Origin of the sequence: Bradyrhizobium sp. STM 3562 (assembly GCF_045571435.1) — a bacterium.
Taxonomy (GTDB): Bacteria; Pseudomonadota; Alphaproteobacteria; order Rhizobiales; family Xanthobacteraceae; genus Bradyrhizobium.
In genome coordinates, this window is sequence record NZ_CP120694.1 from 4224228 (window position 1) to 4281898 (window position 57671).

Below are 57671 nucleotides of genomic sequence, written 5' to 3' on the forward strand. Positions count from 1 at the left end.
GAGGCCTCGGAGGAGGCATCCGCGCCGTGCTGAAGCGTCTCGATTTCGTCCTTGGTGTGGTCGTCGACCTCGTGAACCTCGGGGACTTCCAGCACGTCAGGCGCAACGGCCGCTACGGAGGCGGGAACTTGGCGCGAAGCTGCAGCCGGGACGGCGTCCTCGGCGGCCTCATGCGCGTCCTCGGCATGCACCTCATCGCCGTGTTCGTCCTGATCATCGTGATCGTGATGGTCGTGATCCTGGTGATGCGCATGCTCATCGTCGTGATGGTCATGTTCATGCGCCTCGTCACGGGCCGCGGCATCGTCATGCCCTGCGTTCTCATGCGGTGCTGTCGCTTCGGCACCGGCGTGCAGATGCTCGGCGGTCTCCTGCGGGTCGGTGGCCTCGCTGCCGGAGGCAGCCTCCGCACCCTCGACGATCTCGCTCCTGATGCGCTCGTCACGGTCGCGCCGGCGCGAGCTGCGATGGCGAGAACGACGGCGGCTGGAACGGCTTTCGGTCTCTTCCTCGGCCTCGCGATGGGCACGCTCTTCGGCCTCGATCAGCGCTTGGCGGTCGGCGACCGGGATCTGGTAATAGTCGGGATGGATTTCGCTGAAGGCCAGAAAGCCGTGACGGTTACCGCCATATTCGACAAAGGCCGCCTGCAGTGACGGTTCTACCCGAGTTACCTTGGCCAGGTAGATATTGCCGCGGAGCTGCTTGCGCTGGGCGGTCTCGAAATCAAACTCTTCGACGCGATTGCCGCGGACCACGACAACCCGGGTCTCTTCCGGGTGGGTGGCATCGATCAACATTTTGTTGGGCATCTTTAAACTCTTGAAGGCGGCGCGCGCGGATCACGGGAAGCGCATATCGCGCCGCCGGGTGACGCGACGGTCCACCTGATTCGGGGGTGAGGGGAAGGCCGAAACGCAACCCGGGACGCCCAGCCGAACCCTGCGGGAGGAGGCGTCGCGTGGAGCGTTGGCTCCGCATCGGCGCGGGTCTTCCGCTGGTTTTCATCGGCATCACAGTCTGGCGCATCAAGCGTCGGCCCGTCTGGAACAGTTGGCGGCAGAAGCGGCCGCCTTATCGGTTGCTGACAACCCGTGCGGCGCTTGGGGCGCTCGCCTTTGGATCACAGGGGACCCTTGTCCGGGGTCCGGTATCTGGCCATGCCGCCGCTCGAAACCGTCCCTGGAACAAAATCGCCTGGGACTGGACGCCGCTCGGGCTCGAAACCGCTTCTCCAGATTGGGCCGCGCGGCTCGCGCTGGCTTTGCGGAGAAGTCGGAAACGCTGGAATCTTCAAAAACGGAAGGTTCCGGCGCTGCACCGGGAGGCTGAACGCGACACAACCGGCAGTAATGGCCGTCAGCACAGGTTACATACGAGGATTGGCGCCCCTGCGCAAGGGAGCGTCGCTTGGCCGCCACACTTACCTTTATTCAGTGTTGTTGCGTTAGGGTATCATTAACCCTGCGGTTCTATTGCGGTACAAGGGCCGCTCGGAGGCACGGATTCGGTGGCGAGCCACGCAAAACCTCATCTTTTGCTGGGATGCGCCGTGCTGTGCGCTGCAGCATTGTCGTGTGCCGGGTTGAGCTCGGCTCGTGCCGAAAATCAGGCGCCCATCGTTGCGCCGAGCTTCCCGGTCGCCTCCGATGCCAGGCTCGCTGGCGACACCAAGCTGACCCGATTCGTCCTGGATCTCGACAAGCCGGTCCAGTTTCGGGCGTTTACATTGGCTGACCCCTATCGGGTCGTGGTCGATATCCCCCAGCTCAATTTCCGCCTCCCGGCCGGAACCGGCGCCAGCGGGCGCGGTCTGGTCAAGGCATTTCGTTACGGCCTGGTGATGCCCGGCGGTTCGCGGATTGTCATCGATCTCGCCGGACCGGCGCGCATCGCCAATTCCAGCATGCTGGACGCCGCCAACGGCCAGCCGCCGCGATTGGTGCTTGAATTGCAGGAGGTTGACCGGGAAACCTTCATGCAATCGATGAGCACGGAGGGGCGGTCCGACTCGAAACCTGCGCTTGCCGAAGGCGCCGCGGCAACGGCTGCTCCGGAAGCCGCGCCTGCGACAAAGCCGGCCGCGCCGGCGCCGGATGCGCGTCCGGTGGTCGTGATCGATCCCGGCCATGGTGGCGTCGACAACGGCACCCAATCGGGGGGCGAGGCCGAGAAGAACCTGGTGCTCGCTTTTGGGCTGGCGCTTCGTGACCGGCTCGAGCAGAGCGGCAAATACCGGGTGGTGATGACCCGGACCGACGACACCTTCATCCCCTTGAATGACCGGGTGAAAATCGCCCGCAGCCAATCGGCGGCACTGTTTGTGTCGATCCACGCCGATGCCCTGCCGAAACACGAAGGCGATGCGCAGGGGGCGACCATTTACACCGTTTCCGATAAAGCCTCCGACGCGGAGGCAGAGCGGTTGGCCGAGGCGGAGAACCGGGCGGATGCGATCGGAGGGGTCAATTTGACCGACGAACCGACCGAGGTTGCCGACATTCTGATCGACCTCGCGCAGCGGGAAACCCGCACCTTTTCAAACCGTTTCGCACGCCTCTTGATGGGCGAGATGAAGAACGCCACGCGCATGCATAAGCACCCTCTGAAGTCCGCCGGCTTCCGGGTGCTGAAGGCCCCCGATGTCCCCTCGGTCCTGGTCGAACTCGGCTATGTCTCGAACAAAGGTGATCTCGAGCACCTCGTCTCGGAAAGCTGGCGCAATCGCACCGCCGGCTCGGTGGCCCAGGCCATCGACGCCTTTCTGGCCAAGCGATTGGCCACCGCCGGGCCGGCGAACTAATGCGAAACCCGACAAGCCCTAGTTTGGCCACAGCGGCGGTCGTATAGAAGCCGCTGCGAGGCGTTTTGGGAATCACCGAGGTCCCGCCTCGCCGACGGGCTCCTGAGTCGGACGTAGGAATGCCGGCACGCTCACTCGTCAAACGGAAGGCGCCATCTGCTCCGGCGCATGGGTTGGAACGGATAAATTAAGCATGCGCTTGCTGGTGCGCTTCCTGGGTTTCCTGTTCGCCGCTGGAACGGTGATGTTCCTGGTCGCCGTGGCGGCCGTGGCGGGATTGATCTGGCATTTCTCCAAGGACCTGCCGGACTACTCGCAGCTCCAGGATTACGAGCCGCCGGTGATGACGCGCGTCCACGCCGCCGACGGCTCGCTGCTGGCTGAATACGCCAAGGAGCGGCGGCTCTATTTGCCGATTCAGGCGGTGCCGAAACTCGTCATCAACAGCTTCCTCGCGGCCGAGGATAAGAATTTCTACGAGCACGGCGGCGTCGACTATTCCGGCATGCTGCGCGCCGCGATTCTCTACGTGCAGAATTACGGCTCCAACAGACGTCCGCAGGGCGCCTCGACCATTACCCAGCAAGTCGCAAAGAATTTCCTGCTCAACAACGAGGTGTCGTTCACCCGTAAGATCAAGGAAGCGCTGCTCGCGATGCGCATCGAGCGCACCTATTCGAAGGACAAGATCCTCGAGCTGTATCTGAACGAAATCTATCTCGGTATGGGCGCCTATGGCATCGCCGCGGCGTCGCTGGTCTATTTCGACAAATCGGTCAACGAGCTGACGATCGCGGAAGCAGCCTATCTGGCGTCGCTGCCGAAGGCGCCGGCAGCGCTGCACCCGGTGCGCAATCATGACCGCGCGGTCGAGCGGCGCAATTACGTGATCGACCGCCTGCAGGAGAACGGCTGGATCAGCACGGCGGACGCCGACAAGGCGCGCAAGTCGCCACTGGTCGTCACCTCTCATCCGACCTCGGCGCACATCTTTGCCGGCGAGTATTTCGCCGAGGAAGTGCGGCGCGACATCTTCGAGCGGTATGGCGAGAAAAAGCTCTACGAGGGGGGCCTGTCGGTCCGCACCACGCTCGATCCCAAGATCCAGATGGAGGCGCGCAAGACCATGGTCGCCGGCCTTGTCAACTATGACGAGGCGCAGGGCTACCGCGGTCCGATCTCCAAGCTCGACATCTCCGGCGACTGGGGCGTGAAACTCGCCGAAATCAAGTCGCTGTCCGATATTTCGCCGTGGCGGATGGCGGTGGTCCTCGAAACCAGCGAGCAATCGGCGCGAATCGGCTTCCAGCCGGGCCGCGAACTCGGCGGCGCGGTCAGCAAGCAGCGGGAGACCGGCATCATCACGCTCGACGGTGTGCGCTGGGCGAGGACGACATCGGGCTCCACAAGGGGCCGCGCGCCGACGGCGGTCTCGCAGGTGCTTCAGCCGGGCGACGTGATCTATGCCGATCCGCTTTACAAGGACGGCAGTCCGGTCGAGGGCCAATACCGGTTGCGGCAAGTGCCGGAAGTGTCCGGGGCCATGGTGGTCATGGATCCCAACACCGGGCGCGTGCTCGCCATGGTCGGCGGCTTCTCCTTCGACCAGAGCCAGTTCAACCGCGCCACGCAGGCCTATCGCCAGCCGGGCTCGTCCTTCAAGCCGATCGTGTATTCGGCCGCCCTGGACAATGGCTATACGCCGTCGACCCAGGTGATGGATGCGCCGATCGAAATCGATCAGGGGCAGGGCGCCGGGATTTGGCGCCCGGAGAACTTCTCGTCCGGCAAATTTCAGGGACCGACAACGCTGCGGAACGCGCTGCGCCTGTCACTCAATACGGTGACGGTGCGGCTGGCGCAGGACATCGGCATGCCGCTGATTTCCGAATATGCCCGGCGCTTCGGCGTCTACGACGAATTGCCGAACTATCTCTCCTATGCGCTGGGTGCCGGCGAAACCACGGCGCTGCGCATGGTTACGGCCTATTCCATGATCGCCAATGGCGGCAGACGCGTGAAGCCGACCCTGATCGATCGCATCCAGGATCGTTACGGTCACACCATCTTCAAGCATGACGCCCGCGAATGCCGCGGCTGCGACGCGCCGGACGGTTGGCACAACCAGCCCGAGCCGCAACTCGTCGACCGCCGTGAGCAGGTGCTGGACAACATGACCGCCTACCAGATCACCTCGATGCTGGAAGGCGTTGTGCAGGCGGGTACGGCAACCGTGGTCAAGGAAGTCGGCAAGCCGATCGCCGGCAAGACCGGCACCACCAACGAGGCCAAGGATGCCTGGTTCGTCGGCTTCTCGCCGGACGTCGCGGTCGCCATCTACATGGGCTACGACAAGCCGCGGCCGCTGGGCAGGGGCAATGCCGCAACCGGCGGCCACCTGGCCGCGCCGATCGCGCGTGATTTCCTGAAGCTCGCGCTCGCCGACAAACCGGCTATCCCGTTCAAGGTTCCCGCCGGCATCAAGCTCGTACGCGTCGATGCCAGGACCGGCATGCGCGTCGGCCCCGGCGATACCGGACGAACCATCCTGGAAGCGTTCAAGCCGGGCACGGCCCCGCCGGATAATTACAGCGTGATCGGTGTCGCCGATGCCGACGGCAACCGCATGCCGGGCCCGCCGGGAGCACCTCCGGATGCCGGCTACATCATGCGGCCGGGCACCGGCGGGCTTTACTAGCCAAATCGAGTCTTAAATTAGTTGATTGAGGCGGCGGCGATTGCGCTTTGGGCATCCCGCCGCTACATGCACAACGACACGATCGCGGCGGCCGATGCCGCCAAGAGCAAAGAAATCCAAGCAAAGAAATCCAAGCAGAGAAGTCAATGCGCGCCGAAATCGAGCGGTTGGTTGAAGAGATCAAGCAGTCAGTCGGGCTGCTGAGGAGGCATCTTTGACGTCGAAACATCGACGGCGCGATTGGCTGAGCTGAACAAGCTCGCCGAAGATCCCAATCTCTGGAACGATCCCCAAAAGGCACAAAAGCTGATGCAGGAGCGCACCTCGCTGGAGGATGCGTTGTCCGGCATCGGCAAGGTCGAGCGCGAGCTCGCCGACAATGTCGAGATGATCGAGCTCGGCGAGGCCGAGGGCGACGCCGGCATTGTCGCGGAAGCCGAGGAAGCGCTGAAGGGCCTGAAAAAAGAGGTGGCGCGGCGCGAGCTCGAGGCGCTGCTCTCGGGCGAGGCCGACCGCTTCGATTCCTATCTCGAGGTTCATGCCGGCGCCGGCGGCACCGAGAGCCAGGACTGGGCGCAGATGCTGCTGCGCATGTACACGCGCTGGGCGGAAAAGCGCGGTTTCAAGATCGAATATGTGGAAGAATCCCAGGGCGAAGAGGCCGGCATCAAGTCCGCCACCGTCCAGATCAGCGGCCATAATGCTTATGGCTGGCTGAAGACCGAGGCCGGCGTGCACCGCCTGGTGCGGATCTCGCCGTTCGATTCCAACGCGCGGCGGCACACCTCGTTCTCCTCGGTGCAGATCTTCCCGGTCATCGACGACACCATCAAGATCGACATCAAGGAATCCGACGTCCGCGTCGACACCATGCGTTCAGGCGGCGCCGGCGGCCAGCACGTCAACAAGACGGAATCGGCCGTCCGCCTCACCCATATCCCGACGGGCATCGCGGTGGTCTGCCAAGCTGGCCGGTCCCAGCACAAGAACCGGGCGCAGGCCTGGGACATGCTGCGTGCCCGCCTCTATGAGATCGAGCTGAAGAAGCGCGAGGAAAAGGCCGCCGCCGAACAGGCCGCGAAGACCGATATCGGCTGGGGACACCAGATCCGCTCTTATGTGCTGCAGCCCTATCAGATGGTGAAGGATTTGCGCACGGGCGTGCAGACCTCCGACACCTCGGGCGTCCTCGACGGCGATCTCGACGAGTTCATGGCGGCCGCGCTGGCCCAGCGCGCTTTCGGCACGGCGCCGGGCGAAGTCGAGGACGTGGACTAAGCCATGCCGCGTGTTGCGTTCATCGGTCTTGGACGCATGGGCCACGGCATGGCGGGCCGCTATCTCGATGCGGGCTTTGCGGTCACGGTGTGGAATCGCAGCAAGGCGAAGGCAGAGGATTTGATCGCCCGCGGTGCGCGATGGGCAACTTCTCCTGCGGATGCCGCAATCGACACCGATGCGGTCGTGACCATGGTCGCGGACGACGAGGCCTCGCGGGCCGTTTGGCTTGGCGAGGATGGCGCCGCGACGACCATGAAGGCCGGAACGCTCGCGATCGAATGCTCCACCGTGTCGCATCGCCATGCGCTTGACATGTCGCGCGAGCTCGACAGCCGTGGCCTGATCTATATCGACTCTCCGGTGACCGGCTTGCCCGATGCGGCGGCAAGCGGAAACCTCACGCTCCTGGTCGGTGCCGATGCTGCCGATCTGGAAAAGGCCCGGCCTTTTCTCGAGCCGATCGGCGCGACGATCCGGCATTTCGGAGCCGTCGGCACCGGCACCGTCTACAAGCTGATCAACAACCTGATGGGCGCGATCCAGATCGCCGGCATCGCCGAAGGCCTCGCCATCGCCGAGCAGGCCGGTCTCGACATGAAGCTGGTGCTCCAATCGATCGAGACGGGCGTCATTGCCAGCCCTCAAGTGATCCGGCACTCCAAACGCATGGCCGCGCGCAACTTCGCCGACGCGACGTTTACCGCCACGCTGCGGCACAAGGATGCTGCTTATGCGGTGGCGCTGGCGGAGAGTTTGCTCGCGGACAAGCCACTGATGAGCCGCGCAGCGGTGGAATCCTACGCGCGGGCGAAGGCGATTGCGCCCGATGACGACGAAGCCAAGATCATCGAGCTGGTGTCGCGGGCGAAACGCGAGTAGCCGATCGCTGCTCTCTACACATCCTACCGCCCGGCCTGCCACTCCGCGGACCAGCCTTTGAATCGCCCGCTGTCGCGCGCGCCGCCGTGCCAGGCCGCGTAAACCGCACCATCGCTTGCCACCATGAACACCGCGTCCAGCCCCTTGGAGCGGCGCAGCGTCTCGATCGCTTGTCGCGGCGTCTGCGCGATGGGACCGGCGACATTGAATGAGGTATTGACCGACATCTCGACACCGATATGGCGGCCGAGAGCTTTCAAATAGGCATAGGTGAGGGGATCGTCGGCGTCGCGGACGATCTGGATGCGTCCCGTGCCGTCGCCATGAATGACGGCCGGAATCTTCTCCCGCGCGTGCGGCTTCGAATGCGCCGTCAGCACCATGTAGTTGTAGGCATTGTAGTCGGCGTCGGAGGCTCCCTCCTGCAACTCGAAATAGTCCTGCGCCGCTTGCAGCGTCGCCATCGGCGCCAGCGGGCGGATCGCTTCGCGGTACTTGACGCGCTCGTTGAGCTTTTCCCGGGCATGGGGATCACAGGGATTGGCCAGGATCGAGCGATGGCCGAGCGCGCGCGGGCCGGTTTCGGCCGGACCTTGGTAAAGGGCGATCACGCCGTCCTTCGCGATGATGAAGGCCATCAGGTCGGCGATGGCCTCGCGGCCATCGATGGTCGAGACATCGCCGATGCGCTGTGAGGCAACGTCGTCTGCCTCGAGTGCCGCCTCAATCTCGGCGCGCGAAGGCGGCGTGCCGCAATAGAACGCATGCGTCAGCGGCGCACCGCGCGGGCTGCCGGCAAGATGCGCGAACAGCCAGGCGGCGCCAATGGTGACGCCGGCATCGCCCGGCACGGGTGGCACCCACAGATGCAGGCGTGCGTTCCGATTTTGGTTTTGCGCAAACCAGGCTTCATCGAAATGCTCGAGCAGCCGCATATTCCCGAGCGCATTGAGCGCGACGCCGCCCGTGAGCACCAGTCGATTGGCGCCGGTGATCCGCAACAAATGATCCACCACATGGATCATCGCGTCCTCGAATACGAGCTGCGTCGCAGCCGCCTTGTCCAGGCGGTCCTGTGTGTCGGGCCTGTGTTCGATGTCCTCGACCCGCAGCACCGCGTCGGGATTCCAGAGCTGGTCCGGCCTGAGCGGCTCGCCCAAAATCTCGATCAGCTCGCGTTTGTAGGGATGTTCGAACGGGTCGCAATACCAGTTGGCGAGGGCACGGTTGAGCCGCACCTCGCCATCGGGCTCGAGCTGCAGCACCTGCTTCAACCGCGCATAATAGGGATTGGTGGCGCGGCTCATGTCGCCCCAGGCGGCGGCGCCCATGTAGCGCCCTTCACTGGAGAGCCAGGTCCAGCCGCCTTGCGTCGACGAGATCACGCTGTAGAAGGCGCCGAGCGAGTCGAACATGCTCTCGTTGCAATAGAGCCGCCGCATCGCGCCGTTCTTGATGATATAGAGCGAGACCGAGCCAAGGTCGCCGGTGCCATCGAGCACGGCGAGTGCGACCGGCTCGCCGTCGTCGGTGAAGGGCGAGGCGGCAAAGGAAAACCAGGCGTGATTGTCGTGGTGCGCCAGCGTGATCAACTGAACAGGATCGGCGAGGCCGAGCTGCCGCGCCAGCTTCTTCGGTGTCCGCGTCATCTCGTCCATGCGCCGCCCGTCGAAGCCGGTCGCTTCAAGACGCCGCGCGAGTTTCAGGCTTTGCGGAAACTCCTCCAGCAGTGAGCGGAACATGGTGCCGGCCAGCGTCGGATAGTCCCAAGAGGTCAGCCAGGCGAAGATATCGGTGACGTCGCGCCCCATCCCGCGCAGGAACGCCGCCATCGCATCAATCGATTTTTGCGGAAATTCCGAGGTGTGCTTGTTGCCGGAAAAGCGCTCCTCCTCATTGTTGAGCAGAAGCCGGGGGCCGTTCGCTTGCGTGACCTCCACCAGCGCCACGCCCGAATTATGCGTGCCCGGTGCGCCGATCCCTGCGAGATAGAGCGCTTCGCCGCGGGCGAGTTTTTGCCGCGCGAGCGCGAGGCGCTCCTTGGCAAAGCGTGAGTCGAGCTGATGGAAACCGGCTCGCCCCATCGTGTGCCTGGCCAGCCACTGCGCGAAATCGAATGCCGCCTTGCCAAGGCGCGGATGTCGCGGGCCAATCCGTCTCTTCAGTTCCAAGATCAAAAACCCCGATTGCTCCGCCTGCATCAATCATAAATGTGGACAGCCAACAATGCCGTTTCGCGGCACGGGATAAGCAGTGCTTGCCAGGTCAGGCGGGCCTTGCGAGACTGCCGGTAAAAGAAAATCTGGTCGGGAGGTTGCGATGCCGGGGTGTCTCAGGAACTTTGTTGCTGTGATTGCGCTTGCCGTATCGGCCGCGCTCGCCACCGCCGCCCACGCCGAGAAGAAATACGATCCCGGCGCCAGCGATACCGAAATCAAGATCGGCAACATCATGCCTTACAGCGGACCCGCCTCGTCCTATGGCGTGATCGGCAAAACGGAGGCCGCCTACTTCAACATGATCAATGCGCAAGGCGGCATCAATGGGCGCAAGATCACCTTCATCTCCTATGACGACGCCTACAGCCCGCCGAAGGCGATCGAGCAGGCGCGCAAGCTGGTCGAAAGCGACGAGGTCCTGCTGATCTTTCAGTCGCTGGGCACGCCGTCGAACTCGGCCATGATGAAATACATGAACGCCAAAAAAGTGCCGCAGCTCTTCGTCGCGTCCGGTGCAACCAAATTCGGCGATCCCAGGAATTTCCCCTGGACCATGGGTTTTCAGCCCAATTACCAGAGCGAGGGCCGGATCTACGCCAAGTACATCCGAGAGCATTATCCCGACAGCAAGATCGCCGTGTTCTGGCAGAACGATGATGCAGGGCGGGATCAGTTCAAGGGCCTCAAAGATGGACTCGGCGACAAGATCGACATGATCATCGCCGACAAGTCCTACGAGGTGAGCGATCCCTCGATCGACTCCCAGATCGTGGCGCTGCACGATTCCGGCGCCGATATTTTCTTCTCCTGGGCGGCGCCGAAGGGCTCGGCACAGGCGATCCGCAAGGTCGGCGAGCTCGGTTGGAAGCCGAAATTCTTTCTTGCCAACACCGCAACCACCATTGCTTCCGTCCTAAAGCCGGCTGGCCTCGAATATTCCAAGGGGATCATCTCGACGGCATACGTAAAGGACCCCACCGATCCGCGCTGGAAGGACGATCCCGGCGTACAGAAATGGCGGGATTTCATGGACAAGTATTATCCGGATGGCGACAAGGCCAACGCCAATAATGCCTATGCCTACGTGGAATCACAGGCGATGGTGCAGGTTTTGAAACAGTGCGGCGACAATCTCACGCGTGAGAACGTGATGAAGCAGGCCGCCAATTTGAAGAATTTCGCCAGCGACATGCTGCTGCCGGGGATCACTATCAACACCTCGCCGGACGATTATTTTCCGATCGAACAGATGCAACTGATGCGCTTCAACGGCGAGAGCTGGGAGCTGTTTGGCGACGTCATCACCGGTGAGGTCGGCCATGCGCGGAGCCACTGACCTGGACCTGCGGCGACCCTGTACCGAGATTTGGCTGGCTGGTGTCGCTGCGGTCCCGCAGCGACACGCCGCCGGCAATGCCGACGCCCAGGACGTACATCCAGCCCTCGTGAAAATCGAACAGATGCGAGTTGAGGAGTGAGCTCACGAAATTCTGGACCACGACCACTAGCCCGATCCATGACGCCAGATCTCGCCCGGAAAACAGCAGGAGATGGCTCAACCACATCGCGTAGAGAACGATAACGCCAAGCAGTCCCCATTGCACCGCGGCGTTGAGGGTCTGATTGTGCGGATTGTTCACCACATCCGCGCGCAAGCCGGTTTGTCCGATCGCGTCCTGCTCGAACAAGTGCCTGATCGAGCCGGTACCGTGGCCGAGCAGCGGTGCGCCGGCAATGAATCTGATCGACTTGCGCCAATAGGTCAGCCGTTGCGCCGTCGACGCCAGGCTATTGGTCTCGTAGGCCTGATATTCAATCGCGATGTCGCCGATCCGCTGGCGCAAGTAGGGCGACGTCGTCCAGACCAGCAGGCCGGCAATGGTGACCGCGGCAAGCAGGGCGTGAGCCGTACGCCGATCGAGGTATCGTGCGGCAAACATCACCAGAAGCACCGGCATGTAGATCAGCGCGGTCCGGGCCGAAACGATGAACAGCATGTTGGCGAGAAAGGCCAGGATCAGCACGAGATAGCCGAGCAGAGTCGGTAAGCGTCGCTGTCGCGCGGCGACCAGGGTCGGACAAGCCAGGACAAAGATGCAGACCGCGAACTCCTGGCTTTGGTCGATGTAGTTCTTCACCGGAACGCCATCCGAGACGGTTGCTGTGATCTTCAGTGCTGGATCGAACAGCACGATCCAGGACAGCAGCAGCAACAAGGCGCAGGAGGCGACAAAGGCGACGAGGACCCCGAGGCCGCGGCGCGACTGCTGAAAGAAGTACAGCAGGAAAGGAATGAGCAGGAGCTTGGAAACCGGGTTGATGCCGTGCAGGCGTGCTGCCCATGCGGCATCAGACCAGAGCGTGCCGATCGTGGCGAGTGCGACGAATGCAAGGGGCAGGGCAGCCGCTGGATGCAGCAGGTTGCGGCCGAAGGCCTTCCAATCCATGAGGGGGAGGACGAGGAACAGCCACAACAGAATGAAAACAGTTGGCGCAGTCGTCGACCACGGCAGTGAGGCCGCCGTCAGCACGACCAGGATGTCGGTGACCCGGAGATACGTCCCCGAGCAGCGCCATGCGCGGTGCTGCTCAAACCGGCGGGCCGGCAGGGGCGTGGCGCGCGACAGGCCAGGCTCGATCGTCATGGGCGGCGAGCGTCTCGGAAATCTCAAGTCCCGTGCGTGGCGAGATCGTTGAGCGCGGCAGATGGCGCGGAGGTCTTGGCCAGAGCAACCACGTTTTCGGGGCCGGCGTGGTGTGCGAGGAAATCGCGGGCCTGGGTGTGGTGGCCGAAACGCACGGCCAGCTCCTCGCGCCGTGCCCGGATCTTGTTTCGCCATTCCTCCTGCTGCGCCAAGACCCGCGTGACGGATGCGCAGATCGACTCGGTCGAGAAGGGGTCGAAATAATCTGCGAGCTCGCCTGCCACTTCGCGAAACACCGGAATGTCCGAACACAACACCGGCGTATTTGCGGCCAGAGCTTCGATGATCGGCACACCAAATCCTTCTGCGAGGCTCGGCATGATCAGGCCATGCGCCTCAGCGATCAACGCCGCCTTGTCCTGTTCGTCCACGTAACCTGCAAGCCGCACGTTGGACGGCAAACTCCTGATCGGATGTGCGGCACCTGTATAGCCGATCACGACGAGGTCGGCGTGCGGCAATTTCCGAAAGGCACGGATCACCGAGTTCAGGTTCTTGCGCGGCTCCGCCGACACGATGATGACGAAGGTCGGCCGCGCGGAGCGGGCTGCGGCCGGCGTGGGCCGTATCGCGTCCGACGCATCGAAGCGCGTGCGCGGATAGACGACGCGGGCCGGCAGGTGCGCGAATTGCGGAAGCAACTGCCTGAACCGGTTCATGCTGTAGTTCGAGACGAATGCCAGTTCGTCGGCCTGGTGCAGGCTGGTCAGCAGGCGTGACAGAAACAGGCGCGTCGCGACGTCGCTGAGCCTGAGATCAGTGAGCGGCAAGAGATCGTGAACGACACAGATCACCCTGGCATCGGGATTGTGTGTGATCGCGACCCGTGTCGGCGTGTCGACCAGAACGATGTCGTAGCCGCGCGCGTCGATCCGCGGTGCCGGCAACCGCAGCAGCGCCGACATGTCCTGATAGCTGTAGAACCCAGGTTCGAGCAGGAAATCGCGGAACAATTTGAGATGGCGCAGGTCGGTCGGGATGTATTCGAGGCCGACGGTATTGTTCTCGATCAGCCGAGCGCGCAAGCCCAGCAGCCCGATGGCCCGGAGGAAGCAGGAGGCGAATTCCCAGGAGGTGGCGAGATGAATGCGTTGCCTGAACCACGCGATCGTGCGGCGCAGGGTGCTCCGCATCATCGGCTCAGCCATGTTGGTTTCGTCCAGGAAACGGTAGAGCGCCAACAGCTCGATCGCGCGCGAATCCGCCGGAAAGAGCGGTGTTCGCCGTTGTCGCCGTCGCAGCCGTCGATAGCGGCGCGTGGTTTCGACCAGCAGGGTGAGCTCGTGGCCCTCCGCAGCCAGTGACCGGACCAGTTCGCGGGTGAAGTGAAAGATGCCACGCTTATGGTTTGGCTCGCCGAGCGCTTCGCTGACAACCAGGATCTTCTTCATGCGCGCTTTTCTCGCAGGTCCTTCTGGCGAACGGAATTCTGATCGACCGGGATGGTGCTGACGATGCGGCCGTGATCGAGTTTGATGATGCTGGTGCAGATGCGCTGCAGCAGCGCCTGATCATGCGACGCGATGATCACGATCGCGGCCATCGAGACCAGCTTCAGCAGCCTCTGTTCGGCTTTGGCCGAGAAGTTCTCGTCGACCACGCTGAGCCACTCGTCGAGCAGGAGGATATCGGCCGGAAACGCCGTCGCCGTCGCGAACAGCACGCGCATCAGCATGCCCGAGGAGAACATGCGCAGCGGCAAATGCCGCATGCGTTCTTCGAGCTCGGTGAAAGCCCATATCTCGTCGACGATTGCCGGCGTCGGCTTTCGTCCGCCGATGCGCAGCAGCAGGCTGATATTGTCCGCCGCCACGAAGTCCAGATTGGCGCCTGCGTTCAGGCCGAGCAACGGCACGATACTGCCGTCGACCTCGACCTGGCCGCAGGTCGCCGGGTAGACGCCGGCGATCAGCCTCAGCAGCGTCGATTTGCCGGAGCCGTTGGGGCCGAACAGGCCGATGCGCGCGCCGGCTGTCGCTTCGAGCGACAGATCGTCGATGGCGCGGATCGTTCGCGCGGTGCTCGTCTCCCCGATCAGCGGCCCGAGGAGGCGACGCTTGAGCGAGAAGTCGTAGGCGCCATAGAGCGGATAGTCGAGACAGACATTGTGCAAGCGGATGCCGGCCATGGGTCAGATCCAGAACGCGGCTCTGCGCAGATGGACAACGGTGAACCAGCCCGCGAAGGCAAGCGCGGCAAGGCACGCCAGCACATAGGCGATGCTGATGATCGGAACATGGCTGTTCGCCAAGGGCTCGCGCCAGACAGCGAACAGGTGCGTCAGTGGATTGAGGCGCATGATGGCGGAGTCCTGATTGACCATCTCCGGCGACCAGATGACCGGCGAGGACAGAAAGGCCAGCGTCAACGTGGATTCGATAATCGGCTTCAGATCGCGGAAGCGCGTGGCCACGGCGCCGATGACAAGGCTCAGTCCGAACGTACAGGCGACGAAAAGTACAAATCCGGGGAGGGCGGCGAGCACCGCTTTGAGATCCATCGGGCTCAGGACGAGCCAGAGGAGCAACGGCACGGAGAGATTGTGTAGGGCGAACAATGCCTGCCGGAAGCAGCACTGCAGCAGGAAAATGACCGGTGACAAGGCGCGATCCCTGATCAGGCTCGCCGAGTCCTGCAGCGCCGTCGTGGAATCGAGCACCACGCTGTTGAGGAAATTCCAGGCGGTCAGGCTGAGCGCGAGCATGGGCAAGCGCGAGATGGTACCGCCGCCCGAGAAATGGCCGATCACTGATCCCAGCACGGCGACCATTATCGCCATCTGGATCGACATCCAGAACGGACCGAGCAGTGAGCGCACATAGCGGTGACGCATGTCGGACCAGGCCAGCGCCGCCGCGATCCGCATCGCGCCGAGCAGGCCGGTCGGCGGCGATCGCAAAGCACGGGCCGGTTGCCGTGAGGCTATCGCCTGCCGATAAACCTCCTCGATTCCCTCCTGGAACGCAGCGGTGGAATATTTCGTCGCGGCGCGATGTCGTGCGGCATCGCCCATGCGGCGTCGGCGCTCCGGATCGGCGATCAAGCTGTTGATCGCCTCCGCAAGTCGCGTCGGATCGCGCGGCGGCACGGTAATCGCCTCGATGCCGTCGCGGGCGACATGCGGTACGGCGGTATCAAGCGACGTGTTGATGATCGGACGGCCCGCGGCCATCGCTTCGAGTTGCACCAGTCCGAAGGTTTCGGCATCAGTAACCGACGGCATAACGAACACGTCCGCGATGCACATGAACTTTGCGAGTTCGTCATCCGGAACGGAGCCGAGCAGGCGCACACGGTCCTGAACACCAAGTTCGCGGATTAGCCGTTCGAGGCGCTCGCGCTCGCGACCTTCGCCGACGATCCACACCTCGAAACTCTGGTTGACCGCCGAACGCACCAGCACGTCGAAACCCTTGTAGGGAACGAGCCGGCCGCAGGCGAGCACGAGGCGTCCGCGACCATTAACGTGAGGAGGCCGCCGCGGTGGCCACTCATATTTGGAGATGTCGATGCCGAACGGCACGACGTGGCATTTGTCGGCAAATTCGCGCAGCAGCGGCGTGCCGCCTACCAGCGCGCGATCGGACACGATGATCGCGTTCGCCCGCTGCAGCGTTCGCCGCATCAGCGGCTGCACCAGCCATCGCAGCGAGGAATGCGAGACGATGTCGGCATGCCAATGCACCACCAGCGGCCGCTTCCGCGCAAATCCCGGCGCGAAGACGAGATCGGCGAGCGGAAACGGCGCATGCAGCGCCAGCAGATCATGCTCGGCGATGCGGCGCCACAGGCGCAACGGATAGGTCGGGGCCAGAGGAAGCGACAGGACATCCCCGAACGAGCGCACGCGCTCGACCGGCACGTCGTTCACGATGAGCCGCCGTTGTCCGCCCGACTTGGAGCAGACGAGCACGTTGGCTGCGAATTTGTGCTTCAGGCCCGCGCAAATAGCCCGGATCACGGAAAGCGTTCCACCGAACAGGTCGGGGTAATAGACCTTGAAGATGTGGAGCACCGACGGGCGGCGGGACAAATGGCGAAGGGGGATCACGATGGACCTCGCGCCGCTCAACCGATCAGACAGCCGGCAAGATAGGGCAGGGCAAGCGCGAACATCAGAAGCGCGCCGAGTACGATGATGGAGAGCATGACCTCGACGACCGTGCCGCGTCGGGTGGGACCACTTTCTGCTGCATTGGGAGAGTGAGCGGTGTCGTGACGAGGCATGCGTCGGGTTCCCCGTGGTTGATGGGCGTCGTATATGTGGGAAAAATTCACACGTCAACCAAGTTTGCGAAAAAAGTGGGATTGTATCCCACGAGAGGGACCGCTACAGTTTTGCCATGAATGCCAAATCCCGGAGCTCGAAGCCGGCGTCGCATCAGCCAATCGCCGCGCCGAAGCTGCACGCGCCGCTCGCGCGCCTGCTGCGTCCTTTGGTCCGGCTCTGCATTCGCAGCGGGATGACGTTTCCGGCACTGGCCCAGCTCTTGCGTGAGCTGTTCGTCAATGTCGCCGAGCACGATTTTGCGCTCGAGGGAAAGGAGCAGACCGACAGCCGTGTCAGCCTGCTCACTGGCATTCACCGCAAGGAGGTTGCGCGGCTGCGCGGGGCCGGCGCGCCGGTGAACGAGACGCCGGCCACGCTGTCGCGCACCAGCGCGATCATCGCGCGCTGGCTCGCTGCACCCGAGTTCACTGATGCCAAGGGCGAGCCGCTGCCATTGCCGCGCACGGCGGCGAACGATGCGCCGTCATTCGAGTCGCTGGTCGCTTCGATCACCAAAGACGTTCGTCCGCGCGCGGTGCTCGATGAGTGGCTGGATCGCAAGCTCGTCACCATCAACGACAATGACCAGATCGTCTTGGTGGAGACCGCTTTCGTGCCGCGCGGCGAGGACGATCGCAAGTGGCATTATCTCGGCCGCAACCTGCATGACCACATCGCGGCGGCCGCGGACAACGTGTCGTCGGCGACACCGCCCTTCATGGAGCGCGCGGTGCACTATGACGGCCTCTCGCCCAAGCTGGCGAAACGGCTGGAGGCGCGCTCGCGCGAGCTTGCGATGGAGGTGCTGAAGACCGCCAACCGGGAAGCCAATCGCGCCCTCGCCAAGGACAAGGGCGGCAACAGCCGCTGGAATTTCGGCGTCTACGTCTATCGCGATGATCCGGATGGCGGTGGCGAAGAGCCGGGCGAAGGCGATCAGCCGTGACGAAATGGCCGATCATTTCGCGCAGGTCTCTGCTCGCGGGACTTTGGCTCGCAGGATCGTCGTCCGTTTGGGCGCAGAACCGTCGCGGCGGCGATCATGGCATCGGCGGCACAGGCCTCAGTGGTGATCACGGGATCGGCGGCACCGGAATAACCGGCGGTGACCATGGCATCGGTGGCACCGGCATCGTCGGCGTGATCCAGCGTTTCGGCAGCATTTACGTCAATGGCGAGCGCATCAGCTACGACCCCAATGTGCCGGTGCGGATCGATGGGGCGGTGGCATCCGCGAAGGCACTGCGGATCGGACAGGTCGCGCGCGTGGTCGCCCAACGCAGGGCCGATGGCACGTTGACCACGCGCGGCATCGACATCGTCAGCGAGGTCGTCGGACCGATCGAGAATGTGAGAGCCGGCGAGTTGACGGTGCTCGGGCAGCGGGTGATCTCCTCCGGCAGTGAAAGCTGGCGTCGGGCCGGTACGCATGTCGCGGTCTTCGGGCTGCGCCGCACCGACGGGGTGGTTGTCGCAAGCCTGATCGAACCGCGCCGCGATAACGCGACCCGCGTCGCGGGCCTGCTGGAACGGGAGCACGGCGAGCTCCGGATTGGCGGACTGCGCGTTGACGGCGTGAACGCTGCGCTGGTTGGGCAGCGCGTTCAGGCCGAGGGCCATCTCGCGCAGGGTGTCATGCAGGTCTCGCGCGCGCGGGCGGATGATCTTTCCGATCTCGCCGGAACCAGCCGCCTGCTGATCGAGGCCTATGTGCGGCGCTCGGGCTCCGACCTGGAGTTGGGCTCGGGCTATGTGGCGCGGGACGTGTCGCGCTTTTCGCCGACGTCAGGCGAAGCGCGCGTCGTCGTAAACGCCGTACGCGACAGTTCGGGCGGCCTGCGGGTCGAATCCGTCCAGTCCGTCAGCAGCTTCCCGGGAGCGTCGATGCAAGGCCCACGCGGTCCGGGCGGCGTTCAGGGTCCGATGTCCGGTCCTGGCGCTGGGCCCCACAGCCCCGGCTATCCGCCTGGCGGTCCCGGAGGCCCGAACGGTGGTCATGGCCAAGCCATCGGGCCGGGTGGCCCGTCTGGTCCTGCTCCTGGTGGCACGCCGCCGGGGCCTGGAGATTTAGGGCCTCCCGGCGGCGGCCCGGGCGGTCCGCTTGGCGGACCTGGTGGAGGCCCCGGTCCTGGCGGATTCGGAGGAGGCCCCGGTGGATTTGGCGGCGGCCGGCATTAGCGGGTGCCGCGACTCCACGGCACCGGGCCGCGATCTGATCGAGATGAGATGTGAAGGTGGCGTCAGCCTGCCGCGAGCCGCACGCCGGCGCGCAGGAATTTTTGCGGGTCGACAGCTTCGCCGTCGATCCGTGTTTCGTAATGCAGATGCGGACCGGTCGAGCGGCCGGTCGAGCCCACTTCGCCGATCACCTCTCCAATCTTCACGTATTGGCCGACCTTGACGTTGATCTCCGACAGGTGGCCGTAGCGTGTGGAGAGCCCGTTGCCGTGATCGATCTCGACCATGCGGCCATAGCCGCCGGCCCAGCCGGCCGAGACCACTTTGCCGTTGGCGGTGGCGCGCACCGGATCGCCCATCTGGGCGCGGAAGTCGAGGCCGGTATGCATCGCGGGCCGGCCCAGGAACGGATCGACGCGTACACCGAAGCCCGAGGTGAATTCGACCTCGCCGATAACAGGCTTTCGATAGGGCACGAGCGACAACGTCCGGGTCAGCCGCTCCATCTGCGCGCGGCCGATATTGATGCGATAGAACTGGCGCTCGAAAGCGCCGGCATTGGGCGAAAGCTTGACGGGAACGAAGGGCCCGCCCATCGCGCCGCGCGGGGCTGCCGCCTCGAGCTGCGCCATGTTGAGTCCGAGATCGGTGATGACACCCCGCATGCGGCGCAGGCGCGATTCGATACTGTCTTGATAAGTGTCGAGCGCCGCCATCTGCCGGCTCTCCACCCCGTCAAGCGATTGCTCCAGGCGGACCAGCACGTTGTCCACGCCCTGGACTTTCGCAAGCTGGCTCGGCGGAGGACTCGCGGCGACAGGCGCGCGCGATTCCAGCCGCGCTTCGCGGTCGGGCGGCGCCACGAAAATCACGGTATCGCTGATCGGCGACGGCTTGGGGGTCGCGGTGCCGGTCTCCGCGGGGACGCCGGCACGCGCCGGCGGCTTGATCGAGCCGGTGATGTCGGGGATGGCGCCGAGCGCGGTTGCACGCGCCTCAAGGGCCGTCTGTCGACGCATGATCTGATCGAGCTTGCGGTCGAATTGTTCCTGATCCAGCAATTGCCGGCTGGTGGTGCGGTCGACCTTGGCGCGCAGCTCGGCGATGCGGTCCTCATAGGCGTTTTGCATCTCGGTCTGACGCGCGATCAGCCGCGTCAGGACGTCGTCGCGAAAGGCGAAATAGGTCGCGGTTGCGGCCGACCACAGGCCGAGCAGGGTGATGGTGCCGACCACGATCCAGAACGCGACGGGCCCGAACCGCACTTGCTTGCCGGCGTGCAGGATGGTGTAGCCGTTTTCGCTACGCGGTTTCGAGCCGGGCGACGGCGCACCGCCAGAGGATGGCCGGCGGACGAAGCTCCGGCCATGGTCATGAGGGTGGTGTTGGGGATATCCGGAATATTGACCTGACCGATACGTCATCAGCACTCCCGCGCCGGTCGGAAGGCGATTCCGTACGGCTAAACTTGCAGGAGCGATTTGACCTGCTCATGGTTAATTTTTGGGAAATGGGTTCCGGGCCCTAAGCGGCGCGCGCGGCCGCAAGCACCGCGTCGGCGTGGCCGTCGACCTTCACGTGACGCCAGATCCGTTTGATGCGCCCATCGCCGCCGATCAGAACAGTGGTGCGGATGATCCCCATGAACGTCCGCCCGTACAGGGATTTTTCGCCCCAGGCCCCATAGGCCTCCAGCATCTCGTGCTTCTCATCGGAGATGAGCGGAACATTCAGGTTGTGCTTGTCCCGAAACGCCTCTTGCGCCTTGGGCTTGTCTGCGGAGACGCCAAGCACCGCGGTTCCGCTCTCGGCAAAGGCTTGCGACAGTCGCGTGAAATCGATGGCCTCTTTCGTGCAGCCGGGCGTGTTAGCCCGCGGATAGAAGAACAGCACCAGCTTCTGCCCCGCGAAGTCGGAGAGGGACACCACCTCGCCGCCGTCGCGCGGCAGGCGGAAGGGAGGGGCCTTGGCACCTTCCGCCAGTTGCGGCGATTTGCCTGCCGCCGATTCGGCTTTTGCAACCGCCGGGCTGTTGGCCTTCGGAGCGCTTGATGGTTTCGATGCGGACTTCGGCGATGGTCCGGTGACGGCGTTCTTCGTTGATTTCGCCGCCGGAAGGCTCCGTGTTTTCCCGGGTTTTGCTCTCGCCGCGGCTGACCTTTTCACGCCCGTCTTGGCCCCGGCAGACGATTTGAGGGATTTCTTGCGCGATTTCTTGGACATACGCCTTCCTTTCGTCGCTTTCGGCGGATCAATCATACGTCATTACGGGTCTTGCCCGGCGAACCGGAATCGCGCCTTTGGCTGGGCAAGTCTGACGGCCCCGGAGTATGGTTACAAGGAATTCGAGGCATCCACCGTCTGCTTGTTGCTGAGCCGTTTGGGCCCTGATGACGAGCAACCGGATTAATCGAGGATTGGCGGCCATGCCGGCACAGGAGCGCTCGTTACCTGTCGACGGGTGCCGTGCCGGCGATCAATCCTCCAATGAACGCCGCTACCGAGAGGCAATGGCAAGGAATACGTCGCCCAAGGGGCCTCACCAAGGCTCCAGTCCGCCTGCCGCTGCCGTGCAACAGGTGCATTGGGACGAGCAGGATTGGGATCAGGAGCACGAGGAGGCCACCGGCCACCGTGCGCGGCGGCTGCTGTCCCGTTCCCGCCCGGGATTCCATCGTTTGGCTGCAGTCCCGCGCTGGCTTGCCGGCGAACGCTGGGTGCGACGGCTCGCAATTAGCATCGCGTCGCTGATCGTCATTTTCGCCGGATGCTTCGGCGCGCTGTGGTGGCGGCTCGGGGCGGGACCGATCAATCTCGACATGGCGACGCCCTGGCTTGCCGCCGCGATCGAGGACAATATCGGCAACGGCAACACGGTCGAAGTCGGCGGCACGCAGATCGAGCGGGCGGGACGGGTTCGGATCGCCGTGCGAATCCGCGATATCATCGTGCGCGATCGCGACCATGCGGTCGTGGCGAGCGCGCCGAAAGCCGAGGTCAAGTTGTCCGGCGCAGCGCTGCTGATGGGGCAACTTCGCGCCGAGAGCCTCAATCTGGTCGATGCCGTGCTTTCGGTGCGCATCACGCCGGATGGCTATGTCACCGTCTCTGCCGGCGAGACTGCAAAGCCGCTCGCGACCGGCGTTGCGGCGCGGCCCAAAGACGGGGCGGGATTGGCGGTGCAGCCACCTTCATCTCTCGCCGCGCCGCCCACCGCCGCTCCGGCGCCCGCGCCACCGGCCACCGCGCCCTCAAGCGGCAATGGCGGTTTGCTCGCCGGACTCGATTGGCTCGACAGCCTCAGCCTCACGGGGCTGGACGGCCAAAACCTCAACGAGATCGGCTTGAAGAATGGCAGCCTGGTGGTCGACGACCAGCAGCGCGGCAACAAGTGGAATTTTGAGAACATCAGCCTGAGCCTGCGGCGGCCAAGCGGTGGTGGCGTGGCGCTCAGCCTCGGCGAGGGGGGCGCGCATCCATGGTCGCTCGGCGTCACCGTCGGCGCCGCCGAGAATGGTGTGCGCAGCGTCGACATCCGCGCCGACAAGGTCTCGACCAGCGACATCCTTCTGGCGCTGCGCCTGAAAGACCTGACCTACAACGCGGACTTGCCGCTCAGCGGCGAGCTAAAGGGCGAATTGGGACGAGATGGCCTGCCGACCTATTTCCGAGGCAAGATCGTCGTCGGCAGCGGCACCATCACCGACACCGACACGCCCGATTATCCGATGGAGATCGACTCGGCGGAAATGAACGTCGAGTGGGACGCCGGGCGGCGCGTGTTGGTCGCACCGCTCAAGGTCGTTGCCGGCGAGAACCGGATCACCCTTTTGGCGCATCTGGAGCCGCCCAATGGCAACGACAACGACTGGCAGCTCGGTCTTTCCGGCGGCACCATCCTGCTCGGCGGTATCGACAGCGAACCGCCGCTGATCTTCAACCGCATCTCGATCGGATTTCGCTTCGACACCGAAAGAAAGCAGGTGTTGCTGACCCAGGCCGATCTCAGCAACGGGGAGATCGGCATCGCCGGCAGCGGCAGTATCGACTATTCCGGCGAGCCGCTGCTCAAGCTCGGCTTCGCCGCGACGCCGATGTCGGCTTCCGCCTTGAAGCGCATCTGGCCGGCGCTGATCGTGCCGGAGGTGCGCCAATGGGTGATCGAGCGCATCGAGCGCGGCTCGGTTCAGCGCATCGAGATCGGCGTCAATACCTTGGTGAAAAACCTGCCACGTAAGGGGCCGCCGATTCCCGACGACGGCCTCTCCATCAACATCGTGGCGAGCGGCGTCACCGTACATCCGGTGGACGGGTTGCCGTCGGTGCATGATGCCGATTTGAAGGCGCGCGTGACCGGCCGCACCGCGACCGTGACGATCGGACAGGCGAGCGCCGACACGCCGGGCGGCCGAAGGATCAACATTTCCGATTTTGTCTTCGAGGTCCCCGACACGCATCCGAAGCCGCCGCCGGCGCGAGTCAGAATGAAGGTGGACGGACCGGTTCCTGCTGCGGCCGAGATCCTCGCCTCCGATCGCCTCAGCGACCTGTCCGCAACACAGGTCGATCCGAATGCCAGCAAGGGAACGTTCTCCGCGTTCATCAATTTGGGCATGCCGGTGAAGGGTGAACTGACGGCCGACGACACGACCTATAACGTGAGCGCCGATCTGAACGGATTTGCCGCCGACAAGCTGGTGATGGGCCAGAAGCTGGAGGCCAACACGCTGAAGATCGTCGCCAACAACCAGGGCTATCAGGTCAAGGGCGACGTCAAGATCAACGGCCAGCCGGCGACGCTGGACTACCGCAAGCCAGCCGATGGCGACGCGGATATCAAATTGCAGGCGACGCTGGATGATGCGAGCCGCGCGCGACTGGGTCTCGACCTCGGTCCTGGCGTAAGCGGCGCCGTCCCGATCAAGCTGACAGGCAAGATCGGCGGTCCCGACCATGACAGCAAGCTCGCGGTTGAGGCCGATCTCACGGCGGTGAAACTCGACAACGTGCTGCCGGGCTGGGTCAAGGCGACCGGCAAATCCGGCAAGGCCACCTTCAACGTCATCCCGAAGTCCCAATCGACACGGTTCGAGGATATCGAAATCGCGGCCGGCGGCGCCTCGATCAAGGGATCGCTGGAGGTGGACCAGAACGGCGATCTGATGAACGCCAACTTCCCGACCTATTCGCCCTCCGAGGGCGACAAGACCTCATTGCGCGCCGAGCGCGGTCCGGACGGCATCGTGAAGGTGACCATGCGCGGCGATGTATTCGATGGCCGCGGTTTCCTGAAATCGGCGATCTCGGGCACGACCAAGGAAGAGAGCAAGAGCAAGCTCAAGAGCATCGACCTTGATGTCGATCTCAAGCTCGGTGCGGTTGCAGGCTATAACGGCGAGGCGATGCGCAACATCGACCTGAAGTTCTCCCGGCGGAACGGTCTGATCAAGAGCTTTGTGCTGAGCGGCAAGATCGGCCGCGACACGCCTTTGAGCGCCGAGCTGAAGCCGCGCGGGCAGGGGGTTGGACGCGAGGTCATCTACATCGAGACCAACGATGCCGGCGCCTTCTTCCGTTTCAGCGACGTCTATTCCAAGATGATCGGTGGGCAGCTCGCGCTGGCAATGGATCCGCCCACGGTCGAACCGTCGGCCAGGGAAGGCCTGATGAATGTTCGCGACTTCACGGTGAAGGGTGAGGCCGCGCTCGACCGTGTCGTGGCCGGCGGTCCCGGCGTGCAGAACGGCGTGTCGTTCTCGCGGCTGCGCGCGGAGTTCACCCGACACAACGGACAGCTCAGCGTGCGCGAAGGCGTGGTCAAGGGACCGACGGTGGGGGCAACCATCGAAGGCAGCATCGACTACGTCGCCAATCAGGTCCGCATGAGCGGCACGTTCGTGCCACTCTACGGGCTGAACAACATGTTCGGTCAGATTCCGGTGCTCGGTCTCTTTCTTGGTGGCGGCAGCAACGAGGGGCTGTTCGGCGTCACCTATGAGGTCGTCGGCACGCCGGGCGCGCCGGTGGTACGCATCAACCCGATCTCGGCAATCTTTCCGGGCGTGACGCGCAAGATCATGGAATTCAACACCGGCAAGCAGCAGAACTCGATCGAGCTTCCGCCGAACAACTGAACGGCGATCGCTCGCGCGACGATGTGACTCCTCCCCATTCCTTCGGAACCGATCGCCGCAGCGCGGCATCGCATCTCTTCCGAGAGGAACCTTCCGAACAACTTGCGATTATCAGGCCGGAGAGGACCGGAGGAGGGTCAAATGAATCAATTGATCTATCTCATCGGCCTGATCGTCGTGATCATGGCCATACTTTCGTTTTTCGGTTTGCGCTGAGGGCTTCGCACATGACAATCGAAGCCGGCACGCTTGTCGAAGACGAAGCGCTCACGCTTCCCGACGACAAAGCCTATCTGCACTGGACGCCCGTAGTTGCGGGCGCTTTTGCAGCCGCAGCATTTTCTTTCATCCTGGTGATGTTCGGCGTCACGATCGGACTCGGCGTAAGCTCGACGTCGCCGACGTGGCGCGATGCATCGGGCGCGCTGTCGCTTCTGTCGGGCATCTACCTGATCCTGCAGGCCATCGTCAGTTTCGGTATCGGCGGCTACATTGCGGGCCATCTTCGCCGCCGCTATGACGTGGCCGGTACGCCGGAGGCCGAAACGCGCGACGGCTTTCATGGCCTCGCCGCATGGGCGCTCGCGGTTCTTCTCGGGGCGGCGCTGACCGCGGTGATCGGCGCGGCGACCGTCCACGGCTCGTCATCGGCGTTGACCGCCAAAGACACGACGTCGGCCGAACCACTGCTGAGCTACGAGCTGGACCGGCTGTTCCGCGCGCCACGGCCGGCGACAAATGTGGATATGGGCGCCGAGCGTGCAGAAGCAGGCCGGATTCTCATGACATCGTCGAGCCATAACGGCGTGAACGGCGATGATCGCACCTATCTCATCCAGTCGGTCGCCGCAACGACGGGACTTTCGGCAGGCGACGCCGAACGGCGCGTCGATCAGGCGATTGCCGCTTCACGAACGGCCATTGCGCATTCGCGCCGCAGCACGATCATCCTGGCGTTTTCGATCGCCGCCGCCACCTTGCTCGGAGCGGTGAGCGCATGGGCGGCCGCCGCTTCCGGCGACCGTATAGCGAGGTGGCAATGAACGCGTCAGGGGTTTTGTTGAGCATGATCTCCGCGCAAACCCCTCGTAGTTGTCGCGGGGAAAACCGGCTTCCCTTGCGCTGACGCGGCCCTTCGGGGCCGGATCATGCTCTACGCCGCGCGCACTCCGGCGAGGAACGTGCTGACCTCGCCGGAGAGCTGCTCGGCCTGCTTGGAGAGGTTGGAAGCCGCGGTGAGCACGAGGCCGGCGGCATTGCCGGTCTCGTTGGCGGCGCTGCTGACGCCGCCAATATTGCTGGTCACGTCCTTGGTCGCCTGTGCCGTCTGCGTCACGTTGCGCGCGATCTCCGAAGTTGCCGCGCCCTGTTGCTCGATGGCCGAGCCGATCGCGGTTGCGATGACGCTGACTTCATCGATGGTCGCGGTGATGCCGCCGATGGCCTCGACTGCTTCCCTGGTGGCACCCTGGATCTGGCTGATGCGGGTGCCGATCTCCTTGGTGGCGTCGGCCGTCTGGCTGGCCAGCGTCTTCACTTCGGCGGCGACCACGGCAAAACCCCGGCCGGCCTCGCCCGCGCGCGCGGCTTCGATGGTGGCATTCAGCGCCAGCAGATTGGTCTGCTCGGCGATGCTGGAAATCAGCTCGGCGACGTGCTCGATCTGCTGGGCGCCATCGGCGAGCGCCCGCACGATGGTGTCGGTGCGGCGCGCGCTTTCGACGGCACGGTTGGTGATGGCGGCGGATTGGGCGACCTGACGGCTGATCTCGCTGATGGACGAGGACAATTCCTCGGCGGCCGCGGCGACCGTCTGCACCCGCGTGCTGGCTTCGGTAGCGGCCGAGCTGACCACGGAGGCGCGGTGATTGGTGTGTTCCGCCGTCGATGTCATGGATTGCGCAGTCGCTTCCAATTCGTGCGATCCAGACGCCATCAGCCCGACGAGCTGCCCCACCGACGCGTCGAAGCGATCGGCAAGCGCGATCAAGGCGTCACGCTTCTCTTTCTCGCTGCGCTGCTTGGTCGCGACCTGCTCGGCTTCGAGCGTGCGCGCCGTCATGGCGGTCTGGCGCAGCACTTCCAGCGTTTCCGCCATGCGTCCGATCTCGTCGCCGCGCTCGGTCTCCTCCACCGGCTGATCCAGCGCGCCGCCGGCAATGGCCTGCATCCTGTCCTTCAGGCGGCCCAGCGCTCCCGCGACATCGTTCGAAATCAGGCAGGACAATAGTCCAAGCAGCAAGGTGAGGCCGCCGCCGATGATGCCAAGACGCAGCATCAATGAGCTCACGTCCGCATCGATGTCGTCGACATAGAGGCCATAGGTCACGTAGATGTCCCACGGCTCGAAGCGGCGGGCATAAGCCATCTTGCGAACCGCGACCGTCTGACCAGGGCGCGGGAAGGTATAGCTGGCAACGCCCCCTTCAGGTCGTTCGCGCGCGGCCGCCATCTGGATATCGGCGATGACGAGACCGGTGGCGTCCCTTGCGCCGGAGACCCGGCCCTCGACCTGAGGATTGGCGATGTTCAACAGGCTCGTCGTGTCGGCGTTGTAGACGATGGCATAGCCTTGGCCGTTGTTGAAGGTCATCCGCCGGCCGCGCAGGCGGAACTGGTTCTTCGCTTCGGCAAGCGTCATTTTGCCAGCGGCGACTTCGTCCTGCAGCGTTTGCGCCATGCCGGTCATCAGATCGACCGCAGTGCGCATCTGCGCGACGCGATCTTCCAGCATGCGCTCTTTGCTGAGCCAGGCCGAGACCGCGACGATGGCGAAGACTGTCAAGGCTGCGAGAATGACAATGCTTGCGAGTTTGGTGCGGATCTTCAATCGGCTGAGCAGCATCATCGCGGCCTCTTCTAGGGGATTGTCACCACCGCGATACCAGCAAGCGCCTTACCAATGGTGAATGGAGGCGGGACAAATCGGCATGAGGCTATGCGATTGCAGCGACGAGGCTTAGTGCCGCAGGGCGGGCACAACCAAGAAGGGAATCATCCCAAGCACCACAGCGATCAGGGCAAATACAATCAGCGGATTGTAGCTATGGGTGAGGTCGTGGATCAGGCCGCCGCTCCAGGAGCCGACCGCCGAGCCTAGCCCGCTGCCGATGGAGATGCTGCCATAGATCGTGCCGACCCGATTGCCGCGAAAGATCTTCATCGCTGTAGCCGAGAGCAGCGGGCCTCGCGAACCGATCATGCTGCCGAAGCAGACGACAAAGCCGGTGAGCAACCAGAAGTTCGGGTACCATTGCAGCGCCCACAGCATCACGATGCCGATGATGGACAGCGCGTAGCTGAACAGCACCGATGGTCTGCGGCCGATCAGTCCATCCAGCGAGGAAACGCCCAACATTCCGAACAGCAATACGACGCCGGAAAAGCCCCAGGCGGTCGCGGCCTGCAGCGGCGGGAAGCCGGCTTCAACCAGATAGGCCACCACCTGTGGGGCGATGGCATACATGCCGATCGCGGTGAAGAAGAACGTCACGAACAACGCCCAGAAGGCGTGATGGCGCATCGCGCTCGCGAGCGTCCAGCCTTCGCCGTCGAAACTCTCGGCAGCTTTCTTGACCACGTGCGGCGAGCCGCGGGAAAACAGCCGCCACGGCAACAGCAGCAACGGAATGAGCAGGAGGAGCACAAGCGCGCCAAAAATCTCATAGGCGCCACGCCAGCCGAAGCGATCGATCAGGAGCTGCGAGGCGGGCAGCAGGATCAGCACGCCCGCGCCGGTCGCGGAATAGACCACCGCCATCGCGGTCGGCAATTTGGGACCGAACCAGCGGCCGAGCAGGATAGAGTTGGGCACGTTGCCGATGAAGGCGATGCCGATGCCGACGCACAGCCCGACGCTGAGCTGGAACTGCCAAAGATGAGTGGCGAAGGCGGCAGACAGGAATGCGCCGCCGAGCAGCGCAAGCCCCAGCGTATAGACCGTGCGCGGTCCCGACCGGTCGAATAGCCGTCCGATCAGGGGAGCGGCCAGGCCGCCGGCCAGCGCACACAGTGAATAGACAGAGACCACTTCGGCGCGGTCCCAGCCAAAGCTTTCCGAGATTGGCTTGAGGAAGACCGTGAAGCTCTCGCCCAGGCCGCGGCCAAGCACGGAGAGCGCAAAGCACAGTGCGAGGACAACGAGCGCTACGCGCGCCGGCTTGGCCGGCGCAGCCAAGATGTCCTCCCGCGGCGCGTTCTGATCCATTGGCGACAGGGAGCGCGCTTTGGTGCGCTTGAGCAAGCGGGTTTAGCGAATACGCCTATGCAGGCCTGAGCAGGACGTGGCGCTTCCTGCCGAGCGAAAGCTTGATCACGCCCTCCGGCGCGAGATTCGCCGATGTCAGCATCATGCGCTCGTCGGTAACGGGCGCGTCGTTGACGCGCAGGCCGCCGCCCTTGATCTGCCGCCGCGCCTCGCCGTTTGAGGCGACGAGACCTGCTTTCACGAACGCAGCCAGTACGCCGACCCCCACCTGAAGTTCGCTTTGCGGAATTTCCACGGTCGGCAGATTTTCCGCGATCGCGCCTTCCTCAAACGTCCGTCGCGCCGTTTCCGCAGCTTGCCGCGCGGCCTCCGGGCCATGGAGCAAGGTGGTCGCGGCATCAGCAAGCGCCTTCTTGGCTTCGTTGATCTCGGCGCCCTTCAGCGCGGCGAGTTTCTCGATCTCGCCGAGCGGCAGCGTGGTGAACAGTTTGAGGAAGCGCTCGACATCGGCATCTTCGGTATTGCGCCAGAATTGCCAGTATTCGTACGGGCTCTTCATGTCGGCGTTGAGCCACACCGCGCCGCTCGCGGTCTTGCCCATCTTCTCGCCCGAGGCGGTCGTGATCAGAGGCGTGGTCAGCGCATGCAGTTGCGGCGTGCCCAAACGGCGTCCGAGATCGATGCCGTTGACGATGTTGCCCCACTGGTCGGAACCGCCCATCTGCAGCCGACAATCGTAGCGCTGGTTGAGCACGACATAATCGTAGGCCTGCAGGATCATGTAGTTGAACTCGATGAAGCTCATCTCCTGATCGCGCTCGAGCCGGAGCTTGACCGAATCCATCGCCAGCATGCGGTTGACGGAGAAATGCCGGCCGATGTCGCGCAGCATTTCGATCCAGTTCAGCTTGGTCAGCCATTCCGCATTGTCGGGCATGATCGCATCACTCTTGCCCTCGCCGAAGCGCAAGAAATGCGAGAAGACCTGCTTGATGCCATCCTTGTTGCGCTCGATCTCCTCGATGGACAGAATCTTGCGCGTCTCATCCTTGCCGGAGGGATCGCCGACGCGCGTGGTGCCGCCACCCATCAGGGCGATCGGCTTGTTGCCGGTCTGCTGCAACCAGTGCAGGCACATGATCTGCACCATCGAGCCGACATGGAGCGAGGGCGCGGTGCAGTCGAAGCCGATATAGGCGACGAGTTCGCGCTTGGCGGCCAGCGCATCCAGCGATTCGGGGTCCGAAATCTGATGAATGAAGCCGCGGCTTTGCAGCACATTCAGAAAATCAGATTTAAAAGCAGTCATTTGTCTGGGACTCTGATCATTCTTGTTTTACGGTAGTTGCAGCAAATTGCGGAACCGTGACCGGACAGGCTGCCGCGTCTGCAGGCGCTGTGGCATTATAAGATGTGCCCGTTTGGCACAAGCTGGGCGTCCGGGGTAGGACTCGTGAGGCTCGCTAAAACATGATGTTGACGGCGATCGGTCTGATGAGCGGCACCTCGCTCGACGGGGTGGACGTCGCCATGATCGAGACCGACGGCAGGCGGATTCAGGCCTTTGGGCCGTCCGGCTACCGGGCTTATACCGATCCGGAGCGGAAGCTGCTGCGGGAGGCGCTCGCTGGGGCCGTGCACCTCGCTGAGCGCGATGCGCGGCCGGGTGTGCTGGCCGAGGCCGAGCGTGTCGTGACCTTGGCCCATGCGGAAGCGGTGAAGGCCTTTACCGCCCAGCACCGCATCGCGCCCGAGGAGATCGACATTGTCGGCTTCCATGGCCAGACCGTGCTGCACCGGCCCGAACGCAAGCTGACCGTGCAGATCGGCGACGCCGTGGCGCTCGCCAAAGCCATCCATATCCCGGTGATGTCTGATTTCCGAGCGGCCGATGTCGCCGCCGGTGGGCAGGGCGCGCCGTTCGTGCCGGTCTATCACCGCGCGCTGGTGCAGTCGCTGGAACGGCAGGGGCCGATCGTGGTGGTGAATATCGGCGGCGTTTCCAACATTACCTATATCGATGGCGCCGATACGCTGATCGCCTGCGACACCGGGCCCGGCAATGCGTTGCTTGACGATTTCATGCAGCGGACGACCGGGCAGAGTTTTGATTGCGACGGGCGGATGGCGGCGCAAGGGACGGCGGATGAGGCCTGGATTGCGCGAGTGCTTGAGCATCCGTTCTTTGCCAGGCGGCCGCCGAAATCGCTCGATCGCAACGATTTCGCGCATTTCAAGCTCGGCGAGATGGCGCCGGCCGATGGCGCGGCCACGCTGACCGCGCTCACCGTGGCGGCGATCGCGCGGATCGTGCCGCTGCTGCCGAAGCCGCCGCAAGGCTGGATCATCTCCGGCGGCGGCGCGCGCAATCTCACCATGACGCGGATGCTGCGCGAACGCCTCGCGCCGGCGCGCGTCGAAGCCGCCAACGCGCTCGGCTGGTCGGCGGATGCGATCGAAGCGCAGGCCTTCGGCTTCCTCGCCGTGCGGGGATTGAAGGGCCTGCCGCTCAGCTATCCCAAGACCACCGGTGTGCCGATGCCGATGACCGGTGGCGTGATCGCGCGACCTTGACAGGTTCATGCATTTGCATGTAATTAGATGCAGATGCATGAAACTGCGAGGTTCGGGATGGCTGCCCCGCTGAGGCTGATCAGTCACAAACTCTGTCCCTACGTTCAGCGCGCGGTGATCGCGCTGTCCGAAAAGGGTCTGCCGTTCGAGCGCATCGACATCGATCTTGCCGAGAAGCCGGAGTGGTTTCTCAACATCTCCCCGCTCGGCAAAGTACCCGTGCTCGTCGTCGCCTCGGATGATGGTGACGTGGCGCTGTTCGAGAGCAACGTCATTTGCGAATACATCGAGGACAGCCAGCAAGGAACCAGGCTGCATCCGCAGGATGCGCTGACGCGCGCCCAGCATCGCGCATGGATGGAATTCGGCTCCGCCATCCTCGGCGACCTGTGGGCCCTCGAAACCACCAGGGACCCCGCGACATTCGCGAACAAGCACGCGGCGATCACCGCGAAGTTCGGGCGCGTCGAGGGGGCGTTGGGCTTGGGCCCGTTTTTCGCAGGCGAAGGTTTCAGCCTCGTGGATGCGGTGTTTGCGCCGATATTTCGCTACTTCGATGTGTTCGATGAAATCGTCGACCTCGATATCTTTGATGACACGCCGAAAGTCCGTGGCTGGCGCGCCGAGCTCGCTCTCCGGCCGAGCGTTCGCTCTGCCGTCGGACCCGATTATGCGAAGTTGTTGCGCGAGTTTCTGCTTCGCCATGACGCACATCTGTTGAAGCTAGCCGCGTGATGGCGTCATGTCGCGTTCGCTTGCCTGGATGGCACTGATAGTCGCGGGGCTTCTCGATGTCGGCTGGGCCATCTCGATGAAGTATGCCGAGGGCTACACGCGGATGGGCTGGAGCCTGATCTCGCTCGCCCTGCTTGCGGCCTTCGTCTTCCTGCTCGGGCGAGCCCTGCAGGCGCTGGACCTTGGGCTTGCCTACGCGGTTTGGACCGGGATCGGTGCGGTCGGGACGGTGATCATGGGCGTGGTGCTGTTTGGCGAGGCGCTAAGTCTTGCCAAGGTCGCAGGGATCGGGCTCGTGATGATCGGCATCGTCGCGTTGAAGCTTGCCCCAGGATAGGCAGGCCTGACGCTCGGCCTATGAGCCGCCCGCCATGCGGGCCAAGGTGGCAACCGTATTCATGTTGCGCGCGGTGCCCGTCTTGGCTGCGGCAATAGCGAGCTTCGATCTCCCCATGCCTTGCGGATAATAGACATAGATCTCGCGGCGTCCGAGCCCGATCTCTTCATCCTGCCGACCGCGCACACTTGCGAGCGTGTCGGCCGGTGGCGCATGATCGAGGAAGATGGCGACCGTGTAGTTTGGCTTGGCCTTGGGAAATGGATTGTCGGCGGCGACCCGCGCCATCTCCTCGGCGCTGCGCACCAACACGCCGACGGGTTTGCCGGCGTAGGCTTCGAGCCGCTTCTCAAGTGCGGCCTTGATCGTGGCTTCCGACTTGCGGCTTTCGAACACGACATTGCCGCTGGCGATATAGGTGCGCACGGCGGCAAAGCCGAGTTCTTCGCACATGGCCTTGAGCTCGCTCATCGGCAATTTGCCGGTGCCGCCGACATTGACGGCACGCAGCAGGGCGATGAACGCGCCCATCGCCGAACCTCGCGTGTCAACGCACGTTGGCGAGCCGCATGTCGAGATAGGCGGTGATCGTCTCCATCAGCGGCTCGAGCTTGCCGTCGAAGAAATGATTGGCGCCGGGAATGACCTGCTGGTCGATCACGATGCCCTTCTGTGTCTTCAGCTTCTCGACCAGCGTGTTGACATCCTTGGGCGGGACCACCGCATCCTTTTCGCCGTGCACGATCAGGCCGGACGATGGGCAGGGCGCGAGGAAGGAGAAGTCATAGAGATTGGCGGGCGGCGCGATCGAAATAAAACCTTCGACCTCGGGGCGGCGCATCAGAAGCTGCATGCCGATCCAGGCGCCGAAGGAGAAGCCGGCGACCCAGCAAGCGCGCGCCTCGGGATTGATCGTCTGCGCCCAGTCGAGCGCGGACGCCGCGTCAGACAATTCGCCGGTGCCGTGGTCAAAGGAACCCTGGCTGCGGCCGACGCCGCGGAAGTTGAAACGCAGCACCGAGAAGCCGCGATGCGCAAAGGCGTAGTAGCACTGGTAGACGATCTGGTGATTCATCGTGCCATGGAACTGCGGATGCGGATGCAGGATCATCGCGATCGGCGCGTTCTTCTGCTTGGCCGGGTGGTAACGGCCTTCAAGGCGGCCAGCCGGGCCGTTGAAAATAACTTCAGGCATCAGTGAACCCTTGGGTGAAGGTCAGCCAGCTTCGTGCTTGCTTCATCTGGTCCCCGCAGACGAAACCTCGCAGTGAAAGTGGTTGATCGGGCGTCGGGCGATGCGCGGACGACGCTTTTGTGAACCGGAGGCGTGCGTTCTAACATAAGGCGAGGGGCAAAAAGCAAGCATCTTGAGCATCCGCCAATGCGTTCCAGACGTTGATGTTTTATTGGTTGCGGGCGGGGCGTGAGATCACCAGTTTGCATCTGGCGCGGGGACACGGCAGACGCTGATCGCAGCCCTCAATAGCTATTTAGGTATAATGGCACCTTAATGTCCGACCGGGTCTACCTCGACTGGAACGCGACCACGCCGCTTCGGCCTGAGGCGGTCGAGGCGATGGCTGCGGCTTGGCGGCTCCCCGGCAACCCGTCTTCGGTCCATGCCGAAGGCAGGCAGGCCCGCCGATTGGTGGAGGACGCCCGGGCCGCCGTTGCCGAGGCCGGTGGGGCCGTGCCCCGAAACGTGGTGTTCACCTCCAGCGGAACGGAGGCGAATGCGCTGGCGCTCAGTCCTGGCCTGCACCGCGGGACGGGAGCACCGGCGCAACGACTGCTGGTCTCCGCCGTGGAACACGCCTCGGTTCTGGCGGGCGGCCGGTTTTCGGCCGACGCAACTGCGAAGATCACGGTCACGCGCGACGGCGTCGTGGATCTGGATCACCTGCGGCGGCTTCTTGTGGAAGGTCCGCCGGCGCTGGTCTCGATCATGGCGGCCAACAACGAAACCGGAGCCCTGCAACCAGTCCGAGAGGTGGCCGAAATCGTCCATGCCGCTGGAAGTCTGCTGCACGTCGATGCGATCCAGGCGTTTGGAAAAATATCCTTCAATATCAGTTCGATAGGCGCGGACCTCGCTACGCTCTCCGCACACAAGATCGGCGGACCCAAGGGTGTGGGTGCGCTGGTGCTGGCAGAGGGCGTGAGCGGGCTGGAGCCGCTCTTGCGCGGCGGTGGCCAGGAACTGGGTCGCCGGGCCGGGACCGAGAACGTGGCTGGCATCGCTGGTTTCGGCGCCGCCGTCAGGGCGGCGATGGCCGCGCGCGAGGCCGAGTCGGCGCGGGTACAGGACTTGCGAAATCGACTGGAGAGGGGACTTCGCCAGTCCGAGGGATTGGCCGTGTTCTCGGAAGACGTGCCGCGGCTGCCCAACACGACACTTTTCACGGCGCCGGGGCTGAAGGCGGAAACCGCAGTGATCGGTTTTGACCTCGCCGGCGTGGCAGTGTCCTCCGGCTCGGCCTGCTCCTCGGGCAAGGTACAGCCTTCACATGTGCTGCAAGCTATGGGAATTGCTGAGCAATTCGCCCAGGGCGCCGTGCGCTTAAGTCTGGGCTGGTCCACGTCGGAGGCAGACATTGATCGCTGCCTGGAGGCTTGGCGAAAGCTCTCAAGTACCCTACTTAAAGGAAGCGACGAAACACGGCTTGAACGGTTCTAAGCAGGTGATTTCCTCGCAAAAGCATCGTAATAGTCTTTCGAGACCAGTCCACCGCGGTCCTTGAAACCGCGAGCGGAGGATGGAATGCCAGCCGTACAGGAGACGGTCGACCGCGTCAGGCGGATCGACGTCGATCAATATCGATATGGGTTTGAGACGCTGATCGAGTCCGAGAAGGCCCCGAAGGGTCTCTCGGAAGACATCGTCCGCTTCATTTCCGCCAAGAAGAACGAGCCGGAATGGATGCTGCAGTGGCGGCTGGAGGCCTACCGCCGCTGGTTGACCATGCGTGAGCCGACCTGGGCGCGCGTCAACTACCCCAAGATCGACTACCAGGACATCCATTATTACGCGGCGCCCAAGCCGAAGAAGCAGGTCAACTCGCTCGACGAGATCGATCCGGAGATTCTCAAGACGTATGAGAAGCTCGGCATCCCTCTGCGCGAGGTGGCGATGCTGGAAGGCATCGAGCCGCGCGTCGGCGAGACCGATCCGGTCAAGAGCAAGATCGCGGTCGATGCCGTCTTCGATTCGGTGTCGGTGGCAACCACCTTCAAGGAAGAGCTGAAGAAGGCCGGCGTGATCTTCATGCCGATTTCGGAGGCGATCCGCGAGCATCCTGAACTCGTGCAGAAGTATCTGGGTTCGGTGGTACCAACCTCGGACAACTTCTTCGCCACCCTGAATTCGGCGGTGTTCTCCGACGGCTCGTTCGTCTACGTGCCGCCGGGCGTGCGCTGCCCGATGGAGCTGTCGACCTATTTCCGCATCAACGAACGCAATACCGGCCAGTTCGAGCGCACGCTGATCATCGCCGACAAGGGCTCTTACGTCTCCTACCTCGAAGGCTGCACCGCGCCGCAGCGCGACGAGAACCAGCTCCACGCTGCCGTGGTCGAACTGGTCGCGCTCGACGATGCCGAGATCAAATATTCGACGGTGCAGAACTGGTATCCCGGCAATTCGGAAGGGCTGGGCGGCATCTATAATTTCGTCACCAAGCGCGGCGATTGCCGCGGCAGGAACTCCAAGATCTCCTGGACCCAGGTGGAAACGGGTTCGGCGATCACCTGGAAATATCCGAGCTGCATTCTGCGCGGCGACAATTCGCGCGGCGAGTTCTACTCGATCGCGATCTCCAACGGCTTCCAGCAGGTCGATTCCGGCACCAAGATGCTTCATCTCGGCAAGAACACGTCGAGCCGGATCATCTCCAAGGGCATCGCCGCGGGCAGATCGCAGAACACCTATCGCGGTCTCGTCACCGCGCACCGCAAAGCCACTGGTGCACGCAACTTCACCGCCTGCGACTCGCTGCTGATCGGCGACAAATGCGGCGCGCACACCGTGCCCTACATCGAGGCCAAGAACTCCTCGGCGACGTTCGAGCACGAAGCGACGACCTCGAAGATCTCCGAGGACGTGCTGTTCTACTGCACGCAGCGCGGGCTGTCGGAAGAGGAGGCGGTCGGCCTCGTCGTCAACGGCTTCGTGAAGGACGTGCTGCAGCAATTGCCGATGGAGTTCGCGGTCGAGGCGCAGAAGCTGATCTCGATCTCGCTCGAAGGATCGGTCGGATAATGGTCGTCCCGCGAGCCCTCGACCGACGCGGCTTGCATCACACTGGGCGACATTTTTCAGGGAATACGACGAATGGCGTTACTTGAAGTCAGAGATTTGCATGTCCGGGTCGAGGATCGCGAGATCCTTCACGGGCTCGACCTCACCGTGAACCCGGGTGAGGTGCACGCGATCATGGGGCCGAACGGGTCCGGCAAATCGACGCTTTCGCATGTGATTGCCGGCAAGCCCGGCTATGAGGTCACCGACGGTCAGATCCTGTTCAAAGGCGAGGACCTGCTCGCCATGGAACCCGATGAGCGCGCCGCTAAAGGTGTGTTCCTGGCGTTCCAATATCCGGTGGAAATTCCCGGCGTCGCCACCATGAACTTCCTGCGCACGGCGCTGAACGCGCAGCGGAAGGCGCGCGGCGAGGGCGAATATTCGACGCCTGACTTTTTGAAGAAGGTTCGCGAGGTCGCAAAGTCCCTCAACATTCCGCAGGACATGCTCAAGCGCGGCGTCAACGTCGGCTTCTCCGGCGGCGAGAAGAAGCGCAACGAGGTGCTGCAGATGGCGCTGTTCGAACCGAGCCTGTGCATCCTCGACGAGATGGATTCCGGCCTGGACATCGACGCGCTCCGGATTGCTGCCGACGGTGTCAATGCGCTGCGTTCGCCGGATCGCGCGATGGTCGTCATCACTCACTACCAGCGGCTCCTGAACTACATCGTTCCGGACTTCGTCCACGTGATGTCCAGAGGCCGCGTGGTGAAGAGCGGCGACAAGCAGCTCGCGCTCGAGCTCGAAGCTTCCGGCTATGCCCAATTCGAGGACGCGGCCTGAGCCCTAAGGAATTTCCGATGAACCTGGTTCTGGCCAAAACCGATACCGAACGCGCGGTGAGCAACGTGTTTGCGACCGCGCGCGACCGGCTGCCCGGCGCGGGTGAGGTCGCGGAGGCGCGCCGCCAAGCCTTTGAAGCTTATGAGCGCGCGGGCCTGCCGCACCGTCGCATCGAGGAGTGGAAATATACCGACCTGCGCGCACTGATGCGGGAGGTGGCGCCGCTGGCGCGCTGGCCGGATGCGGCGGCGATCGCGCGGGCGAAGGCTGCCCTCGGGCTCGTTGCGGTTGATGGGGCCGCCAAGCTGGTGCTGGTCGATGGCGTGTTCGTGCCCGAACTCTCCGGCATCGCCGAACTCGGTGATGGTGTCAGCGTGCGGACATTGCGCGAAATTCTTGAGAACAGCGCCAATGACGCGAGGAGCGACCTGCTGCTCACGTCGACAACGGATGCTGTGATTTCGCTCAATGCCGCGATGGTGACCGATGGCGTCGAGATCAGCATTGCTGACGGCACGGCGCTCTCCCGTGCGATCCAGATCGTGCATGTCGCGACGGCGTCCTCTGCATCGCTGTTCACGCGCTCCCACGTCAATCTCGGCAAGGCTACGCGTGCGACATTGATCGAGAGCTTCGTGGCCGCTGAAGGCGCAAGCGCCTATCAGACCAATGATGCGGTGATTCTCCGGGTCGGGGATGGGGCCGAGCTCTCGCATCTTCGCGTCGTGGCGGATGCGGCAGATGCCGTAAACATCTCCTCGGGGATCGTTACCGTCGGGGCGAAGACAAAACTCAACCTGTTCAACCTGACCCGGGGCGGGGCGGTGAGCCGCTATCAGGGTTTCATCACGCTGGCGGGCGAGGGGTCGGACCTTTCCGTCAACGGCATCAACCTGCTCAAGGACAAGGAGCACGGCGATACCACGCTGGTGGTCGACCATGCGGTGCCCCATTGCACCAGCCGCGAGAATTTCCGCGCCGTGGTCGACGACCGCGGGCATTCGGTGTTCCAGGGGCGCATCATCGTCCGGCCCGATGCGCAGAAGACCGACGGCAAGATGATGACACGGGCGCTACTCTTGTCCGACGAGGCCGAGGCCGACAATAAGCCGGAGCTGGAAATCTTCGCCGACGACGTCACCTGCGGCCATGGGGCGACCTCGGGCGCGCTGGACGAGAGTCTGCTGTTCTATCTGCGGGCGCGCGGCCTTTCCGAAAAGGACGCGCAGGCGCTCTTGATCCAGGCGTTCCTGGGCGAGGCGATCGAGGAGATTGCCGACGAGAGCCTGCGTGAGTTCGTGATGGCGCAAGCCGAGCGCTGGCTGGAGGTACGGCGATGAGCACGCATCCGGCCGTCCTCAACGGAGCCTATGACGTTGCTCGCGTGCGCGAGGATTTTCCGGCGCTGGCGATGCAGATCTATGGCAAGCCGCTGGTCTATCTCGACAACGCCGCTTCCGCGCAGAAGCCGAAGGCGGTGCTCGACCGCCTCATGCAGGCCTATACCAGCGAGTACGCCAACGTCCATCGCGGCCTGCACTACCTCGCCAATGCGGCGACCGAAGCCTATGAGGGCGCCCGCACCAAGGTGGCGCAGTTCGTCAACGCGCGGCGGTCCGAGGAGATCATCTTCACCCGCAACGTCACCGAGGCGATCAACCTGGTCGCCTCCTCATGGGGCGAGCCGAACATCGGCGAGGGCGACGAGATCGTGCTCTCCATCATGGAGCACCATTCCAACATCGTGCCCTGGCATTTCCTGCGGGAGCGGCACGGCGCCGTGATCAAATGGGCGCCGGTGGACGACGACGGCAATTTCCTCATCGAAGAATTCGAGAAACTGCTGACGCCCCGCACCAAGCTGGTCGCAATCACGCAGATGTCGAATGCGCTCGGCACGGTGGTGCCGGTCAAGGACGTGGTCAGACTTGCGCATGCCCGCGGCATCAAGGTGCTGGTCGATGGCGCGCAAGGGGCGGTGCATCTTCCGGTCGACGTGCAGGATATCGACTGCGATTTCTACGCTTTCACCGGTCACAAGGTCTATGGGCCGACCGGCATCGGCGCGCTTTACGCCAAGCATGATCTGCTGGTGGAGATGCGGCCCTATAACGGCGGCGGCGAGATGATCCGTGAGGTGGCAAAGGATTGGGTCACCTATGGCGATCCCCCGCACAAATTCGAAGCGGGTACGCCGCCGATCGTCCAGGCGATCGCGCTTGGGGCCGCGATCGACTATGTCAACTCGATCGGCAAGGAACGCATTGCGGCGCATGAGCACGACCTCGTCACCTATGCGCAGGACCGTCTGCGTGAAATCAACTCGCTGCGCCTGATCGGAACGGCGAAAGGCAAGGGGCCGCTGATTTCTTTTGAGATGACAGGCGCGCATCCCCACGATGTCGCGACCGTCATCGACCGACAGGGCATCGCGGTTCGCGCCGGCACCCATTGCGTGATGCCGCTTTTAGAGCGGTTCAACGTGACGGCCACCTGCCGCGCATCCTTTGCGATGTATAATACGCGTGAAGAAGTGGACCATCTGGCACAAGCGCTGATCAAGGCGCGGGAACTGTTCGCATGACCGATATCACCGACACGGCCGAAGCCCAGTTGAGCCACATGGAGACGCAATCGGCGCTGCCGCCGGAAGAAACCGAGCGGCTGACCAAGGACATCATCGCGGCGTTGAAGACGGTGTTCGATCCGGAAATCCCGGCCGACATCTACGAGCTCGGCCTGATCTACAAGGTCGACATCAAGGACGACCGCTCCGTCGACGTGGTGATGACGCTGACCACCCCGAATTGTCCGGCCGCCGGCGAGCTGCCGACGATGGTGGAGAATGCCATCGCGAGCGTCCCCGGGGTCGGCATGGTCAACGTCAGCGTGGTTTGGGAACCGGTCTGGTCGCCGGAGCGGATGAGCGACGAGGCGCGACTTGTCCTGAATATGTGGTGAGGCGTTTCGCAAGCGTAAGGCAACAGCAGCATGATCCGGCATTGATTTGCCGATGGGACTGACCACATGACGAATATGACACAGGCTTCTCCCAACCCAGCTTCCAAGCCGAAGGCGCGGCCGCGTCCGCAGGTCATGAAATTGACCGATGCGGCGGCGCAGCGCGTGCTGGAGCTGACCAGGCGTGCCGATTCCGAAATCGTCGGCTTGCGTGTCGGCGTCAAGAATGGCGGCTGTGCCGGACAGTCCTATACAGTGGAATACGCCCACGAAATCCGTTCGACCGACGAGGTCGTCGAGGACAAGGGCGTGAAGATCCTGGTCGATCCCAAAGCCGTCTTGTTCCTCCTGGGAACCGAGATGGATTACAAGGTCGACAAGATGCAGGCGCAGTTCGTCTTCAATAATCCCAACCAGGTTTCCGCCTGCGGCTGCGGCGAATCCGTTCAGCTAAAGCCCGCGCAGGTTTAGCTTCGCCGAGTCCGAGCATGATGGCCTCATCCTGCTGAGGAGCCGCGCTCTGCGCACGGCGTCTCGAAGGATGGCCGCGAGTGAGAAAAGGGCCTCATGGTCCGGGATGCGCTTCGCGCTCTCACCATGAGGGTTGACGTCGGGGTGAGGCGCCAATGGACCGCGATTTCCTGATCGATCTGTTCGTCGATTTCGGTCCTGTCACCATCCGGCGGATGTTTTCCGGCTTCGGTATCTCCGCTGATGGCACCAACTTCGCGCTGGCGCTGCGCAGCGGGCTTTATTTCCGGGCCGACGAAATCACGATCCCGCAATTCGAAACCGAGGGCTCGCAGCCGTTTCAATACCAGACCCGTACCAAGACCGTGACGGTTGGCTCCTACTGGCAGTTGCCGGCGCGGCTGTTCGATGATTCCGAAGAGCTGGCTCAATGGGCTCGGGCGGCGTTGGCGGCGGCCCAGCGCGCCGCGCTGAAGAAGCGAACGAAGGTGCGCAAGGCAGTGCCGAGAGGCGCGGCTGGCAAGAAGAAGCCTGCCAAGAAGAAAGCCGGGACAAAGAGGCTGGCGCGCTGAAATTGACATCGTCATGGCCAGGACAAGCCCGGCCAGGACGGAGCGTTCATCAAACGGAATTCACGCCACTTGGCCCCGCATCTCGGCGGTATATTCCGGATCGACTTCGCAGACCACGCGGTTGCGGCCGGCGCGCTTGGCGGCATAGAGGCAGGCGTCGGCGCGCTCGATCAGGGAGTCCGTGTCGTCGTCGGGCTTGAGCATGGAGACACCGACCGAGATGGTGACGCGGCCGAGAATCTCGCCGGTCGACTTCTTCTTCAATTCCTTGGCCATGATCGCGCGGCGGATGTGATCTGCAACCGTCAGCGCCTGGCGCAGCGCGGTATTGGGCAGCACGACCGCGAACTCCTCGCCGCCGTAGCGCGCCGTGATGTCCTGGCCCTTGATGGTCTGCTTCAGGGACAGGCCGACCAGCCGCAAGACCTGATCTCCAGTGAGATGGCCGTAGGAATCGTTGAACGACTTGAAATGATCGATGTCGAACATGAGCAGCGAGAGCGGCTGGTTATTCGCCAGCGCGTTCTGCACCTCGGTCTCGATCATGCGGTCGAAATATTTGCGATTTCCAAGTCCCGTCAGCGGGTCGGTCAGGCTTTCCGCCCGGATCGCCTCGAGACTCTGCTGCAGATTGCTGATCTCGCCTCGTGACAGCGTGAGCCGCTGTTCGAGGGCCATGTTGGTCTCGCGCATCTCGCGCGTCGACTTCAGCAGCATTTCCACGATCGGCTTGACCTGCGCGGCCGTACGCGCGGTCGAAAGCTTTTGCGTCGCACCGTCCAGGCAGGCCTCATAACTCTCGGACATGCCGAGGGCGTCGGTGAGGAGCTTTAAGACCTCATCGATTTCCCCGATGACGCGCGCGCCGACCTTGTCGATGCGGTCGGTGGTTTTGATGTGGGAAAGATAGGTGTCGTAGATCTGTTCGAGATCGGCCTCGGTCAGCTTGCCATTACGCGCCAGCGTCTCGTTGATGATCTTGTTGAGCGGCGCGTTGTATCCGGTCGCGTAGACGTACCAGATTTCATAGTTGCGAGGGATGGCTGTCTGGCGGAGAGACCTGATCTGCCCAAGGGCGACTTCGGCAAACGCCATCGTGCGTTCGTGTTCGTCGAGCACCTTGACCACTATTATGCCCCCATAGCAGGGCCGCGCCGCCCGCTTGCAGCAATCGCTCAAATTATAGCGGGCACGTTAATAGACGATCGTGAACGAGCGGTAAATAGGTGCTTCTTCAGACGCGGGCGCGCACCGGCCGCAGCAGGAAGGCCGGAAGATGGGAGTGGTCGGCCGGCTCCGAATCAACGTCGCGCGCGCGCCGCGGCTCGCCGCGTTGCGCCACCGACGGCGTGCGTTGTGCGACCGGCGCTTGTTGTCCTGGCGCACCGTGGTGGCGCCCGCCACCATGGCGCGTCTCGCGATCTCGGCCACCCTTACGTCCGCGGCGCGAGGATTCGCGTGACCTGTGCTCGCGAGGATGCTCACTCTCTTCGGCGTTTTCGCTGGAGAAATCGCCTTCGGCGCGGGGGATGCTTTGCCCGATCAGCTTTTCGATCGCCGCGACCGACTTCTGGTCCAGCGGTGTGACGATGGAAATCGCCGTTCCACTGCGACCCGCGCGCCCCGTGCGGCCGATGCGGTGGACATAATCGTCGGGATGATGAGGGACGTCGAAATTGAAGACGTGACTGACTTCGGGAATATCGAGGCCGCGTGCGGCGACATCGGAAGCGACGAGCAGCGGCAGTTCGCCCTTGCGGAATTGATCGAGCGCCGCCATGCGCGCCGGCTGATCCATGTCGCCATGCAGGGCGCCAACGGAAAAGCCATGCTTCTGCAGCGACTTGTGAAGGATAGCGACCTCGCGCTTGCGATTGCAGAAGATGATCGCGTTCTTCAGGTCCTTGGCTTCACGCAACAGGTGCCGCAATAGCTCGCGTTTTTGATGTGGTTCGCTGCGGGCGGGCACCTGCGATTGCGCGACCGTGGAGGCGGTGGTCGCGGGCCTGGAGACCTCGACCTTGACGGGATTGTGCAGGAAGGCCTCAGTGACGCGCCGAATCTCCGGCGGCATCGTCGCGGTAAAGAACAGGGTCTGGCGGGTGAACGGAACGAGCTTGCAGATGCGCTCGATGTCGGGGATGAAGCCCATGTCGAGCATGCGGTCGGCTTCGTCGATCACCAGGAGCTCGACCCCGGTGAGAAGTAGTCCGCCGCGCTCGGTATGATCGAGCAGGCGACCGGGAGTTGCGATCAGAACGTCGACGCCCCTGGTCAATTTGGAGTCCTGATCGCCGAACGAGACGCCGCCGATCAGGAGCGCGACGTTGAGCTTCTGGCCTGCACCATAGCGATCAAAATTCTCTTTGACCTGGGCGGCCAGCTCGCGGGTCGGCTCCAGGATCAGGGTGCGGGGCATGCGGGCCCGCGCGCGACCCTTTTCCAGGATGGTGAGCATTGGGAGCACGAAGGCGGCGGTCTTGCCGGTGCCGGTCTGGGCGATGCCGAGAACGTCTCGACGGGCCAGCACGTGCGGAATTGCCTGATCCTGAATAGGGGTGGGGTTGGTGTAGCCGGTAGCCGCAACGGCCGCTAGCACCTTGTCGGATAGACCGAGATGGGAAAAAGACATTGAGCCTCTAGTCGAAACCGCCGTTTGGTATCGAGGGGGTAAAAGGCTGTCGCGTGCAACCCCGAAACGGCGCGCTTTCAAAAGCTGGGGGCGCTGACTTACGCTGACGGCGGCATTTCAGCGGAATCGCTTGTTCGATTACCTGCCGCTTCAACAGGGAACATAGGGTGGAATCGCCGGAAGTCAATGGAGCAGGCGCGGGAAGCGCCGAAAAACCCTAACGTTTTCGCCCAAATCCCTGTCAGCCATGCACTGCCGTGACGTTTTCCGAAGCCTATCCTTGGGGGCCGCGGCACCGGTCGGGGATGGTCGAGGTGCTCACCTATGGCGATGACAGCGTGTTGGAGATCGGGAGTTTTCGTCCCTAATGCGACAGCATTATTGCCATTTCTGCGCGCATTTTGTTGCTCATATGCAACTTGCGCGATCAAAGTGATGCCGGTGGCCAGCCAACCCAGGGTTCCATATCGCTCGCCTTCAGCGTGTAGCGTACTATCACTCAACAGTTCGCTCGCTGTGCTTTGGAGGGGCTTCCATGAAACGGCATCTTGGTTGGGTTTTCGCGTCTGTTATTTCGATCGCAGGCCTTGACGGCGCTTCGGCGGCCGATATCGCGGCACGGCCCTACACCAAGGCGCCGCCGGCCCCCGCGCCCGTCCTCTACGACTGGAGCGGCTTCTATATTGGTGTCAACGGCGGCGGTGGCTCGTCGCACAATTGCTGGGACCTCGTAACCGATATTTTTGCCAGTCTGCCCGGACGGGAAGGTTGCCATAACGCAACCGGGGGCACGGCCGGTGGTCAAATCGGCTATCGCTGGCAGACAGCCAGTTGGGTGTTCGGTCTCGAAGGGCAGGGTAACTGGGCTGATTTCAGAGGCAGTAATACTAGCCTTCTCTTCGCGCCCGACTTCAACCGTTCGCGACTCGATGCTTTTGGGTTGCTCACCGGTCAGGTTGGCTACGCCTGGAACAATGTCCTGCTCTACGTCAAAGGCGGCGCCGCCGTCGCCGGCAACAGGTTTGACGCGTTCAGCGGGACCGGCGCGTTGCTGGCCCGGGCCGACGAAACCCGTTGGGGCGGCACGGTCGGCGCCGGTCTGGAATTCGGCTTCGCGCCAAACTGGTCAATCGGTGTCGAGTACGACCATCTGTTCATGGGCAGCCGCAACGTCAACCTCACGGGTCCGACCGGGGCGTTCTTTGAGACCGAACACATCGGTCAGGACGTCGACATTGGCCTGGTTCGCCTGAACTGGCGCTTCGGCGGTTTTGGCGGCTTGGGTGCTCCGGTCGCTGCCCGTTATTGATTTCGGTCGTCCGCGATCAGTGCAAGCCCCGGTCTTGGCCGGGGCTTGTCGTTTTGGCGCGGAAACGCCGGCGATCGCTTTTAGCCCGTAATGGAATAGCCGCCGTCCACGGGGATCGCGGTGCCGGTGACGAAGTCGGAAGCGGACGAAGCGAGAAACACTGCAATACCCGCGAAGTCGTCGATCGCACCCCAGCGTGCCACGGGCGTACGTGCCAGCACGCGCTCATGCAGGCCGCCGATCTCGGCGCGGGCGCGTTTGGTGAGGTCGGTGTCGATCCAACCCGGGAGAATCGCATTGACCTGGATCTTATCGGCGGCCCAGGCGCAAGCGCATGAACGCGTGAACTGCACGATGCCGCCCTTGCTCGCCGCGTAGGCCGGCGCAAAGCTTGCGCCGAAGATCGACATCATCGAGCCGATGTTGATGATCTTGCCGCCGCCGGCTTCCTTCATCGCTGGATGCACAGCTTTCGAACAAGCAAAAGCGCTGGTGAGGTTGGTATCGATCACCCGTTGCCATTCATCGAGCTCGAGTGCGTGCGGCGGCTTGCGGATGTTGATACCGGCGTTGTTGATGAGAATGTCGATGCGGCCGAACTCGCTTCCGACGCGCTCGACCATCTTGGCAACGGCGTTCCCGTCGGTGACATCGGCGACAACAGAAATGGCCTTGGCACCGCGGGCTGCGATCTCCGCTACCGCTTGCTCCGACTTATCCGCATTGCGTCCGACGATGGCGAGCTTCGCGCCAGCATCGGCGAGCCCACGCGCCATGCCTAATCCAATGCCGCCATTGCCGCCGGTGACGATTGCGATCTTGCCGCCGAGGTCGAACAGTTCGGGTTTCATTGTGGATCTACTCCAAAGGATTTCAGCCCTTCGCTTGCCAGATCAAGATCAGCCCAAGGGCGGCCAGGGCCACGCCATAGCCGGCCCATTGGATTTCATCGACCATGAAGCTTTCAGGCGGCCACCTGATAACGCCGGTGCCTTGGCCGATCCAGAGCAGGCCAATGGCAAGTGCCAACAGGCCAACGATCAGAAGCGCCCTGCGCATGGTGTTTCCTCCCAAGACGAATTGAGGGCGGTCTCTTATCGACATTCGGCCTTCGTCCGGCCGCGCAACGCTTCGGCGGCGGCGACGAGGGAAACTTTCGGCGAGCCTAAACACAGTCCAAGGGCGTGACCAGCCGCGAGCCGCTCGAATCCGCCATGGAATATGGCGGTCAACAAGGTGAGCTTCACCCGAAACGGCGCTTGTCCACTTCTTGTGGAATGCAGGAATCAAAAAGCCCCGGACCAGGCCGGGGCTTTCAAGTTTGACGTCAGAAAGCGATCAGTACTTCGCGACCACCGGGCCGGTCCAGTTGAAGCGGTAGACCAGCGAGGTGCTGACGGTCTGCACCAGAGGCTTGAAGGTGACCGAGTCGCCGAACAGGATGTTCGTGCCGTCGAAGCGCTCGTCGACGGCCTTCTTGTTGTAATAGGCCGCGCGATATTCGGTCTTCATGAACCAGCCGGGCGCCGTGAGGCCGAAGATGTTCAGGCTGTTTTCGACGCCGCCACCGACAAACCAGCCGTTGCGATTGAAGCTGTCGGTGTGAAGACCGACCGGGAGGCCGCTGAGATTATCGACCAGGGTCGAGCCCGACCAGTGCGAACCGGAATAACCGCCGTTGACATAGGAGAACACGTTCGGCGCAACCAGATAGCCGAAGCGCACGCCGGCGGCCCAGGAGTCCTGCAGCTTGATGCGGCCGGTGATGCCGTTGAACGCATCCGAGAGGCTGCCGCGCAGACTGCCGAACTGGCCGTCAGCGAACACGCCAACCACCCAGCTATTGTTGAACTGCCAGTCATAGCCGAGACCGACGGTGCCGAACCAACCATCGCCGCCCTGGCGCTGATCGATCGTCAGCGGCACGGCGCCCACGGTCGTCTGCGTGTGCTGGTCGGCATCCCAGATGCCGCCGCCGCCACCGCCGAAGATGTAGAAGCCGGTCCAGTTATAAGCGGGCGCGACCGGCGGAGGAGCCTTGGTGTAAGGCCGCGCCGCGAGATCGGCCGCATTGGCCGAGCCGGTGATCGCTGCCACAGCGGACAGAGCGAGCAGGAGCTTTTTCATTGTCATTCCTTCAGATCTTTGAGCGTTCGAACTGACCGCGTTGAAATTCCAGGCGGGGCCTCGTCCCCAATTCGCAAACAATATAGCCGGTTCGACCCAAAATGCTGTTGCAGGGTAGGCACAGTTGTGCCGAAAACCATCGCGTAAGCACGGGAAAGAGGATTTCTGCAAGCGTTTGAAAACTAAAGAAAATCGCCTCCGGGCGCGACCGGAGGCGATTTTCTTCGGCGCAACGGATGGCTGTGATTGCCTAAACGTCCAGCAGGTCTTCCCTGGCGAATTCGGCCTTTTCGGAGATGAAGGCGAATCGCGCCTCGGCCTTGGTGCCCATCAGGCGCTCGACCGAATCGGCGGTACCTTCGCGATCGTCGGCAAGCAGCACCACGCGAAGCAGCGTGCGCCTGGCCGGGTCCATCGTGGTTTCCTTGAGCTGCGCCGGCATCATTTCGCCGAGGCCCTTGAATCGGCCGATATCGACCTTGGCGTTGGCGTTGAACTCGCTCTTTAGCTTCTTCTCCTTGTCGGCATCGTCCCTGGCATAGACCGTCTTGCTACCGTGGGTGAGCTTGTAGAGCGGCGGCACCGCAAGGTAGAGATGGCCTTCATCGATCAGGCGCGGCATCTGCCGGTAGAAGAAGGTGATCAGGAGCGAGGCGATATGCGCGCCGTCGACGTCGGCGTCGGTCATGATGATGATGCGCGAGTAGCGTAAATCCTCTTCGCGATAATGCGCGCCGGTGCCGCAGCCGAGCGCCTGCACGAGATCGGCGAGCTGGGCGTTGGCCATCAGCTTGTCCTTGCCGGCGGAGGCGACGTTGAGAATCTTGCCGCGCAAGGGCAGCACGGCCTGCTTCTTGCGATCGCGCGCGACCTTTGCGGTGCCGCCCGCGGAGTCGCCTTCGACGATGAAGATCTCCGATCCTTCCTGCGCGCTGTCGGTGCAGTCGGCGAGCTTGCCGGGCAGCCGCGCTTTCTTGGTCGCGGTCTTGCGCGCGACCTCCTTCTCCTGGCGGCGGCGGATGCGTTCGTCGGCGCGCTCGATCACGAAGTCGAGCAGCCTGTTGGCCTGCACGGGATTGCCGGATAGCCAGTGGTCGAACGGATCCTTCACCGCCTGTTCGACGATGCGCTGCGCTTCGGCGGTGGCGAGTCGGTCCTTGGTCTGGCCCTGAAATTCGGGCTCGCGCACGAACACCGAGAGCATGACGGCGGCACCGACCATCACGTCTTCGGACGTGACGTTGGCGGCGCGCTTGCTCTGGCCGACGCGTTCGGCGTGATCCTTCAGGCCGCGCAACAAGGCGCTGCGGATGCCCGATTCGTGGGTGCCGCCGTCGCCGGTCGGGATCGTGTTGCAGTAGGAGGACATGAAGCCGTCGGCATCCGCGGTCCAAGCTACCGCCCATTCGCAACCGCCATGGCCGCCGACGCGCCCGGACTTGCCGGAGAAAATATCCGGATGCACCAGCGTGTCGGCATGGATCGCGGCGGCGAGATAGTCCTTCAGGCCGCCGGGGAAGTGGAACGTCGCTTCCGCCGGCACGTCTTCGACGGCCTTGAGCAGGTCAGGTGCGCAACGCCAGCGAATTTCGACGCCACCAAACAGATAGGCCTTGGAGCGCGCCATCTTGAACAGCCGCTGCGGCTTGAACGCGGCCTTGGCGCCGAAAATCTCCGGATCGGGCTTGAAGCGAACCTTGGTGCCGCGGCGGTTGCTGACCTTGCCGAGGTCCTCGAGCTTGCCCTTGGGATGGCCGCGTTCGAACGCCATGCGATAGAGCTTCTGGCCGCGCGCGACCTCGACCTCGAGCCGTGTCGACAACGCGTTCACCACGGAAATACCGACGCCATGCAGACCGCCGGAGGTCTCATAGACCTTGGAGTCGAACTTTCCGCCCGCGTGCAGCGTGCACATGATGATTTCGAGCGCGGACTTCTTCGGGAATTTCGGATGCGGGTCGATGGGAATGCCGCGGCCATTGTCGGTCACGGTGAGGAAGCCGTCGGCTGAAAGCTCCACCTCGATGAAGGTGGCGTGGCCCGCCAGCGCCTCGTCCATCGAGTTGTCGATGACTTCGGCAAAGAGATGGTGCAGCGCCTTTTCGTCGGTGCCGCCGATATACATGCCCGGGCGCCGGCGTACCGGTTCCAGACCCTCGAGCACCTCGATGTCGCGCGCGGTGTAGCCGTCTTCGGCGCCACCGCCGCGTGAGGCAGCCTTTGCCGCCGGGCGGCGTTTTGGGTCCTCAGCCCCAAACAGGTCGTTGGGCGCTTTGGTTTTGGCAAGAGCTTTCAAAGGTTTGGCCATAGATCTTCATATAGTGCGCGCAAGTACGCGCGGCGAATCAGGGTTCAGGTGACTATGCCACGGCCGGGCTTAAAAAGTGACGGCCGGCTCCGCAAGGGGATTACCGCGTCCTATGCCTTTGTGACTTGAAGTCGCGCAAGCGGCCGGCTTACGTGTTTTTAGGCGTCTGGGCGCTAACCGGGTTCCAGGATTGGAACGGGGCGAGAAGGGCTTTTTTGGGACATGGAAGAGTTTGCGCGCGCCGTGGTCAGTTTCGTGCGCGACCATCAGGCCTGGGCCGCCCCGATCGTGTTCCTGCTGGCGTTCGGTGAATCGCTCGCGTTTTTCTCGCTATTGATCCCGGCCTGGGGCGCGCTGGTCGCGATTGGCGCGCTGATCGGGGCAAGTGGTATCAACTTCCTCCCGGTGTGGATTGCAGGCGGCATCGGTGCGGCGCTGGGGGACTGGGTCTCCTATTGGTTCGGCTTTCGTTACAAGGAACAGGTTGCGCAGATCTGGCCGCTCTCGCGCTATCCCGACATCCTGCCCAGGGGCGAAGCTTTCGTTCGGCGCTGGGGCGTCCCCAGCATCTTCATCGGTCGTTTCTTCGGCCCCTTGCGCGCCTCGGTGCCGTTGGTGGCCGGCATTTTCGAAATGCCCTATTGGGAGTTTCAAGTCGCCAATTTCGTTTCCGCCCTGATCTGGGCCGCCGTCCTGCTCCTGTTTGGCGACGTGATCGCGCAGGTGATGGAATGGCTCTGGCGCGCGGTTTAGCCGGAATAAACGCGAGAGGGCGGGGGTTAGCGACCGGGACACTCGTCCTGTTCGCGCAGCAAACGCGATCTTGCTACGATCGACGCAAGACAGGCGACGAGCGAACAATTCGGAATTCATTCTGTCGGTGGGAGGACGGCCATGCAACTATCACGACGGCAAGCACTCGCGTCCGCCGCGGCGATCGCGGCTGCACCATTGCTCGGGTCGACGGCGGCGAGTGCCGCTGCGGCGCCGGCGGATAAACAGGCGCCAAGCTTCTATCGCTACAGGGTCGGCGACATCGAGGTCAGCGTGGTGTCCGACGGCAGGTTCACCTTTCCGCTGGAGGATTCCTTCATCACCAATGCCAAGAAGGAAGACGTCAGCGCGGCGCTCCAACGGGCGTTCCTGCCCGGCGATACGATGACGATCTATTTCGCCCCGCTCGTGATCAACACCGGCGGCAAGGTCGTGGTGATTGATACCGGCAACGGACCATTGGCGCGGGAGAAGAACAGGACCAACGGGCTGTTCGCGGAGAACATGGCGGCCGCGGGCTTCGATCCCAAGGCCGTCGACATGGTGGTGATTTCTCACTTTCACACCGACCACGTGAACGGGTTGCTGACCGCCGAAGGCACGCCGGCCTTTCCGAATGCCGAAGTGCTGGTGCCGGCGGTCGAATGGAAGTTCTGGATGGACGATGGCGAGATGAGCCGCGCGCCCGCGGGCCGCATGCAGAGCCTGTTCAAGAACAACCGCAACATCTTCGATGCCGGCCTCAAGCGAAAGGTGACGCCGTACGAGTGGGGCAAGGAAATCGCGCCCGGCCTGCTTGCGGTCGAGACCGTCGGGCACACGCCTGGGCATACGTCCTACGTGCTGTCATCCGGTTCGGGGAAGGTGTTCATCCAATCCGACGTGACCAACAATCCGAATCCGTTTGCGACACATCCGGGGTGGCATGCCTTTTTCGATCAGGACGCGGATGTTGCGGAAAAAACGCGCCGCCGCATCTATGACATGGTGGTAACGGAGAAGCTGCTGCTTCAGGCATTCCATTATCCGTTCCCCGGACTAGCCCATCTCGAAAAGGACGGCGACGGGTATCGAGTCATTCCGATGCCGTGGAATCCGGCGATCTGACATGGAGCGTCATTCCGGGGCGCGCGCCTCGAGCGCGCGAACCCGGAATCTGGAGCTTGGGGCGCGAGAGTCCGGGTTCGCTTGCGTTGCAAGCGCCCCGAAATGACGCCATCGTATCTTGACCGCCCGCAGGCATCGCTTTATAGCCCCACGCATGATCAACGCCGCGACCATCCGCATCGCTCGCCGCCGCCGCGCCTACGCGGCATGGGCGGTTGTCGGCGTTTGAGATCATCGCCTCTGCCGCCGGATTGGATCCTGCGGCATTCTCCTCAAAAGAAAACGCGCATCCGATTCGGCGGCTCCTAGGTCAAATAGGAGTGAGACATGTACACGCCTCCGATGTTCAAAGCCGATCGCGCGGCCTGCCTGAAATTTGCCGAAGCGCGCGGATTTGGGCTCATCTGCGCTTTCGACGGCAGCAAGCCGATCGCCTCCACACTGCCGTTCTATCTCTCATACGCTGAGGACGGCACGCCGCGCGCGGCGTTTCATGTCGCCCGTCACAATCCGCTGATAAAGCTCGCAGGAGCGACATCGTCGTGGCTCCTGGCCGTCACCGGCGCCGACGTCTATGTCTCGGCGGACTACTACGTCTCGCCCGACCAGGTGCCGACCTGGCTCTATCAGGCCGTGCATCTGACCGGTCCGGTGCGGGTGCTGACGGATGACGAGCTTACGGTGCAGGTCGATACGCTGAGCACCAAGTTCGAGGAGCGGCTCTTGCCCAAGAAGCCCTGGACATCGGCGAAAATGACGGCGGGACGGTTTGAGGCGATGAAGAGGGCGATCGTCGGCTTGGTGATGACGGTTGAGGAGGTCGAAGGCAGTTTCAAGCTCAACCAGCACAAGACCGAGGCGGATTACCGCGCGGTGAGCGCCGCGTTGGCCGCGCGGCCCGATGCGAACGCACAACAGATTTCGCATCTGATGCGCGAGGCGAGGCCTGCGGCATTTGCTGACGAAGCGGCGGGCAATGAAGGGAGCGCAACATGAGCAGCAAGAAGAAAATCGGTGTCCTCGGCGCTTCCGGCTACACCGGCGCGGATGCGGTGCGCCTGCTGGCGCGGCATCCGCACGCCGAGATCACGACCTTGACCGCAAACACCCATGCCGGCCGCGCAATGGACGACGTGTTCCCGCATTTCTTCATGCTGGACCTGCCCAAGCTCGTGGAATGGGAGAAGGTCGATTGGAGGCAACTCGATGCCGTGTTCTGCGGCCTGCCGCACGGCACGACCCAGGAGATCATCGCCGCGGTCCTCAAAGCCAATCCGGCCATCAAGGTCCTGGATATGTCCGCGGATTTTCGGCTGCGCGACAGGGAGGTCTATGCGAAATGGTACGGACACGAGCACCGCGCGCCGGAACTGCAAGGTGAAGCCGTCTACGGACTAACCGAATTCTATCGGAAGAAAATTGCATCGAGCCGGCTGGTGGCCTGTCCTGGTTGCTATCCGACGGCGTCGTTGCTGGCCCTGGTGCCGCTCGCCAAGACCAAGCTGATCGACGTGCACGACATTCTCATCGATGCCAAGTCCGGTGTGACCGGGGCCGGGCGCGGGCTGAAGCAGAACACGCTGTTCTCGGAGGCGGGCGAGGGGCTGTCGCCCTATTCGGTCGGCACGCATCGTCATGCGCCCGAGATCGAGCAGGAGATCGGCGCCGCCGCCGGTGCCGCCGTGACGGTGAATTTCACGCCGCACCTGATTCCGATGGCACGCGGCGAACTTTGCACGTGCTATGTCAGACTCGATGGCGCGAGCGTCGATGATCTGCGCGATGCGCTCTCGAACGCCTATCGCAACGAGCCGTTCGTCCATGTTGCGAAAAAGGGCGTGATGCCACAGACCCAGAATGTACGCGGGTCCAACTATGTGCAGATCGCCGTGTTTCCCGATCGCATCAAGAACCGGGCCATCGTGATCTCGGTGCTGGACAATCTGGTGAAGGGATCGGCCGGGCAGGCGATCCAGAACATGAACCTGATGTTCGGCTTTCCGGAAACCGCCGGGCTGGAGCAGATCGCGCTGTTCCCGTAAGTTCATTCACGCCGTCATTCCGGGGCGATGCGTTAGCATCGAACCCGGAATCTCGAGATTCCGGGTTCGGCTCTGCGAACCGCCCCGGAATGACGGCGCCAAAATTGGCCGCCCAAGATGCCGACCGATTCGAAAGATAAGCGCGCAGACGCGCCCAACTTGCCAGTCACGCCCGCCGACATCGACGCCGCGGCCGCGGCGATCCGTGGCGCGGTGCTGGTTAGCGCATGCGAGGAAAGCCGGACGCTGGGCGAGATGTGCGGCTGCCGGATCTGGCTCAAATTCGAGAATCTGCAGTTCACGTCCTCCTTCAAGGAGCGCGGCGCGTTGAACCGCCTTTTGGCCCTTTCACCCGAACAACGCGGGCGCGGTGTCGTCGCGATGTCGGCGGGCAATCACGCGCAGGGCGTGGCCTATCATGCCAAGCGTCTCGGCATTTCCGCGACCATCGTGATGCCCATCGGCACGCCGATGGTGAAGATCGAAAACACGCGGCGGCATGGCGCGGCGGTGATGATCTCGGGCGCCACGCTGGAAGAGGCGGGCGAGTTCGCGCTCGCACATGCCAAGGCCCACGGCATGACGCTGATCCACCCTTACGATGATCCGTTGATCATCGCGGGGCAGGGGACCATCGCGCCCGAAATGCTCGAAGCGGTGCCGCTTCTGGATACGCTTGTGGTTCCGATCGGCGGCGGCGGGCTGATCTCCGGCATCGCGATCGCGGCGCGTGCCGTGCGGCCGGATTTGCGCATCCTCGGCGTTCAGGCCCAGCTTTACCCGTCGATGTACAATGCGATCTACGGCCAGGCGCTGCCGATGCGCGGCGATACGCTTGCCGAGGGCATCGCGGTCAAATCGCCCGGAAAGATCACGACGGACATCATCCGCGATCTGGTCGACGACGTCGTGCTCGTCAGCGAGGATCAGATCGAGCGGGCGGTCGCGACCTTGATCTCGATCGAAAAGACGGTGGTGGAAGGCGCCGGCGCCGCAGGCCTTGCTGCTGTGATGTCGAACCCTGAACGCTTTGCGGGTCGCAATGTCGGTCTCATCCTGACAGGCGGAAATATCGATACCAGGCTGATCGCTTCCGTCCTGACCCGCGAGCTGGCGCGCGAGGGTCGGCTGACCCAGCTTGCGATCGACCTCGTGGACCGGCCGGGTCAGCTTGCCGCGGTGTCAATCCTGCTGGCCGAGGCTGGCGCCAACATTATCGAAGTCTCGCATCAGCGCACCTTTTCCGATCTGCCGGCCAAGGCGACCTTGCTCGAGCTCGTGATCGAAACGCGCGATCGGGCCCATCTGGATGACGTTATGGCACGGCTCAGCGCGGCGGGGTTCATCGCGCGCTGGATGTGAGGGACTCAGAAAATCCCGAAGATCGCCAGCGCCAGCACGGCCTGTGCCAGAAAGCCGACGGTGAAGGCGATCGTGCGAAACACCGGCAGCCCCAGCGTGTAGACGATCAGATGCGCGACGCGGGACCAGAAATAGACCGCGCTGGCATAGACCGTCCATTTGGTCGAGTAGTCGATCTCGTTGAGGATCAGCACCAGGGGTGCAAAGATCACCAGATTTTCGACCGCGTTGTCGTGGGCGAACATCAGCCGTGTCGCCCATGGCGCATGCGGCTTGGCGTCGCGGGCCGGATTGGCCATCGTGCCGGACAGCCCGCGCACCTGGGCACGGTTGACGATGTAGGGGATCCACAAGATGCCCGTCAAAATGACGGTCAAGGTCAGCCAGAACAACTCGGGTGTCAGCAATCCGGATGCCATCGTCTCCCCCTCTTACGCGCTTTCGAGATCAGTGTTGCTGGTGTGCTTATACCCGAGCGCAAGAAGCTTCGCCAAACCTTCGCTATGAGCGGACCCGGACGTAACTTCCGGGTGCGTCCTCGATCGGCGGCAAGGCATCGCTGCCGATGGCGCGTGCCGGCACTTCCTCCGCATCGATGCTGGCAAGCCATTCGCGCCAGTCCGGCCACCACGAGCCCTTATGTTCCTGCGCGGCATTCAACCAGTCCTCCAGCGAGATGTCGCGAATCTCGTCATTGGTCCAGTACTGGTACTTGTTCGCCGCCGGGGGATTGACGACACCGGCGATATGACCGGAGCCGGAAAGCACGAATTTCACTGGCCCGCCAAAAAATTGCGAGCCGTAAAGCACGGAATCGGCCGGCGCGATGTGATCCTCACGCGTCGCCAGATTGTAGACCGGCACCTTGACCTTGGAGAGATCGAGCAGGGTGTTGTCGAGCACCATCGTGCCTGAGGACAGCCTGTTCTCCAAATAGCAGTTGCGCAGGTAATAGGAGTGGTTGGCCGCGGGCATGCGCGTTGCGTCCGAATTCCAGTGCAGCAGATCGAACGCGGCCGGCGGCTGCCCTTTCAAGTAATTGCTGACCACATAGGACCAGATCAGGTCGTTCGAGCGCAGCATGTTGAAGGCCATCGCCATCCTGGCGCCTTCCAGCACGCCGGCTTCCTGCATGTCGCGTTCCAGCGCCGAAATCTGGCCCTCATCGACGAACACGAGCAAATCGCCGGCGTGGGTGAAGTCGACCTGCGCCGCCAGGAAGGTCGCCGAAGTGGTGCGCACGCGCCGCTTTTCCGCAAGCCAGGCCAGCGTGGTCGCGAGCAGGGTGCCGCCGACGCAATAGCCGAGCGTATGCACCTTCATCTCGCCGGTGGCCTTTTCGATCGCGTCCATCGCCGCGAGCGGGCCTTCCTTCATGTAGTCTTCCCAGGTCTTGGCGCCCAAGCTCCTGTCGGGATTGACCCAGGAAATGACGAAGACCGTGATGCCCTGGTCGACGCACCATTTGATGAAGGATTTCTCCGGGCGCAGGTCCAGGATGTAGAATTTGTTGATCCAGGGCGGCACGATCAGAAGCGGCGTACGCAGCACCTTCTCCGTCGTCGGCTCGTACTGGATGAGCTGCATCAGCTCGTTCTGATAGATCACCTTGCCGGGCGTGACCGCCATGTTGACGCCGAGCTGGAGATCGGCGGGATCGGACTGCCGGATTTTGAGGATACCCTTGCCGGCCTCGATGTCTTCCGCCAGCATCTGCATGCCGCGCACCAGATTGTCGCCACTGGAGGCCAGCGTCTCGCGCAACACTTCCGGGTTTGTGAACACGAAATTCGAAGGCGCCAGCGCATTGACGATCTGCTGGATGTAGAACTCCGCCTTCTTGCGCGTGTGCGGATCGAGCCCTTCGGCATTGCGCACGAGATCGTGGGCCCATTGTGCGCTC

At 63.2% G+C, this 57671-nt stretch carries 50 protein-coding genes (2 of these 50 cut by a window edge); 27 read left to right on the forward strand and 23 right to left on the reverse strand.

Annotation, left to right across the window (positions count from 1 at the left end; genetic code table 11):
- Positions 1-812, reverse strand: the start of a protein-coding gene (locus tag P6U23_RS19560; protein WP_407181310.1) for an Rne/Rng family ribonuclease. The gene continues 2359 nt to the left of window position 1, outside the view; 812 of the gene's 3171 nt are visible here — the first part of the coding sequence; its start codon is at positions 810-812; its stop codon lies off the left edge, out of view.
- A 698-nt stretch (positions 813-1510) separates the two neighbouring features.
- Here P6U23_RS19560 and P6U23_RS19565 point away from each other — a divergent pair.
- The 5 genes from P6U23_RS19565 to P6U23_RS19585 all read left to right on the forward strand — a co-directional run bounded on the left by P6U23_RS19565 (position 1511) and on the right by P6U23_RS19585 (position 7661).
- Positions 1511-2803: an N-acetylmuramoyl-L-alanine amidase gene (locus P6U23_RS19565; RefSeq protein ID WP_407181311.1), complete on the forward strand. Its 1293-nt coding sequence runs from the start codon at positions 1511-1513 to the stop codon at positions 2801-2803.
- 193 nt (positions 2804-2996) lie between these two features.
- Positions 2997-5501: a penicillin-binding protein 1A gene (locus tag P6U23_RS19570; RefSeq protein ID WP_407181312.1), complete on the forward strand. Its 2505-nt coding sequence runs from the start codon at positions 2997-2999 to the stop codon at positions 5499-5501.
- A gap of 21 nt (positions 5502-5522) precedes the next feature.
- Positions 5523-5705: a hypothetical protein gene (locus P6U23_RS19575; protein WP_407181801.1), complete on the forward strand. Its 183-nt coding sequence runs from the start codon at positions 5523-5525 to the stop codon at positions 5703-5705.
- Positions 5648-6779 (forward strand): peptide chain release factor 2 gene (gene prfB, locus P6U23_RS19580; protein ID WP_407181313.1). Its coding sequence is split into 2 segments (ribosomal slippage): positions 5648-5716 and positions 5718-6779, totalling 1131 coding nucleotides; the frame shifts between segments, so codons are not numbered across the junction. The genes P6U23_RS19575 and prfB overlap by 58 nt, the downstream gene beginning before the upstream one ends.
- Before the next feature lie 3 nt (positions 6780-6782).
- Positions 6783-7661, forward strand: a complete 879-nt coding sequence (locus P6U23_RS19585) for an NAD(P)-dependent oxidoreductase (RefSeq protein WP_407181314.1) — start codon at positions 6783-6785, stop codon at positions 7659-7661.
- A 23-nt stretch (positions 7662-7684) separates the two neighbouring features.
- Here the strand turns inward: P6U23_RS19585 and P6U23_RS19590 are convergent, their stop codons facing one another.
- Positions 7685-9832: a carbamoyltransferase C-terminal domain-containing protein gene (locus P6U23_RS19590; protein ID WP_407181315.1), complete on the reverse strand. Its 2148-nt coding sequence runs from the start codon at positions 9830-9832 to the stop codon at positions 7685-7687.
- 148 nt (positions 9833-9980) lie between these two features.
- Here P6U23_RS19590 and P6U23_RS19595 point away from each other — a divergent pair, with 148 nt between their 5' ends.
- A complete protein-coding gene (locus P6U23_RS19595; RefSeq protein ID WP_407181316.1) occupies positions 9981-11216 on the forward strand; it encodes an ABC transporter substrate-binding protein in 1236 nt (411 codons plus the stop codon).
- Here P6U23_RS19595 and P6U23_RS19600 read toward each other — a convergent pair.
- The 5 genes from P6U23_RS19600 to P6U23_RS19620 are packed head-to-tail and all read right to left on the reverse strand — an operon-like array spanning position 11182 to position 16812.
- Entirely contained in the window at positions 11182-12525 is a 1344-nt protein-coding gene (locus P6U23_RS19600; RefSeq protein WP_407181317.1) for an O-antigen ligase family protein, read from the reverse strand. The genes P6U23_RS19595 and P6U23_RS19600 overlap by 35 nt on opposite strands.
- Positions 12526-12548: 23 nt before the next feature.
- Positions 12549-13976 carry a glycosyltransferase family 4 protein gene (locus P6U23_RS19605; RefSeq protein ID WP_407181318.1) on the reverse strand — a complete coding sequence of 476 codons (1428 nt, stop codon included), beginning with the start codon at positions 13974-13976 and terminating at the stop codon, positions 12549-12551.
- Positions 13973-14713, reverse strand: a complete 741-nt coding sequence (locus P6U23_RS19610) for an ABC transporter ATP-binding protein (RefSeq protein ID WP_407181319.1) — start codon at positions 14711-14713, stop codon at positions 13973-13975. Before P6U23_RS19610 ends, P6U23_RS19605 begins: the two co-directional genes overlap by 4 nt.
- Positions 14714-14716: 3 nt before the next feature.
- A complete protein-coding gene (locus tag P6U23_RS19615) occupies positions 14717-16636 on the reverse strand; it encodes a glycosyltransferase (protein WP_407181320.1) in 1920 nt (639 codons plus the stop codon).
- A gap of 17 nt (positions 16637-16653) precedes the next feature.
- Complete coding sequence (locus tag P6U23_RS19620) at positions 16654-16812, reverse strand: hypothetical protein (protein ID WP_407174071.1); 159 nt, start codon at positions 16810-16812, stop codon at positions 16654-16656.
- A gap of 116 nt (positions 16813-16928) precedes the next feature.
- Here P6U23_RS19620 and P6U23_RS19625 point away from each other — a divergent pair, with 116 nt between their 5' ends.
- Together P6U23_RS19625 and P6U23_RS19630 are read left to right on the forward strand one after the other, a co-directional pair.
- Complete coding sequence (locus tag P6U23_RS19625; protein ID WP_407174073.1) at positions 16929-17801, forward strand: DUF6502 family protein; 873 nt, start codon at positions 16929-16931, stop codon at positions 17799-17801.
- Entirely contained in the window at positions 17798-19033 is a 1236-nt protein-coding gene (locus P6U23_RS19630; protein WP_407174075.1) for a DUF5666 domain-containing protein, read from the forward strand. Before P6U23_RS19625 ends, P6U23_RS19630 begins: the two co-directional genes overlap by 4 nt.
- 62 nt (positions 19034-19095) lie before the next feature.
- On the opposite strand, the gene P6U23_RS19635 is transcribed toward P6U23_RS19630, so the two are convergent.
- Together P6U23_RS19635 and bcp are read right to left on the reverse strand one after the other, a co-directional pair.
- Positions 19096-20457, reverse strand: coding sequence for a peptidoglycan DD-metalloendopeptidase family protein (locus P6U23_RS19635; RefSeq protein WP_407174077.1), 1362 nt, complete (start codon positions 20455-20457; stop codon positions 19096-19098).
- A gap of 100 nt (positions 20458-20557) precedes the next feature.
- Positions 20558-21256 carry a thioredoxin-dependent thiol peroxidase gene (gene bcp / locus P6U23_RS19640; protein ID WP_407174079.1) on the reverse strand — a complete coding sequence of 233 codons (699 nt, stop codon included), beginning with the start codon at positions 21254-21256 and terminating at the stop codon, positions 20558-20560.
- A 203-nt stretch (positions 21257-21459) separates the two neighbouring features.
- On the opposite strand from bcp, the gene P6U23_RS19645 reads away from it, so the two are divergent.
- Positions 21460-25167: a DUF3971 domain-containing protein gene (locus P6U23_RS19645; RefSeq protein WP_407174081.1), complete on the forward strand. Its 3708-nt coding sequence runs from the start codon at positions 21460-21462 to the stop codon at positions 25165-25167.
- A gap of 227 nt (positions 25168-25394) precedes the next feature.
- Positions 25395-26210 (forward strand): hypothetical protein, encoded by an 816-nt coding sequence (locus tag P6U23_RS19650; protein WP_407174083.1) that lies wholly within the window; start codon positions 25395-25397, stop codon positions 26208-26210.
- A gap of 110 nt (positions 26211-26320) precedes the next feature.
- Here P6U23_RS19650 and P6U23_RS19655 read toward each other — a convergent pair whose 3' ends face one another.
- The 3 genes from P6U23_RS19655 to tyrS form a co-directional block, all read right to left on the reverse strand.
- Positions 26321-28015 (reverse strand): methyl-accepting chemotaxis protein, encoded by a 1695-nt coding sequence (locus tag P6U23_RS19655; protein ID WP_407174085.1) that lies wholly within the window; start codon positions 28013-28015, stop codon positions 26321-26323.
- A 111-nt stretch (positions 28016-28126) separates the two neighbouring features.
- On the reverse strand, positions 28127-29374 hold the full coding sequence (locus P6U23_RS19660) for an MFS transporter (protein WP_407174087.1): 1248 nt from the start codon (positions 29372-29374) through the stop codon (positions 28127-28129).
- Between the two features lie 55 nt (positions 29375-29429).
- Entirely contained in the window at positions 29430-30683 is a 1254-nt protein-coding gene (tyrS, locus tag P6U23_RS19665) for a tyrosine--tRNA ligase (RefSeq protein WP_407174089.1), read from the reverse strand.
- A gap of 161 nt (positions 30684-30844) precedes the next feature.
- On the opposite strand from tyrS, the gene P6U23_RS19670 reads away from it, so the two are divergent.
- Genes P6U23_RS19670 through P6U23_RS19680 form a run of 3 tightly spaced genes read left to right on the forward strand, consistent with a single transcriptional unit; the run spans position 30845 to position 33020 of the window.
- On the forward strand, positions 30845-31948 hold the full coding sequence (locus P6U23_RS19670; protein ID WP_407174091.1) for an anhydro-N-acetylmuramic acid kinase: 1104 nt from the start codon (positions 30845-30847) through the stop codon (positions 31946-31948).
- Between the two features lie 57 nt (positions 31949-32005).
- A complete protein-coding gene (locus tag P6U23_RS19675; protein ID WP_407174093.1) occupies positions 32006-32683 on the forward strand; it encodes a glutathione S-transferase family protein in 678 nt (225 codons plus the stop codon).
- Between the two features lie 7 nt (positions 32684-32690).
- Complete coding sequence (locus tag P6U23_RS19680) at positions 32691-33020, forward strand: DMT family transporter (protein WP_407174095.1); 330 nt, start codon at positions 32691-32693, stop codon at positions 33018-33020.
- A gap of 18 nt (positions 33021-33038) precedes the next feature.
- Here P6U23_RS19680 and P6U23_RS19685 read toward each other — a convergent pair whose 3' ends face one another.
- Entirely contained in the window at positions 33039-33551 is a 513-nt protein-coding gene (locus tag P6U23_RS19685; protein WP_407174097.1) for a DUF1697 domain-containing protein, read from the reverse strand.
- A 16-nt stretch (positions 33552-33567) separates the two neighbouring features.
- Entirely contained in the window at positions 33568-34215 is a 648-nt protein-coding gene (locus P6U23_RS19690) for an alpha/beta hydrolase (RefSeq protein WP_006614822.1), read from the reverse strand.
- A gap of 315 nt (positions 34216-34530) precedes the next feature.
- Between P6U23_RS19690 and P6U23_RS19695 the strand changes: the two genes are divergently transcribed.
- From P6U23_RS19695 to P6U23_RS19730, 8 genes are all read left to right on the forward strand, one after another.
- On the forward strand, positions 34531-35697 hold the full coding sequence (locus tag P6U23_RS19695; protein ID WP_407174100.1) for a cysteine desulfurase family protein: 1167 nt from the start codon (positions 34531-34533) through the stop codon (positions 35695-35697).
- A gap of 84 nt (positions 35698-35781) precedes the next feature.
- Positions 35782-37278, forward strand: a complete 1497-nt coding sequence (gene sufB / locus P6U23_RS19700) for a Fe-S cluster assembly protein SufB (RefSeq protein WP_407174102.1) — start codon at positions 35782-35784, stop codon at positions 37276-37278.
- 72 nt (positions 37279-37350) lie between these two features.
- A complete protein-coding gene (gene sufC / locus P6U23_RS19705) occupies positions 37351-38103 on the forward strand; it encodes a Fe-S cluster assembly ATPase SufC (RefSeq protein ID WP_407174104.1) in 753 nt (250 codons plus the stop codon).
- A 17-nt stretch (positions 38104-38120) separates the two neighbouring features.
- The gene (sufD, locus tag P6U23_RS19710) at positions 38121-39443 is read left to right on the forward strand and encodes a Fe-S cluster assembly protein SufD (protein WP_407174106.1); all 1323 of its coding nucleotides are present in this window, start codon (positions 38121-38123) and stop codon (positions 39441-39443) included.
- Positions 39440-40687: a cysteine desulfurase gene (locus P6U23_RS19715; protein WP_407174108.1), complete on the forward strand. Its 1248-nt coding sequence runs from the start codon at positions 39440-39442 to the stop codon at positions 40685-40687. Before sufD ends, P6U23_RS19715 begins: the two co-directional genes overlap by 4 nt.
- Positions 40688-40692: 5 nt before the next feature.
- Positions 40693-41064 carry an SUF system Fe-S cluster assembly protein gene (locus tag P6U23_RS19720; protein WP_407181521.1) on the forward strand — a complete coding sequence of 124 codons (372 nt, stop codon included), beginning with the start codon at positions 40693-40695 and terminating at the stop codon, positions 41062-41064.
- A 75-nt stretch (positions 41065-41139) separates the two neighbouring features.
- The gene (locus P6U23_RS19725; protein ID WP_024509761.1) at positions 41140-41535 is read left to right on the forward strand and encodes an iron-sulfur cluster assembly accessory protein; all 396 of its coding nucleotides are present in this window, start codon (positions 41140-41142) and stop codon (positions 41533-41535) included.
- A 155-nt stretch (positions 41536-41690) separates the two neighbouring features.
- Positions 41691-42107 (forward strand): TfoX/Sxy family protein, encoded by a 417-nt coding sequence (locus tag P6U23_RS19730; RefSeq protein WP_407174109.1) that lies wholly within the window; start codon positions 41691-41693, stop codon positions 42105-42107.
- 60 nt (positions 42108-42167) lie between these two features.
- On the opposite strand, the gene P6U23_RS19735 is transcribed toward P6U23_RS19730, so the two are convergent.
- From P6U23_RS19735 to P6U23_RS19745, 3 genes are all read right to left on the reverse strand, one after another.
- Positions 42168-43235: a GGDEF domain-containing protein gene (locus P6U23_RS19735; protein ID WP_407174111.1), complete on the reverse strand. Its 1068-nt coding sequence runs from the start codon at positions 43233-43235 to the stop codon at positions 42168-42170.
- 106 nt (positions 43236-43341) lie between these two features.
- On the reverse strand, positions 43342-44739 hold the full coding sequence (locus P6U23_RS19740) for a DEAD/DEAH box helicase (RefSeq protein WP_407174112.1): 1398 nt from the start codon (positions 44737-44739) through the stop codon (positions 43342-43344).
- Between the two features lie 98 nt (positions 44740-44837).
- On the reverse strand, positions 44838-45242 hold the full coding sequence (locus tag P6U23_RS19745; RefSeq protein ID WP_407174113.1) for a hypothetical protein: 405 nt from the start codon (positions 45240-45242) through the stop codon (positions 44838-44840).
- 32 nt (positions 45243-45274) lie between these two features.
- Between P6U23_RS19745 and P6U23_RS19750 the strand changes: the two genes are divergently transcribed.
- Positions 45275-46048 carry an outer membrane protein gene (locus P6U23_RS19750; RefSeq protein ID WP_407174114.1) on the forward strand — a complete coding sequence of 258 codons (774 nt, stop codon included), beginning with the start codon at positions 45275-45277 and terminating at the stop codon, positions 46046-46048.
- 80 nt (positions 46049-46128) lie between these two features.
- On the opposite strand, the gene P6U23_RS19755 is transcribed toward P6U23_RS19750, so the two are convergent.
- The 4 genes from P6U23_RS19755 to parE form a co-directional block, all read right to left on the reverse strand.
- A complete protein-coding gene (locus P6U23_RS19755) occupies positions 46129-46899 on the reverse strand; it encodes an SDR family NAD(P)-dependent oxidoreductase (RefSeq protein WP_407174116.1) in 771 nt (256 codons plus the stop codon).
- A gap of 22 nt (positions 46900-46921) precedes the next feature.
- Positions 46922-47107: a hypothetical protein gene (locus P6U23_RS19760; protein ID WP_407174118.1), complete on the reverse strand. Its 186-nt coding sequence runs from the start codon at positions 47105-47107 to the stop codon at positions 46922-46924.
- Positions 47108-47386: 279 nt separating this feature from the next.
- Positions 47387-48175, reverse strand: a complete 789-nt coding sequence (locus P6U23_RS19765) for an outer membrane protein (RefSeq protein ID WP_407174120.1) — start codon at positions 48173-48175, stop codon at positions 47387-47389.
- Between the two features lie 250 nt (positions 48176-48425).
- Complete coding sequence (parE, locus tag P6U23_RS19770) at positions 48426-50483, reverse strand: DNA topoisomerase IV subunit B (protein ID WP_407174122.1); 2058 nt, start codon at positions 50481-50483, stop codon at positions 48426-48428.
- A 222-nt stretch (positions 50484-50705) separates the two neighbouring features.
- On the opposite strand from parE, the gene P6U23_RS19775 reads away from it, so the two are divergent.
- The 5 genes from P6U23_RS19775 to P6U23_RS19795 all read left to right on the forward strand — a co-directional run bounded on the left by P6U23_RS19775 (position 50706) and on the right by P6U23_RS19795 (position 55768).
- On the forward strand, positions 50706-51236 hold the full coding sequence (locus P6U23_RS19775; RefSeq protein ID WP_407174124.1) for a DedA family protein: 531 nt from the start codon (positions 50706-50708) through the stop codon (positions 51234-51236).
- A gap of 141 nt (positions 51237-51377) precedes the next feature.
- Positions 51378-52364, forward strand: coding sequence for an MBL fold metallo-hydrolase (locus tag P6U23_RS19780; RefSeq protein ID WP_407174126.1), 987 nt, complete (start codon positions 51378-51380; stop codon positions 52362-52364).
- A gap of 327 nt (positions 52365-52691) precedes the next feature.
- Positions 52692-53360: an FMN-binding negative transcriptional regulator gene (locus P6U23_RS19785; protein ID WP_407174128.1), complete on the forward strand. Its 669-nt coding sequence runs from the start codon at positions 52692-52694 to the stop codon at positions 53358-53360.
- Positions 53357-54406: an N-acetyl-gamma-glutamyl-phosphate reductase gene (argC, locus tag P6U23_RS19790; RefSeq protein WP_407174130.1), complete on the forward strand. Its 1050-nt coding sequence runs from the start codon at positions 53357-53359 to the stop codon at positions 54404-54406. Before P6U23_RS19785 ends, argC begins: the two co-directional genes overlap by 4 nt.
- Before the next feature lie 117 nt (positions 54407-54523).
- Positions 54524-55768, forward strand: coding sequence for a threonine ammonia-lyase (locus P6U23_RS19795; protein ID WP_407174132.1), 1245 nt, complete (start codon positions 54524-54526; stop codon positions 55766-55768).
- A 5-nt stretch (positions 55769-55773) separates the two neighbouring features.
- Here P6U23_RS19795 and P6U23_RS19800 read toward each other — a convergent pair whose 3' ends face one another.
- Both P6U23_RS19800 and P6U23_RS19805 read right to left on the reverse strand, forming a co-directional pair.
- Positions 55774-56172 carry an MAPEG family protein gene (locus P6U23_RS19800; RefSeq protein ID WP_407181522.1) on the reverse strand — a complete coding sequence of 133 codons (399 nt, stop codon included), beginning with the start codon at positions 56170-56172 and terminating at the stop codon, positions 55774-55776.
- 97 nt (positions 56173-56269) lie between these two features.
- Positions 56270-57671: the 3' portion of a PHA/PHB synthase family protein gene (locus P6U23_RS19805; protein ID WP_407174134.1), read on the reverse strand. It continues 404 nt past the right edge of the window; 1402 of the gene's 1806 nt are visible here — the last part of the coding sequence; its start codon lies off the right edge, out of view; it ends in the stop codon at positions 56270-56272.

Bases quoted from the DNA above. Each gene is read 5' to 3' on its own strand.
- P6U23_RS19570 (WP_407181312.1), top strand. From the start codon at position 2,997: ATGCGCTTGCTGGTGCGCTTCCTGGGTTTCCTGTTCGCCGCTGGAACG.
- P6U23_RS19585 (WP_407181314.1), top strand. From the start codon at position 6,783: ATGCCGCGTGTTGCGTTCATCGGTCTTGGACGCATGGGCCACGGCATG.
- P6U23_RS19595 (WP_407181316.1), top strand. From the start codon at position 9,981: ATGCCGGGGTGTCTCAGGAACTTTGTTGCTGTGATTGCGCTTGCCGTA.
- P6U23_RS19600 (WP_407181317.1), bottom strand. From the start codon at position 12,525: ATGACGATCGAGCCTGGCCTGTCGCGCGCCACGCCCCTGCCGGCCCGC.
- P6U23_RS19605 (WP_407181318.1), bottom strand. From the start codon at position 13,976: ATGAAGAAGATCCTGGTTGTCAGCGAAGCGCTCGGCGAGCCAAACCAT.
- P6U23_RS19610 (WP_407181319.1), bottom strand. From the start codon at position 14,713: ATGGCCGGCATCCGCTTGCACAATGTCTGTCTCGACTATCCGCTCTAT.
- P6U23_RS19620 (WP_407174071.1), bottom strand. From the start codon at position 16,812: ATGCCTCGTCACGACACCGCTCACTCTCCCAATGCAGCAGAAAGTGGT.
- P6U23_RS19625 (WP_407174073.1), top strand. From the start codon at position 16,929: ATGAATGCCAAATCCCGGAGCTCGAAGCCGGCGTCGCATCAGCCAATC.
- P6U23_RS19635 (WP_407174077.1), bottom strand. From the start codon at position 20,457: ATGACGTATCGGTCAGGTCAATATTCCGGATATCCCCAACACCACCCT.
- bcp (WP_407174079.1), bottom strand. From the start codon at position 21,256: ATGTCCAAGAAATCGCGCAAGAAATCCCTCAAATCGTCTGCCGGGGCC.
- P6U23_RS19645 (WP_407174081.1), top strand. From the start codon at position 21,460: ATGCCGGCACAGGAGCGCTCGTTACCTGTCGACGGGTGCCGTGCCGGC.
- P6U23_RS19650 (WP_407174083.1), top strand. From the start codon at position 25,395: ATGACAATCGAAGCCGGCACGCTTGTCGAAGACGAAGCGCTCACGCTT.
- P6U23_RS19655 (WP_407174085.1), bottom strand. From the start codon at position 28,015: ATGATGCTGCTCAGCCGATTGAAGATCCGCACCAAACTCGCAAGCATT.
- P6U23_RS19660 (WP_407174087.1), bottom strand. From the start codon at position 29,374: ATGGATCAGAACGCGCCGCGGGAGGACATCTTGGCTGCGCCGGCCAAG.
- tyrS (WP_407174089.1), bottom strand. From the start codon at position 30,683: ATGACTGCTTTTAAATCTGATTTTCTGAATGTGCTGCAAAGCCGCGGC.
- P6U23_RS19670 (WP_407174091.1), top strand. From the start codon at position 30,845: ATGATGTTGACGGCGATCGGTCTGATGAGCGGCACCTCGCTCGACGGG.
- P6U23_RS19675 (WP_407174093.1), top strand. From the start codon at position 32,006: ATGGCTGCCCCGCTGAGGCTGATCAGTCACAAACTCTGTCCCTACGTT.
- P6U23_RS19680 (WP_407174095.1), top strand. From the start codon at position 32,691: ATGTCGCGTTCGCTTGCCTGGATGGCACTGATAGTCGCGGGGCTTCTC.
- P6U23_RS19685 (WP_407174097.1), bottom strand. From the start codon at position 33,551: ATGGGCGCGTTCATCGCCCTGCTGCGTGCCGTCAATGTCGGCGGCACC.
- P6U23_RS19690 (WP_006614822.1), bottom strand. From the start codon at position 34,215: ATGCCTGAAGTTATTTTCAACGGCCCGGCTGGCCGCCTTGAAGGCCGT.
- P6U23_RS19695 (WP_407174100.1), top strand. From the start codon at position 34,531: ATGTCCGACCGGGTCTACCTCGACTGGAACGCGACCACGCCGCTTCGG.
- sufB (WP_407174102.1), top strand. From the start codon at position 35,782: ATGCCAGCCGTACAGGAGACGGTCGACCGCGTCAGGCGGATCGACGTC.
- sufC (WP_407174104.1), top strand. From the start codon at position 37,351: ATGGCGTTACTTGAAGTCAGAGATTTGCATGTCCGGGTCGAGGATCGC.
- sufD (WP_407174106.1), top strand. From the start codon at position 38,121: ATGAACCTGGTTCTGGCCAAAACCGATACCGAACGCGCGGTGAGCAAC.
- P6U23_RS19715 (WP_407174108.1), top strand. From the start codon at position 39,440: ATGAGCACGCATCCGGCCGTCCTCAACGGAGCCTATGACGTTGCTCGC.
- P6U23_RS19725 (WP_024509761.1), top strand. From the start codon at position 41,140: ATGACACAGGCTTCTCCCAACCCAGCTTCCAAGCCGAAGGCGCGGCCG.
- P6U23_RS19730 (WP_407174109.1), top strand. From the start codon at position 41,691: ATGGACCGCGATTTCCTGATCGATCTGTTCGTCGATTTCGGTCCTGTC.
- P6U23_RS19740 (WP_407174112.1), bottom strand. From the start codon at position 44,739: ATGTCTTTTTCCCATCTCGGTCTATCCGACAAGGTGCTAGCGGCCGTT.
- P6U23_RS19750 (WP_407174114.1), top strand. From the start codon at position 45,275: ATGAAACGGCATCTTGGTTGGGTTTTCGCGTCTGTTATTTCGATCGCA.
- P6U23_RS19755 (WP_407174116.1), bottom strand. From the start codon at position 46,899: ATGAAACCCGAACTGTTCGACCTCGGCGGCAAGATCGCAATCGTCACC.
- P6U23_RS19760 (WP_407174118.1), bottom strand. From the start codon at position 47,107: ATGCGCAGGGCGCTTCTGATCGTTGGCCTGTTGGCACTTGCCATTGGC.
- P6U23_RS19765 (WP_407174120.1), bottom strand. From the start codon at position 48,175: ATGAAAAAGCTCCTGCTCGCTCTGTCCGCTGTGGCAGCGATCACCGGC.
- parE (WP_407174122.1), bottom strand. From the start codon at position 50,483: ATGGCCAAACCTTTGAAAGCTCTTGCCAAAACCAAAGCGCCCAACGAC.
- P6U23_RS19775 (WP_407174124.1), top strand. From the start codon at position 50,706: ATGGAAGAGTTTGCGCGCGCCGTGGTCAGTTTCGTGCGCGACCATCAG.
- P6U23_RS19780 (WP_407174126.1), top strand. From the start codon at position 51,378: ATGCAACTATCACGACGGCAAGCACTCGCGTCCGCCGCGGCGATCGCG.
- P6U23_RS19785 (WP_407174128.1), top strand. From the start codon at position 52,692: ATGTACACGCCTCCGATGTTCAAAGCCGATCGCGCGGCCTGCCTGAAA.
- argC (WP_407174130.1), top strand. From the start codon at position 53,357: ATGAGCAGCAAGAAGAAAATCGGTGTCCTCGGCGCTTCCGGCTACACC.
- P6U23_RS19795 (WP_407174132.1), top strand. From the start codon at position 54,524: ATGCCGACCGATTCGAAAGATAAGCGCGCAGACGCGCCCAACTTGCCA.